Raw genomic sequence first — 55239 nt, 5'->3', positions numbered from 1 at the left:
GGATGCCCAGGATGATCGGCACCAGCGGCACGTCGAGCTTGCGCAGGCCCCAGCCCATGACGCCGAAGACCACCATCACCAGCAAGTCGAAACTCGACCCGGAGATTCCGTAGATCCCGACGAAGCTGACCATCGCCACCACCGGCATCAGGATGCGCGGCGGCACCAGCAGGATGCGGGTGAACAGGCCCACCATCGGGATGTTCATCGCCAGCAGCATGAAGTTCCCGATGAACAGTGCCGCGATCAGCCCCCAGACCACGTCGGGGTTCTGCGCGAACAGCAGCGGACCCGGCGTGATGTTGAGCGCCAGCAGCACCGCCAGCAGCACCGCCGTGGTGCCCGACCCCGGCACGCCCAGCGCCAGCATCGGCACCAGAGCGCCCCCGGCGGCAGCGTTGTTGCCCGCCTCGGGCGCGGCCACGCCGCGCGGGTCGCCCTTGCCGAAGGTGCCCTCCTTGTCGACCAGCCGCTTCTCCATCGAGTAGGAGATGAACGAGCCGAGCGAGGCCCCCGCCCCCGGCAGCACCCCGGCGATGAAGCCGAGGAACGAGGTGCGCAGCATCGTCGGCGTGCAGTATTTCAGCATCTCCCACGAGGGCGTGATGCGGCCAATCTCGATCTTCTTCGCCGCCTCCGCGCCGGTGGCCTCGCCCCGGTGTTCGAGGAAGATCAGCACCTCGGACAGCGCGAAGAGCCCGACGATGGCGACCAGGAAGTCGATCCCGTCGTAGAGATGCACCTCGCCGAAGGAGAAGCGCGGCACGCCGGTCTGCCCGTCGACGCCGATCATCGCGATGCCAAGCCCCAGCGCCGCCGCGAAGGCGGCCTTGGCCTGGTTGGTCGAGGAGATGCCGCCCAGCGTGGCGAAGGCCAGCGTGAACAGCGCGAAATACTCGGCCGGCCCGAAGAGCAGCGCCACCTTGACCAGCTGCGGGGCCAGGAAGACCAGCCCCCAGGTCGCGAGGAAAGCGCCGACGAAGGAGGCCACGCCCGAGATCGCCAGCGCCTCGCCGGCCTGACCCTTGCGCGCCATCGGATAGCCGTCGAGCGTGGTCATCAGCGCCGGTTCGTCGCCGGGAATGTTGAGCAGGATCGAGCTGATCCGCCCGCCGTACATCGCCCCGTAATAGACCGATGTGAGCAGGATCAGCGCCGGCGTCGGGCCAAGGCCCAGTGTGAAGGCCAGCGGGATCAGGATCGCCACGCCGTTCGACGGGCCAAGCCCCGGCAGCGCGCCCATGATGGTGCCGAGAAAGCAGCCGATCAGGGCGAGGCCCAGGTTCTGCAGGGTGAAGGCGACGACAAATCCGTCGCCGAGGGATGCCAGGGTTTCCATGCGTGCCGCTCCTCAGAAGCCGAGCGGACCCTTGGCCAGCGAAAGGCCGAGGATCACGCGGAAGACGATGTAGATGCCGCCCGAGATGCAGAGGCCCACCACGAGCGATTGCAGCGGCGCGGTGCCCAGCCGCCAGGTCAGGTAGGCCGAGGCCACGGCGGTGGCGATCAGGAAGCCCGCGACCGGCAGCAGCTCGGCGTAGAGTACCATGACGATCACCGCCGCCGCGATCTCGAGCAGGCGGCCGCGCCCCGGCCAGGTCGGCTCGGCATCGGGGCGCAGGATGAACCAGACCGAGGCCAGCGCCATCAGCACGCCGATGATGATCGGAAAGACCTTGGGCCCGACGACGTCGGAGATGAAGCTCTCCTCGATCAGCGTCGCCTGCCAGATGAAGAAGAGCGCCAGGGCAAGGCCCAGGCCGCCGAAGATACGGTCGCTCATGCTGTCCCCCTGTTGCGGGAAGGTTGGCGGGGGCGATACGTGCCGCCCCCGCTCGGGTCCGGCTTACTTGATGATGCCGATTTCCTTGGAGATCGCGGTGATCGATTCCACCGAATCCGACACGAACTTCTGGAAGTCCGCGCCGCGCAGGTCGAGCGGGGCCATGCCGTTGGCCGCCATCACGTCCTTCCACTCCTGCGAGTCGTAGAGCTTGCCGACCGAGTCGACCCAGAAGGCATAGGCGTCATCGCTCATGCCGCCCGGCGCGTAGAAGCCGCGCCAGTTGGCGCCGATGGCGTCGACGCCCTGCTCCCTGGCGGTCGGAAACTTGTCGAACTCGCCCGGCAGCCGCTCGGGCGCCAGAACCGCCAGAACCTTGATATCGCCGGAATCGACAAAGCCCTTGGCCTCGGAAATATCGCCGGTGAAGGCCTGGACCGAACCGGCCAGCAGCTGCGTCACCGCCTCGCCGCCGCCGTCGAAGGCGATGTATTTCACCTGCCGCACATCGTCGATGCCATAGCTCTTGGCCGCGATCAGCACCTTGAGGTGGTCCCAGCCGCCCACGGCGGAACCGCCCGCCACGGCGACCGAGCGCGGGTCGGCCTTCATCTTGTCCAGCAGCTCGGGCAGCGTGTTGATGGGCGAATCCTTGGCCACGGCGATCACGCCGTAATCGGCGCCGACGCTGGCGACCCAGCGCACCTGGTCGCGGGTGTTGCCCGGATAGGCCCCCTGCGCCAGCCGTGTCGCGGTGGCCGAGGAGGCGGCGACCAGCAGGTCGTTCGAATCGTTGCGCTTGTTCACCACCTCTGCAAAGGCCACGCCTCCGCCGCCACCGGCGAGGTTCACCACCTGCATGGTCTTGCCGATCAGGCCCAGGTCCTGCAGCGACTTGCCCACCTGCCGGCAGGTGAAGTCCCATCCGCCGCCGGGGTTGGCCGGGGCGATGCATTCGGGCGACTCGGGCTCGAAGGCCAGCGCCGGCAGGGCGATGCCCGCCGCCAGCACCGCGCCGGACAGGGTCCGCGCGAGCAGTTTCGTGATGGTCATGTGGTTCTCCTCCACTGTTGTCTTGCCCGCATGGGCGCATCCCGGTTGTCTCCGGGTGTCGTGCGGGCCCTCCGTGGGACAATTCTACAGGGAGAAATTCGCGCTTGTATATCGCCATGATCGAATGCGCCGATGGCCGCCTGTCGGCATCCCATCGACAAAGCGGCAGACATTGGCGAGTGTGGCATCTGACGAAGGGAGTTGAGCAGGCATGAGCGTGATCGAGGCAACCGGGCCGGAAGTCCTGCCGCTGGGACAGGACGGCGTGCTGGTGCGCTTCTCGCGCACGCCCTCCTCGGAGGCCGCCGGGGCGGTGCTGGCCTTCGCCGCCGCGATGCGCGGGACCCTGCCCGAAGGCACAATCGAGACGGTGCCCTCGCTGACCTCGGTGCTGGTGCGCTTCGATCCCGCCCGGCTGGGCCGCGCGGCGCTGGCGGAACTGCTCGCCCAGCGCGCCCGGTCGCGCGATTGGCTCGCCGCGCCGCTGCCCGCGCCGCCACGGCGCTGGAGCGTCCCGGTGGCCTTCGGCGGCGAGGCCGGGCCGCAGCTGGCGGAATTCGCGGAGCTCGCCGGCATCTCCGAGACGCGGCTGGTCGAGGAGGCCACCGGCACCGACCTGCGCGTGCTCGCCATCGGCTTCACCGCCGGCCTGCCCTATCTCGGCCTGCTGCCGCCCGACTGGGACGTGCCGCGCCAGCCGCAGCTGACCAAACAGGTGCCCGCCGGCACCGTCGCCGCGGCGGTGCGCCAGTTGGTGGTCTTCCCCGCCGACAGCGCCACCGGCTGGCGCCGGATCGGGCGCACCGCCTTCCGCCCCTTCCTGCAGGCCCGCGCGGAACCTTTCCTGCTGCGTCCGGGCGATGCGATGCGGCTGGTGCGGGTGTCGGAGGCGGAGATGGCCGCGCTGGAGGATGCCGAGGGGATCGGCGGCGCGACATGCGAGGTGGTGTCGTGATCCGGGGCGGGGGAGCCCCCTCCCCTCTCCCCTCCCCCCGAGGGGGAGAGGAAGCGCCTTTGCCTGGGGGAGTCGCGGGGCGGCGATTGTCGCGGGAGTATTTGGAAAGAAGAGAAATCAGGGGTGTGGCATGGCCCGGCTGACGATCCACCGGGCCGGACCGGCGCTGAGCGTGCAGGACCTCGGCCGCCCCGGCCACCTCTCCGAGGGCCTCTCGCCCGGCGGCGCGGCCGACCGGCTGGCGTTGTTCGAGGCCGCCGCCCTGCTGGGCCTGCCCGCCGTGGTCCCGGCGATCGAGATGGCCTCGATGGGCGGACGCTTCTCGACCGATACACCGATGCGCATCGCGCTGACCGGCGCGCCGATGAAGGCGGCGCTGGACGGCGCGCCGTTGCCCTGGCCCTCGTCGCTGCTGCTGCTGCCGGGGCAGATGCTGGAGGTGGGCGGCGCCACCGCCGGGATCTATGGCTATCTCACCCCGGCGGGCGGCATCGCCACGCCGGAATGGCTCGGCAGCCGCGCCGCGCATCTGGTGATCGGCGTCGGCCGGCCGCTGGCGGCGGGCGAGAGCCTGCCGCTCGGCCCCGACCCGGCGCCGAATGCCCCGGCACAGACGCTTGACCCCGAGCCGCGCTTTGCCGGCGGCACCCTGCGGCTGATGCCAGGCCCGCAGACCGGGTTGTTCGATGCCGCGACGCTGGAGCGGATCCAGGCCACCGCCTTCACCCGTTCGGCCCAGGCCAACCGCCAGGGCATCCGCCTCGACCACGAGGGCGACCCCTTCCCTGCCGCCGGGGCCAAGGGGCTCGCCTCGGATTTCATCCTGACGGGCGACGTGCAGATGATCGGCGAGGGCATTCCCTTCGTGCTGATGGCCGAATGCCAGACCATCGGCGGCTATCCCCGGCTGGGCACCGTGCTGCCCGACGACCTGCCGAAGATCGCCCAGGCGCCGATGGGCGCCGGGCTGCGGCTGGCGCTGGTGCCGCTGGAAGAGGCCGATGCGCTCTGGCAGAGCGACGACACCCGCCTGCGCGCGTTGCGAAAACGCGTGCGCCCGCTGATCCGCGACCCGCGCGACATTCCCGACCTGCTCGGCTACCAGCTGATCGGCGGCATGACGCGGGGCGACGACCTCGACCGAAAGGACATCCCATGAAGACCATCGACCTCAACGCCGACATGGGCGAAAGCTTCGGCCCCTGGCCGATGGGCGACGACGCCAGCCTGCTGAAGATCGTCACCTCGGCCAATATCGCCTGCGGCTGGCACGCCGGCGACGCCGATACCATGGCGAAGACGATGCGGCTGGCGGTGGAGAACGGCGTGGGCATCGGCGCGCATCCCGGTTTTGCCGACCTGCAGGGCTTCGGGCGCAGGCGCATTCCGCTCAGCCATTCCGAACTCGCCAACCTGGTGACCTACCAGCTGGGCGCGGCCCAGGCGATGGCCAGGGCCGCGGGCGGGCACGTGCGCCACCTCAAGCTGCATGGCGCGCTGTCGAACATGGCCTCGGAGGATGCCGAGATGGCGCGGGTCTGCTACGAGGCGGCGCTGAAGGTCGACCCGGACATCGTCATCATGGTGCTGGCCGCCACCGCGCAGGAGAAGGTGGTGCGCGCGCTGGGCTGCAACTGGGCCGGCGAGATCTTCTCGGACCGCGCCTATAACGACGACGCCACGCTGGTCGACCGCAAGCTGCCCGGCGCGATGATCCACGACCCCGGCTTCGCGGCCGAGCGCATCCTGCAGATGCTGGAGGAACAGGCGATCATCGCGGTCTCGGGCCAGCGCATCCCGACGCGGATCGACACCATCTGCCTGCATGGCGACGGCCCCGAGGCGCTGGCCATCGCGCGCGGGCTGCGCGCAAGGCTCGAAGCGGCGGGATACGGGCTGAAACCGCTCTGAACGCCTGCAGCTTCCTTTTGCCGGAAATATCCTCGCCGAAGGCCACGCGCCGCAGGCGCGTTCACCGGGCAAGGCCGGGACGAGGCGTAGGGCGGGGTTCACCCCGCCGCCGCCCGTCGCCGCGCGACTTCAGCCCTTGCCCTTCCAGGGCACCAGGATCCGCTCGGCCCAGCGCATCAGCAGGTCGATCCCGAAGCCGATCACCCCGATCAGGATGATCCCCATGATGACGATATCGGTCGACTGGAACTTGGCCGCCGCCACGATCATCTTGCCGATGCCCTTCTCGGCCGCCACCAGTTCGGCCGCCACCACCGTGCCCCAGCAGACCCCCATCGCCACCCGCGCGCCGGTGAAGATCTCGGGCAGCGAGTTGGGGATGATGACATGGCGCAGGATCTGCACCTTGCTTGCCCCCAGCGAATAGGCCGCGTGCACCTTCGATATCTTCACCCCCGAGACCCCCGAGCGCGCGGCAATCGCCATGATCCAGAGCGCGGCGAGGAACAGCAGGATGATCTTGCCCTGCTCGCCGATCCCCGCCCAGATGATCACCAGCGGGATCAGCGCCAGCGGCGGCACCGGCCGCATGAATTCGACAATCGGGTCGAACCAGCCGCGGAACCAGTCCGACAGCCCCATGGCATAGCCCAGCGGGATGCCGACGATGGCGCCCAGCAGGAAGCCGACGACGACGCGGAACAGCGAGTAGCTGAGGTGCTCGGCCAGGGTCACGTTCTGGTAGCCGTCGCGCCAGATGGTGATGAGCCGGTGCCAGACCGCCTCGGGGGCGGGCAGCCAGATCTCCTCCATCTGCATCCCCTGCGCCGGCACCACGTTCAGCGTGCCCTTGTCGGTCACCGCGACGCGTCCGATGGCGGTCTCGACCTCGCCGCCGGGGCCGACCGGCTTGCCGTCGATGGCGACGATCCTCGCGCCGTCCTTGCGCGTCACCTCGTCGTTGGCGTCCCAGAGCAGCAGCTTGCTGCGATAGGCCTGCAGCGCGATCGAATCGTCCTTGGCGATGCCCTCGCCGGGGGCAACCGCGGCCGGATCGACCACGCCGTCCTTGTCGTAGACGGTCACGTCGACCCGCGCATCGTCGCGCCGCCCGTCCGCCGCCTCGACCGTGTAGGTGAAGCTGCCCTGCCCGATGAAGGGCCCCGGCGCATGCAGGAAGCGGGGCAGCAGCGCCGATCCGGTGAAGGCGCCCCAGAGCAGGAAGACCACCACCACCGAGATCACCGAGGCGACGGTGTTCGAGACCACCGCGCTTTCGTCGCCGAAGGTCACGGTCTTGAGCGAGGTGAAATCGCGCCTGGGCGTCAGCGCGCGCTTCACCAGCCGCCAGACCAGCGCGAAGAGCAGGATCAGCAGCACGTAGCCGATCATGAAGGGCAGCGCCCGCAAGAGGCCAAGCCCCAGTTGCGCCAGTTCCTGGCCGAGATCGCTGATGATCATTGCCTCACTCCCCCGCGCCCGGCTGGCCCATGATCTCTTCCTCCATGTCCCAGATCATGCCCAGGATCTCCTCGCGGGTGCGGGCGAAATCCGGGTGCTTCTTGACCTGGCGCAGGTCCTTGCCCACGCCCAGTTCGGCAAAGGGCAGGCGGTATTCCTTGTGGATGCGGCCGGGGCGCGGCGCCATCACCAGCAGCCGCTCGCCCAGCAGCAGCGCCTCCTCGACCGAGTGGGTGATGAGGATGATGGTCTTGCCGGTCTCCTTCCAGAGCTTGAGCACCAGGCTCTGCATCTTCTCGCGCGTCAACGCGTCGAGCGCGCCGAGCGGTTCGTCCATTAGGATCACGTCCGGGTCGTTGGCGAGGCAGCGCGCCAGCGCCACCCGCTGCTGCATGCCGCCCGACAGCTCGTAGACCGCCTTCTCCTTGAAGTCCTTCAGCCCGACGACCTCGAGCAGGTGATCGACGATCTGCCGCTTCTCCGCCGCCGGCATCCCCTTCATCGAGGGGCCGAAACCGACGTTCTCGCGCACGTTCATCCACTCAAACAGCGCGCCCTGCTGGAACACCATGCCGCGCTCGGCGTCGGGACCCTTGACCTCGTGGCCGTTCAGCACGATGCGCCCCTCGGTCGGCGCGAGGAAACCCGCGACGATGTTGAGCAGGGTGGTCTTGCCGCAGCCCGAGGGGCCGAGAACGCTCAGCAGCTCGCCGGGCGCGAGGGTCAGCGAGACGTCCTTCAGCGCCTGCACCGATGCGCCGCCGGGAAGGTCGAAGCGCATGGATATGTTTTCGATCGCGAGTCCGCTCATCGTTCCGTCTCCGGGGAAAATCCGCGCGGCGCAAAACTTTTGAAAAAGTTTTGCCAAAAGTCTTGCAAGACTTTTGGACCGCCCGATGGGGCCGGACGGGCAATGCCCGCCCGGCGGTCCGGGTCACATGCCCTGCGCGGCCTTCAGCGGCCCGAGGTTGACGTTGCCCTCGTAGCTGGGCTTCGCCGCCGGGATCGAGCCGGCCGAGACGAAGACATCGGCCACGCCCTTCATGAACTCCTGCGCGCCGCCGCCCAGCCACTTGGCGCCAAGCTGGTCGTCGACGGTCGGGAAGACGAAGGTGGCCAGCGTCTCGGCGGTGGCCTGTTCGTCCATGCCGGCGTCCTTGGCGATCACCGGCAGCATCTCGGCGCGCTTGCTCTCGTCGGCCCACATGGCGTTGGCATCGGCCGTCACCTTGAGGAACTTGGCCACCAGGTCGCCGTTCTCGGCCACGAAGGCGGCCGGCGCGCTGGTCACGTCGAAGACCAGGATGCCCAGTTCCTCCTTCTCGGCCCCGGTCAGCAGCACGTTGCCATGCTCCTTGGACCGGCGCAGCGCCCCGCCCCAGCCGCAGGCCATGTCGACGCTGCCCTGCGCCAGCGCGGCGGCGCCCTCGGCCGGTGCCATGTCGACGATCTCGAGGCTGGCGAGGTCGATGCCGAAATGGTCCATCTGCTTGAGGAAGCCATAGTGCGCGGCGGTGCCCAGCGGCACGGCGACCTTCTTGCCGGCGAGTTCCCCGGCATTGGTCTTGTCGATCTCCAGCCCGCTCGCCACCACGCAGTTGTCGTTGTCGGCATAGGAGACCGCCACGTCGACGATCTGCAGGTCCTGCCCCGCCGAGGTGGCGACCACGAAGGGCGGCACGCCCTGGCTCACGCTCAGCTGCACGTCGCCCGAGGCCATGGCCGCGCTCATCGCGGTGCCGGTGTCGAAGCTGACCCAGTTCACCGTGGTGCCCAGCTCCTTGTCATAGGTGCCCATCACCTTGGCGTATTCGAAGGGCATCGGCCATTCGAGGAAGTAGCCCACGGTGATATCGGCCATCGCCGGCGCCGCGGCGGCCATCATCGCGGCCCCGGCCACGGCGCCCATCAGTCGGTTCTTGAGTGTCATCTCGGTCGTCTCCCTGTTGATCCGCTTGCGCGGCATGTGTTCGGCCCCTGCGGTCTGGCGCCGCTTCGGGGCATGTCGCTTCCGGCCACGACGGGCCGGCAGTCGCCCACGATCCGACCTGAAATCGCCCCCCCGATCAATCATTTTTCTGTGCATTATCCGACTCTTCGCAACAGATCGCCGCCACCGCGGCCAGCCTTCGGTCGGATTTTTCCAGCCAGTTCAGCATTTTGCCACCCCCCCTCGGGGCAAATCTCTGGAAATGCCCCCATGTTTGGACCTATGTGACATAACCATCTGGCCCTATAACGCGACCGGTTTTCTGGCATTGATGCAATGAGCAGCCAGCCTGGACTCCCAGCCTGTCCCGAGGCATGGCTCCTCCCGTTCCCTACTTTCCGAAAGGCCCGCGCCATGCACGGCACATTCAGCGAAAACGACATCAGCCATGTGGTGGAGGCCGACAAGGCCCACGTCTGGCACCACCTGAGCCAGCACAAGCCCTACGAGACCTCCGACCCCCGCATCATCGTCGAGGGCAAGGGCATGCGGGTCTGGGACCAGAACGGCCGCGAATTCCTCGACGCCGTCTCGGGCGGCGTCTGGACGGTCAACGTCGGCTACGGCCGCGAGCGGATCGCCAACGCGGTGCGCGACCAGCTCATCAAGCTGAACTACTTCGCCGGTTCCGCCGGTTCGATCCCCGGCGCGCTCTTCTCCGAGAAGCTGATCTCGAAGATGCCGGGCATGAAGCGGGTCTATTACACCAACTCCGGCTCCGAGGCCAACGAGAAGGCCTTCAAGATGGTGCGCCAGCTCGCCCACAAGAAGTTCGGCGGCAAGAAATACAAGGTGCTCTACCGTGACCGCGACTATCACGGCACCACCATCGGCGCCCTCTCGGCCGGCGGCCAGGACGAGCGCAACGCGCAATACGGACCCTTCGCGCCGGGCTTCGTGCGGGTGCCGCACTGCCTGGAATACCGCGCCTTCGAACAGGAGGGCGCGCCGAAGGAGAACTACGGTCTCTGGGCCGCCGACCAGATCGAGAAGGTGATCCTCGCCGAGGGCCCGGACACGGTCGGCTCGATCTGCCTCGAACCCGTCACCGCCGGCGGCGGCGTCATCACGCCGCCGGACGGCTACTGGGAGCGGGTGCAGGAGATCTGCGCGAAATACGGCGTGCTGATCCACATCGACGAGGTGGTCTGCGGCGTCGGCCGGACCGGCACCTGGTTCGGCTACCAGCACTACGGCATCAAGCCGGACATGGTGACCATGGCCAAGGGCGTCGCCTCGGGCTATGCCGCCATCGCCTGCCTGGTGACCACCGAGGACGTCTTCGACCCGTTCAAGGACAATGCCGAGGACCCGCTGAACTACTTCCGCGACATCTCGACCTTCGGCGGCTGCACCGCCGGACCGGCGGCGGCGCTCGAGAACCTGGCGATCATCGAGGAGGAGAACCTGCTCGAGAACACCACCGCCATGGGCGCGCGGATGATGGAGAACCTGGCCGAGCTGATGGACAAGCACAAGGTCATCGGCGAAGTGCGCGGCAAGGGCCTGTTCTGCGGCGCCGAGCTGGTCGCCGACCGCCAGACCCGCCAGCCGGTGGCCGAGAAGCTGGCCCAGGCCGTGGTCGGCGAATGCGGTGCCCAGGGCGTCATCATCGGCGTCACCAACCGCTCGGTGCCGGGCAAGAACAACACGCTCTGCTTCTCGCCGGCGCTGATCTCGACCAGCGACGACATCGACCAGATCACCGGCGCGGTGGACAAGGCCCTGACCAAGGTCTTCGGCTGACCGCACGGGGCCCCGCCCCGACCGGAAAACGAAAAGGGCGGCCGCTCACCGGGCCGCCCTTCCTGCATCCAGCGCCGCGCCGCCATCCCGCGCCGCGCCCCTGATTTCTCTTCTTCATAAATATCTCCAGGGGAGTCGCGCCGCAGGCGCGGCGGGGGCAGCGCCCCCAGGCGACACATCCGTTCGGACGCCCTCGCCTCTCAGAGCGCCCCGGCCGCCGTCGCCCGCTCCAGCGCCGGATAGCGCGCGGCCAGGGTCAGGCCGCGGGCGACGAAGGAGATCAGGAAGGCCGCCCAGAGCCCGTGGTTGCCCCAGGCCGGCACCAGCAGCAGCGCCGCCAGCACGTAGATCGCGGTCGAGAGCACCGCCATGTTGCGCATGTCCGCGGTGCGGGTGGCGCCGATGAAGATGCCGTCGAACATCCAGCTCGCGATGCCCAGCAGCGGCACCGCCAGCATCCAGGGCAGGTAGGCGCGCGCCTCGGCCTGCACCTCGGGGGCCTTGGCCATCAGGTCGATGATCGCACCGCCCGCGCCGGCGAAGACCAGCGTCAGCACCACCGTGCCCGCCAGCGACCAGAGCGTGGCGATGCGGATCGAGCGGCGCAGCCGCGCCACGCTGGCCGCGCCCACCGCCTGCCCCACCAGCGCCTCGGCGGCGAAGGCGAACCCGTCCAGCGCATAGGCGGTGATCTCGATGAACTGCAGCAGCACCTGGTTCGCCGCCAGCGTCACGTCGCCGAAGCGCGCGCCGACGAAGAGAAAGGAGACGAAGATCGACATCAGCAGCAGCGAGCGGATCATGATATCGGCATTGACCGCCAGCATCCGCAGCAGCCGCGCGCCATCGAAGACCCGGTCCGGATCGCGCCACCAGGGCGTGCGGAAGGCATCGCGGCAAAGCCAGAGCGCCAGCGCCAGCCCGCTCCACTCGGCGAGGAAGGTGGCGAAGGCCACGCCCTCGACGCCCCAGCCCAGGCCCAGCACGAACCAGAGGTCCAGCCCGATGTTCAGCCCGTTCATCCAGAGCTGCAGCACCAGCACCCCGCGGGTGCGCTCCTGCGCGATCAGCCAGCCGGTGACGCCGAAGATGGCGATGGCCGCCGGCGCCGACCAGACCCGGATCGCCATGTAGGACCGCGCCATCGCCTCGACCTCGTCCGAGGCCGGCGAAAGGCGGAAGGCGGCCCAGAACAGCGGCACCTGCAACAGCAGGATCAGCGCGCCGCCCAGCGCCCCGGCGAGGATCGCCCGCGACAGGATCGCCACCGCCTCGGCCTGCCGTCCCGCGCCCAGCGCCTGGCCGACCAGCCCGGTGGTGCCCATGCGCAGGAAGCCGAAGAACCAGTAGAGCGAGGAGATGATGATCGCGCCGATCCCCACCGCACCGATCGGCGCGGCAAGGCCCATCTGGCCGACCACGCCGGTATCCACCGCGCCGAGGATCGGCACCGTGGCGTTCGAGATCACGATCGGGATCGCGATGTTCAGCACCCGGCGGTGGGTGATCGCCTCGGCCTCGGCGCTCATCTCAGCCCTTGGCGGCCTCCTCGGGCGGCATCAGGAAATGCCCCGAGCCCTGCGCGAAAGGCCGGTCGCGGTTGTCCTGCCAGGCCTCGACCCGCACCGAGGCATAGCGCCGCCCCGAGCGGCTGATCACCGCGCGCGCATAGGCGTCGCGCGGCAGGCCGGCGCGCAGGTAGTCGATGGTGAAGCCGATGGTGCGCGGCAGCCGCGGCAACTCGCCCGCCGCCATGCGCTCGACGTCGATCTCGCCGTTCTCGATGCCGGGCCAGAGATAGCTCCAGCTCAGCGTCATGATCGCCGCGACTTCGAGGAAAGCTGCCGTCACCCCGCCGTGCAGCACCTGGCGCAGCGGGTTGCCGATCAGCTTCTCGTCGAAGCGCAGCACCGCCGTCAGCTCGTCGCCGCGGCGGTCGAACTCGATGCCGAGGAAGCGGACGTAGGGCACCCCCTCGACCAGCGCCTTCAGCGCCGCGTCGCGCCGTTGCTTGACCACCTGCACCGGTTCATGAAGCTGCTTTGCCATCAGCCCCGCTCCACCGTGAAGGACCCGGTCGCCACCGCCACCGGATGGGCGGAGTCCTCGTCCAGCGCCTCGGCGCGCACGAAGGCGAAGGCATGGGTGATGTGATAGCAGTGTGCCCGCGCGGTGATCTTCTGCCCCGGCGTTGCCGCGCGCATGTAGTCGATGCGCAGGTCGATGGTCGCCGTGCCGCCCGGCGCCGAGGGATGGCTCATCACCGCCGCGCCGCAGCAGGTGTCCATCAGGGTCGAGATCGCGCCGCCATGCAGCACGCCGGTCTTGGGATCGCCGACGAGGCGGGCGTCATAGGGCATGGTGATCTCGGCGCGCCCGTCGGCCAGTTCGGTCAGCTGCATTCCCAGCTCGCGGGCGTGCGGAATCGCCTCGATGAACTGCCGCGCGATCTTCACCTTGTCTGCCATATGCGCCCACTGGCCCCCTGGATTGGCCCCCTGGTTTCAATCACCAAGACCAGACCGGGGACAAAAGCGCAAGACCGGCAGTTGCACTTGCCGTAGCGTCGACCTAGGTTGCGCCTGCAAGTGGGAGGGGTAACTCAAGAAGGTGGCAATGTCGGAAGCACGCCTCTCGTTCAAGGATATGTGCGCGCGGTTCGATGTGACGCCGCGCACCCTGCGATATTACGAATACATCGAACTGCTGCGCCCCCACCGCGAGGGCCGCTCGCGGTTCTACGGCCCGCGCGAACAGGCGCGGATGAAGCTGATTCTGCGCGGCCGCCGCTTCGGCTTCCAGCTCGAGGACATCCGCCAGTGGCTGCTGATCTACGACAAGGAAGGCACCCAGGCCCAGATGCGCGCCTTCCTCGACATGGCCGATCGCCAGCTCAAGGAACTCGCCGACCAGCGCGCCCAGATCGACGAGGCCATGGCCGAACTCACCGCCCTGCGCGGTGAGACCGCCGCCAGCCTCGACTAGCGAATCTCCGGGAAAAAGCCCCGATAACCGCCATTTTCCGCCCGAGACAGGCGGAAAATGGCCGGATTCAGGGTAGCAATGTTGCCGGCGGCGGCAGCCGGACGAAATACTCTTACGTCAACTTGAAACTGACGTGACGTCCCGCTTACGTAAACGTAAACCGATGTTGTATTCCAACCTGGAACCTCAACATCTGGGCCCAGATCCCTGTGACCAGAGCGATGAAAATGACCGAAACAACCATGACCATCAGCGAGATGTGCGAAGCGTTCGACGTGACCGCGCGCACGCTCCGCTTCTACGAAGCCAAGGAACTGCTCTCCCCGATCCGCCAGGGTCAGAAGCGGCTCTTCACCAAGCGCGACCGCGCCCGGCTCAAGCTGATCCTGCGCGGCAAGCGCTTCGGCTTCAGCCTTGAGGAGATCCGCCAGCTGCTCGACCTCTACCAGATGGGCGACCAGCAGCACACCCAGCTGCAGCGCACCTACGAGGTGGCCCAGCAGCGCCTGGGCGAAATGGAGCGCCAGCGCGACGAGCTGACCGCCGCCATCGACGAGCTGAAGGAACAGCTCGAATGGGGCCGGCAGATGATCGCCGCAGCCGACCAGAAGAACGCCGCCGAGTAACGCTCGGCGGCCCCGGCCCAGCCGGACCCGCAAGACAAGTCCAGAATGCCCGAGACGGAGGAGACCCCGGATGACCCGCTACACCGCCCCGACCAAAGACACCCAGTTCCTGCTGCATGACGTGCTGAAGGTGAGCGGGCAGGACGTGCCGGGCTATGCCGAGCTTGACCCCGATTTCACCGGGGCGATCCTGGAAGAGGCGGGCAAGATCAGCGCCGAGGTGCTGCACCCGCTGAACGCGGTGGGCGATACCGAGGGCTGCCACCTTGAAAACGGCGTCGTGCGCACGCCGACCGGCTTCAAGGCTGCCTTCGACCAGGTCAAGGAAGGCGGCTGGACCGGGCTCGACATGCCCGAGGAATTCGGCGGCCAGAACATGCCCTATGTGATGGGCACCGCGGTGGGCGAGTATTTCTCGGCCGCCAACCATGCCTTCACCATGTACCAGGGCCTGACCCACGGCGCCGCCTCGGCGATCCTGGCGCATGGCTCGGACCAGCAGAAGGCCACCTACCTGCCGAAGATGGTCGCCTGCGACTGGACCGGCACCATGAACCTGACCGAACCCCATTGCGGCACCGACCTCGGGCTGATGCGCACCAGGGCCGAACCGCAGGCCGACGGCAGCTACAAGATCACCGGGCAGAAGATCTTCATCTCGGCCGGCGAACATGACATGGCCGACAACATCATCCACCTCGTGCTCGCCAAGATCGTCGGCGGCCCCGAGGGCATCAAGGGCGTCTCGCTCTTCATCGTGCCGAAGTTCCTGGTGAACGAGGACGGCAGCCTGGGCGCGCGCAACGCGCTGGCCTGCGGCAAGATCGAGGAGAAGATGGGCATCCACGGCAACTCGACCTGCGTGATGAACTACGACGGCGCCACCGGCTGGCTGCTCGGCGAGGAGCACAAGGGCATGCGCGCCATGTTCACCATGATGAACGAGGCCCGCCTCGGCGTGGGGATGCAGGGCCTGTGCCAGGCCGACGTCGCTTATCAGAACGCGCTCGACTATGCCAAGGAGCGCCTGCAGGGCCGCGACGTGACCGGCGCCAAGAACCCCGACGGGCCGGCCGACCCGCTGATCGTGCACCCCGACATCCGCCGCAACCTGATGGACCAGAAAAGCTTCATCGAGGGCGCGCGCGGCTTCCTGCTCTGGGGCGCCTCGCTGATCGACCGGGCGCACCGCAACGAGGACAAGGCCGCCGACGGCCTGGTCTCGCTGCTGACCCCGGTGATCAAGGGCTTCCTGACCGACAAGGGCTATGACAGCACCGTGCAGGCGCAGCAGGTCTTCGGCGGCCACGGCTATATCGAAGAGACCGGCATGTCGCAGTTCACCCGCGACGCCCGCATCGCCCAGATCTACGAGGGCGCGAACGGGGTGCAGGCGCTCGACCTGGTCGGGCGCAAGCTGGCGGCGGATGGCGGCAAGCACGTCATGGCCTTCTTCGACCTGGTCAAGAATTTCGCCAAGGAGAACGCCGGCCAGGACGAGGCCTTCGACCGCGACTTCCTCGAACCGCTGAAGAAGGCGAGCAAGGACCTGCAGGCGGCGGGGATGTATTTCATGCAGAACGGCATGAAGAACCCCAACCACGCGCTCGCCGGTTCCTATGACTTCATGCATCTCTTCGGCCATGTCTGCCTCGGCCTGATGTGGGCGCGCATGGGCAAGGCGGCGATGGAGGCCCTGGCGGCGGGCACCTCCGACCCCGAGTTCTACCAGACCAAGCTGGCCACCGGGCGCTACTACATGGCGCGCCAGCTGCCGGCGACGGGGATGCACCTGGCACGGATCATGTCGGGCGCCGACACGGTGATGGCGCTGGAGGCCGCGAACTTTTGACGTGGCGGCGGGGTGAACCCCGCCCTACGGTGGCGCGCAGCGGCGGGGGACTCTCCGCCCTGCGCCAGACAAGAGGAACCGACATGCCCAAACGCTTTCGCCTCACCCGCCGCTTCCCGGTCGCCATGACCGAGGACGGCTACCGCCGGCTGAAATCCTTCTCGGCCGAGGCGGGGCTGGACGAGGGCGAGGCGCTGTCCTTCCTCTTCGAGAACTTCAATTCGGTGGTCGACCACGACAATCTCGCCACCCGCCTGCGCCTGTTCAACGGCGAACTCGACGCACGCAAACGCTGAAAGACCCTGGGGAGGGGACCAGAATGAAAGACGCCTTCGCCGCCACGTCCACCTGGATGACCGAAGAGCACCGCATGATCGCCGACCTGACGGCCGATTTCATCACCCGCGAATGGGTGCCGCAATACGAACGATGGCGCGAACAGGGCGAGATGGACCGCTCGGCCTGGCGGCAGGCCGGCGAGCTGGGCCTGCTCTGCCCCTCGATCCCCGAGGAATACGGCGGCGCGGGTGGCGACTTCGGCCATGAGGCGGCCATCCTGATCGAGGCGGCGCGCGCCAACCTCGCCAGCTGGGGCGCCGCCATCCACGGGCCGATCGTGTCGCATTACATCCTGGCCTATGGCTCGGAGGAGCAGAAGCAGCGCTGGCTGCCGCGCCTTGTAACGGGCGAGCTGGTCGCCGCCCTGGCGATGACCGAACCCTCGACCGGCTCGGACGTGCAGGGGATCCGCACCAGGGCGGTGAAGGAGGGCAACTCCTACCGCCTCTCGGGCCAGAAGACCTTCATCTCCAACGGCCAGCACGCCAACCTGATCGTGGTGGCGGCCAAGACCGACCCCTCGCTCGGCGCCAAGGGCGTCTCGCTGGTGGTGCTCGAAACCGAGGGCGCCGCCGGCTTCCAGCGCGGCCGCAAGCTCGACAAGGTGGGCATGAAAACGGCCGATACCTCCGAGCTCTTCTTCGACAACGTCGAGATCCCGCCCGAGAACCTGCTCGGCGGGGTCGAGGGCCAGGGCTTCGTGCAGATGATGCAGCAGCTGCCGCAGGAACGGCTCACCATCGCCTGCACCGCGCAGGGGGCGATGGAGGGCGCGCTGGAACGCACCATCCGCTACTGCAAGGAACGCGAGGCCTTCGGCGGTCCGCTGACCCAGTTCCAGAACACCCGCTTCAAGCTCGCCGAATGCAAGACCCGCACCGCCGTCTCGCGCGCCTTCCTCAACGAATGCATGGCCGAGCACCTCGAAGGCCGGCTGAGCGTCGACAAGGCGGCGATGATCAAGCTCTGGTCGACCGAGGAGCAGGGATGGGTGCTCGACGAATGCGTCCAGCTGTTCGGCGGCTACGGCTTCATGACCGAATACGAGGTAGGCGCGATGTGGGCGGATGCGCGGGTGCAGCGGATCTACGGCGGGACCAACGAGATCATGAAGGAGCTGATCGCGAGGGCCATCTGAACCGGCCATCTGAACTCGGGCGCCTTTGCCAAAGGGCGCGCCGCCGTCACCGACAGGATCGCCTCCGGCGGGAGGTATTTGGGAAGAAGAGAAGATGCAACGTCGTGCGCCCCGCCAACCCGGCCCGATCCGGCTCTCCACCACTCGAACGGGGCGGCGGGGCGACTTCTCCTCTTGCGGTCATCGGCTCTCCAGCCTGTACCGCGACTCCTATCAAAGCGCGGCACGGTTAATTTAAGGTTACCGGAGAAGGGCAATCCCCCGGCTTCTTCTCTTCAAAAATACCTCCACGGGGGTGCGGGGGTGTGAAACCCCCGCTGCAACGTCAGAGACCAGCGCCCGGGGAGGGGCAGAAGATGACGATCCAACTCCACTGCTTCGGTGAAAGCGGCAATTGTTACAAGGCGGCACTGGCGCTGCAGCTGGCGGGGCTCGACTGGGAGCCGGTCTTCGTCGACTTCTTCAACGGCGCCGCCCGCAGCCCGGAATACCGCGCCATCAACCCGATGGGCGAGGCGCCGGTGCTGGTGGACGGCGACATCACGCTCTCGCAGTCCGGCGTGATCCAGCAATACATCACCGACAAGACCGGCAGGTTCGGCGGTGCAAGCCAGGCCGAGACATACGAGGTGCTTCGCTGGGTGCTCTGGGACAACCACAAGTTCTCCTCCCAGGCCGGGATGACCCGCTTCCTGATGAACTTCCTGCCCGAGAAGCACCGCAATGCGGACGTGATCGAGTTCTCCAAGGGCCGCCTCAAGGCCGCCTATGCGGTGCTGAACGCGCATCTGGAGGGCCGCGACTGGATCGTCGGCGATGGCATCACCAATGCCGATCTCTCCTGCTGCGGCTATCTCTATTACCCCGAGCCCTTCGGGTTCGACCGTGCCGACTGGCCCCATATCGACGCCTGGCTGACCCGCATCGCGGCGCAGCCGGGCTGGAAACATCCCTATGACCTGATGCCCGGACGTCCCTCGGACCGCGGGCTCTGAAGAAAGGATCGACCATGACCGAAGCCTATATCTACGATGCCCTGCGCACCCCGCGCGGCAAGGGCCGCGCCGACGGCAGCCTGCACGAGGTGACCAGCCTGCGCCTTTCGGCGCTGACGCTGAACGCCGTGAAGGAGCGCAACAACCTTGACGGCCACGCGGTCGAGGACGTGATCTGGGGCAATGTCACCCAGGTGATGGAGCAGGGCGGCTGCCTGGCCCGCTCGGCGGTGCTGGCCTCCGACCTGGACGAACGGATTCCCGGCCTCGCCATCAACCGCTTCTGCGCCTCGGGCATGGAAGCCGTGAACCTCGCCGCCAACCAGGTGAAGGGTGGCGCAGGCGATGCCTATATCGCCGGCGGGGTCGAAATGATGGGCCGCGTCGCCATGGGCAGCGATGGCGCCGCCATCGCGGTGGACCCGACGCTGGCGATGGACCGCTACTTCGTGCCCCAGGGCATCAGCGCCGACATCATCGCCACCGAATACGGCTTTACCCGCGACCAGGCCGACGCGCTGGCGGTGCAGAGCCAGAAGCGCGCCAAGATGGCCTGGGACGAGGGCCGCTTCGCCAAGTCGGTCATCACCGTGAAGGACCAGAACGGCCTCACCATCCTTGACCGCGACGAATATATGCGCCCCGAGACCGACATGCAGACGCTGGGCGCGCTTGGCGCCAGCTTCCAGCAGATGGGCGAGGTGATGCCGGGCTTCGACAAGGTGGCGATGCTGAAATATCCCCATCTCGAGAAGATCAACCACATCCACCATGCCGGCAACTCCAGCGGCATCGTCGACGGCGCCGCCGCCGTGCTGATCGGCAACAAGGAATTCGGCGAGAAATGGGGCCTCAAGCCGCGCGCCCGCATCCGCGCCACCGCCAAGATCGGCACCGATCCGACGATCATGCTGACCGGCCCGGTGCCCGTCACCGAGAAGATCCTCAAGGACAGCGGCATGTCGATCTCGGACATCGACCTCTTCGAGGTGAACGAGGCATTCGCCTCGGTGGTGCTGCGCTTCATGCAGGCCTTCGACGTCGACGACAGCCGGGTGAACGTCAACGGCGGCTCGATCGCCATGGGCCACCCGCTGGGCGCGACCGGCGCAATCATCATCGGCACCCTGCTCGACGAGCTGGAGCGCACCGGCAAGGGCACCGGCCTTGCCACGCTCTGCATCGCCTCGGGCATGGGCGCGGCGACGATCATCGAGCGGGTGTGATGAAGCTCGACCTCGCCTCCATCGCGCCGCGCGTCGGCTCGGGTTACCCCGAACCCTACGCGGCGCGCTTCGCCACCCGGCACGTGCTGCCGGTGGGCAAGGCGGGCGGCATCACCCAGTTCGGCGCCAATGTCGTCACGTTGCGGCCCGGCACCGCCTCGACCCTGCGCCACTGGCACGAGGAACAGGACGAATTCGTCATCGTGCTCTCGGGCGAGCTGATGCTGGCGATGGACGAGGGCGAGACGCCCATGGGCCCCGGCGATTGCGCCGCCTTCCCCAGGGGCGTCGCCAACGGCCATTGCCTGATCAACCGCTCGGACCGCGACGCCAGCTTCTTCGTCGTCGGCACCCATACGCCAACCGAACGCGGCCACTACTCGGAGGAAGACCTTATGGTCACCGCCGGCCCGGACGGTTTCACCTATACACGCAAGGATGGCTCGCCGCTCTGAGCGCGGCCGGGCACCCCATCACGGGAGAGACAGATATGACCGATTTCACCATGACCACGGGCGACGACGGCGTCGCCGTCATCACCTGGGACGTTCCCGGCAAGTCGATGAACGTGATGTCCCTCGACGGGCTGGCCGAGCTGGAAGCCTGCTTTGACACGGCCCTCGCCGACGAGGCCGTCAAGGGCATCGTCATCACCTCGGGCAAGCCCGACAGCTTTGCCGGCGGCATGGACCTGAACCTGCTGGCCACCCTCAAGGAGCAGGCCGGCGACGACCCGGCCAGGGGCCTGTTCGAGGGCACCATGGCGATGCACCGCCTGCTGCGGAAGATCGAGCTGGCGGGCATGGACCTCAAGACCAAGAAGGGCGGCAAGCCCGTCGCCGCCGCCCTGCCCGGCACCGCCGCCGGCATCGGTCTGGAACTGCCGCTGGCCACCCACCGCATCTTCGTGGCCGACAATCCCAAGGCCCGCATCGGCCTGCCCGAGATCATGGTTGGCATTTTCCCCGGCGCCGGCGGCACCACCCGCCTGACCCGCAAGCTGGGGGCGATGGGCGCCTCGCCCTTCCTGCTCGAAGGGCAGATGGTCGAGCCGAAGAAGGCCAAGGCCGCCGGTCTGGTTGACGAGGTGGTTGCCGACCCGCTGGCCGCCGCCAGGGAATGGGTGCTGAACGCCAAGCCCGCCGACCGGATCAAGCCCTGGGACGACAAGGGCTACAAGATGCCGGGCGGCGCGCCCTATCACCCGGCGGGCTTCATGACCTTCGTGGGCGCCAACGCCATGGTGAACGGCAAGACCCAGGGCGCCTTCCCCGCGCCCAAGGCGCTGCTCTCGGCGGTCTACGAGGGCGCGCTGGTGCCCTTCGATACCGCCCTCAAGATCGAGGCGCGCTGGTTCACCAACGTGCTGATGAACCCCTCGTCAGGGGCGATGATCCGCTCGCTCTTCCTGAACAAGGAGGCGCTGGAGAAAGGCGCGGTGCGGCCCAAGGACGTGCCGGACCAGCGGGTCAAGAAGCTCGGCGTGCTGGGTGCGGGCATGATGGGCGCGGGCATCGCGCTGGTCTCGGCGCAGGCGGGCATGGAGGTCGTGCTGATCGACCGTGACCAGGCCGCCGCCGACAAGGGCAAGGCCTATACCGAGGCCTATCTCGACAAGGGAATCGCACGGAAGAAGGTCACCCCCGAGAAGAAGGAGGCGATGCTGAACCTCATCACCGCCACCCCGGATCTCGACGCGCTGAAGGGCTGCGACCTCATCATCGAGGCGGTCTTCGAGGACCCGAAGGTCAAGGCCGAGATCACCGCGAGGGTGGCCGCCGTCATCCCCGAGACCTGCATCTTCGCCTCGAATACCTCGACCCTGCCGATCTCCGACCTGGCCAAGGCCTTCCCGCGGCAAAAGGACTTCATCGGCATCCACTTCTTCTCGCCGGTCGAGAAGATGCTGCTGGTCGAGATCATCAAGGGCAAGGAAACCGGCCCGGTGGCCGTCGCCAAGGCGCTCGACTACGTCCGCCAGATCCGCAAGACCCCGATCGTGGTGAACGACGCGCGGTTCTTCTACTGCAACCGCTGCATCATTCCCTACGTCAACGAAGGCGCGCGGATGATCACCGAGGGCGTCGCGCCCGCGCTGATCGACCATGCCGCGCAGCAGCTGGGCTTCCCGGTGGGGCCGATCCAGCTGACCGACGAGACCAGCATCGACCTTGGCGCCAAGATCGCGCGGGCGACCAAGGCGGCGATGGGCAATGCCTATCCCGACAGCCCGGCCGACGAGATGATCTTCTGGATGGAGGAGAAGGGCCGCCTGGGCCGCAAGGCCAAGGCCGGCTTCTTCGACTACGACGAGGCGGGCAAGCGGCAGGGCTACTGGAAGGGGATGCAGGACAAGTATCCGCTGGCCGAGGAACAGCCCGGCCTGATCGAGGTGCAGCAGCGCCTGATGTTCGCGCAGGTGCTGGAAGCCGTCCGCGCGCTGGAGGAAGGCGTGCTGGAAGACATCCGCGAAGGCGACGTCGGCGCCATCCTCGCCTGGGGCTTCGCGCCCTGGTCGGGCGGCCCGTTCAGCTGGCTCGACATCATCGGCGCCGAATACGCCGCCGAACGCTGCGACCAGCTGGAAGCGGCCTACGGCCCACGCTTCAAATGCCCGGACCTGCTGCGCGAGATGGCCGAGAAGGGCCAGACCTTCTACGGCCGCTTCGGCGCGCAGGCGCAGGCGGCCTGAGCCTGAAATCAGCCGCCCCCGGAGATGGCTTCGGGGGCGGTTTTCGAATCAAACGGCAGAAGAACGCGCGCCCTGGCGCCCACGCACCGCCCAAAAATCAGGCGCCGCGCTGAACTCTCAAGCACACTGCATATGCGAAACCGGACCTATTCACCGGCCGCTCCGCCCTGCCCCGAGACTCACCCGCGCCCCCGCAACCACACGTCTCAGAACTCCACCTCCAGTTCCAGCACCTCATCCGGCTCGGCCACCGCTGCCGCGCACCACTCGGCCATCGGCGCCCAGGCGAAGATGGTGTCGCAGTACGCCTGCAGCTGCGGCTCCAGTTCCACCGCATAGGTGCGGAAGCGGGTGCAGACCGGCGCATACATCGCATCGGCGATGGTCGGCTTGCCGAAGAGGAAGGGCCCGCCGTAGGTCGTCAGGCATTCGGACCAGATCTCCTTGACGCGCGCCACGTCCGGGCGCGCGCCCGAGAAGATCTTGAAGGACTCGTGTTTCGCCTTGATATTCATGGGCAAAGCTGACCGCAGGTTATAGAACCCCGAGTGGATTTCGCCCGAGACCGCCCGGCAATGCGCCCGCGCCTTGATCCCCGCCGGCAGCATCTTCGCCTTGGGCGAGATCTCGTGCAGATACTCGGCGATGGCCAGCGTATCCCAGACCTGTACCCCCTGGTGGTTCAGCCGCGGCACCCGTACCGAGGGGGCCAAGAGCAGCAGTTCCTGGCGGTTCTCGGGGTCGTCCAGGTCGACCGGCTGCTCGGTGAAATCGAGCCCGGCCATGCGGCAGAGCAGCCAGCCCCGCAGCGACCACGACGAGTAATTCTTGGATGAAATGGTAAGTGTCGCGCGCGCCATGACCTATCTCCTGCAAATGCTGCACTGCAGATAATTCTGTCGCAGCGCAGAATGTCGTGCACTAACTTTCTGGAAAACGGTTTCAGGAACGGGGACGCCGGAATGCTCTACCAGATGTACCAGATGCACGACGACATGCTTGCGCCGGTCCGGGCGCTGGCGAGGCGCACGCGCTTTACCGGCTATCCCTTCATGCAGGCCTTCAACGGACTGACCCGGCCGCTCGACGCGCTGATGGAGATGATCTCGCGCTACCAACTGACCCACACGCGCCCCGCCTGGGGGATCGACAGCGTGCAGAGTGGCAACCAGACCTGCACCGTGACCGAGGAGGTGGTGCTCGACCTGCCCTTCGGCACGCTGCTGCGCTTCGCCAAGGACATGGACGCACCCCAACCCAAAGTGCTGATCGTCGCGCCGATGTCGGGCCATTTCGCCACCCTGCTCGCCGGCACGGTGCGCACGATGCTGGCCGATCACGACGTCTACATCACCGACTGGAAGAACGCCCGCGACGTGCCGCTCTCGGCCGGTACCTTCGGGGTCGAGGATTACATCGCCTACCTGATCCGTTTCCTCGAGACCCTCGGCCCCGACAACAACCTGCTTGCCGTCTGCCAGCCCTGCGTGCAGGCGCTGGCCGCCGTGGCGGTGATGTCGGAAGAGAAGAACCCCTGCACCCCCCGCAGCATGACTTTGATGGCCGGCCCGATCGACGTGCGCGAGAGCCCGACGACGGTGAACGACCTTGCCAACGAGAAGCCGCTCGAATGGTTCAAGAACCAGGTCATCGCCGAGGTGCCCGCGCGCTATGCCGGGGCGGGACGCAAGGTCTATCCCGGTTTCGTCCAGCTCTTCGCCTTCATGTCGATGAACATGAAGCGCCACCGCGACCAGCACCGGAAGATGTATGACCTGCTGGCCGCGGGCGATACCGAGGAAGCCCGCAAGATCAAGGAGTTCTACGACGAGTATTTCGCCGTTCTGGACCTGCCGGCGGAATTCTACGTCGAGACCATCGACCAGATCTTCCAGCAGGCGCAGCTGGCCAATGGCACCTTTTCGTATCAGGGCAAGCCCATAGACTGCGGCGCGATCCAGCGCACCGCGCTGCTTACGGTCGAGGGCGGGCGCGACGACATCTGCTCGCTGGGCCAGACCGCCGCCGCGCATGACCTCTGCCGCTCGCTTCGGCCGCACCTCAAGCGGCATCACCTGCAGGCCAATGTCGGCCATTACGGCGTGTTCAACGGCAAGCGGTGGGAGAAGGAGATCTACCCCGTGGTGCGCAACATGATCCTGGCGATGGAATAGGCCTCAGAAGCGATAGCCAAAGCGCGCGATATCCTCGGCGCAGGCCTCGGCCACCGCTTCGGCCGCTTGATCGCTGAAGTAGCCCCGGTAATCGGGATCGCGCCTTGATGCGTTGACGCGCTCCATCGCGACCGGAAAGCCCAGGTGCGCCGCCACCGGCGCGATATCCTCGGCGAAATATTCCAGCCGCACATAGGCCGCGCATTGCTCGCGCCCGTCGCTGCGGCGCATGTAGGCGGCGGCGGGGGTGGCGCGGAAGGACGCACAGGTCTCGGGGTGGCGGGTGAAGGCGTCGAAATTCAGCCGTTGCGCCAGCGCCACGGCCGGGTGGTCGAAGCTCTGCTCCCGCAGCCAGTGATAATAGCTCACCATCCGGTCCCAGGGATTGCGCACCAGCGTGAAGGCGAAGAGCCCGTCGAGCACCCGGTCTTCCACCAGCCCCTCGATATCGGCCAGCGTCGAGTGCTTCCACAGCCGCCCCCGCGCCCGCACGCCTTCTAGCCGCCCTTTGCGCCGCTGCGCCTTGGGGGTGTCGCCGATCAGGATGTCGTCCTTCATCGCGCGGCCCTCGAGCGCCAGGCTGAGCGCGGTGCCGCCGGTCTTGGGGATATGCACGAAGACGTAGCCGCGTCCGGGGGAGAGGATCATGGCGGGCAGGCTAGCGCATTTGGCGGGGGGCGGGAATCCTTGGCATCCAACGCCCGAACAACTCTCCCGCCCGGAGCAAAGGCGCGCCCAGCGCGCCGCCGGGCGAGCGCGTCGCCATTGTCGCTCGGACCATTGGCGCTCCAATGGCGACCGTCCCGGCGGGCCGGCGCTCGCCCGGCTTTCCCGACCATCGCGACCCGTAGGGTGTGCCTTCACGGCGCACCCCCCGCCCTACCTGTTCCGCACCGCGATGATCCCGCCGGCCAGCACGATCAGCCCGATCCCCACCCCCTGCCACGGCCCGACACCCTGGCCGAACACCACCAGCGCATAGAGCGGGCCGAAGATCATCACCGAATACTCGAAGACCCCCACCAGCGAGGGCTCGCCCAGTTGGTAGGCCCGCGTGATCATGAAGACCGCGATCACCGACCCCACCGCCTGCAGCACCACCCAGGGCGCCGCATGCCACATCGGCCAGACCCAGCCGCGCAGCAGGAAGCCCTCGGGGCCCGGCGGCGCCTCGACCGGGAAGAGCGCAAGCCAGATCAGCCCGCCCGCGCCGACCAGCCCAAGCGCCAGCATCGCCCCGCCCAGCAGCACCACCGTGCTCTCGCCGGCGCAGAGGCTGCGGGTGGCAATCGCCGCCAGCGCGTAGAACAGCCCGGCCAGCACCGGCATCAGGATGCGCAGGTCGAAGTTCGCCGGGTCGGGTTGCAGCACGAAGAGCGTGCCGGTGAACCCCACCGCCACCGCCAGCACCCGCCAGGGCCCGATCCGCACCTTCAGGAACAGCGCCGTTATCACCACGATGAAGATGGGCGAGGTGTAGAGCCCCGCCAGCACCTGCGAGATCGGCAGCAGCCCCAGCGCGCCGAAATAGCAGATCATCGCCACCGCCGAGAGCAGGCTGCGCAGCACCACCCGGCCCAGCCGCACCGGCCGCAGGGTGCCGAAGCCGATCAGCGAGAGCAGCACCACCAGCGGCACCGTCATCAGGCCGCGGATGAAATGGAACTGCCAGAGGCCGATCTCCTCGGCCAGGTGGATCACGTAATTGTCGATGATCCCGATGGTCAGCATCGCGGCGACCATCAGCGCGGCCGCCTGCAGGGTATGGGACTTGGCTTCTGTATTCATGGGCTTTTCTTTGCACCGGGCGCGGCGCAATATCTGGTCACATAGCGACATCTGCAAATTCGGGGAGGGATGCAATGGGTTGGATGGCAGACGAGACGGGGCTGGACCGCTGCGCCGCGAACTACGTGCCTCTGACGCCGCTTTCGGGTCTGCGCCGGGCGGCGGTGGTCTATGCCGATGAACTCGCCGTGGTCTATGGCGCGCATCGCAAGACCTACGCGGAATATGCCGACCGCTGCACCCGGCTCGCCTCGGCGCTGGCCGCGCGCGGGGTGAAACCGGGCGACGTGGTGGCCACCCTGATCCCCAACCTGCCGGCCCAGGCCGAGGCGCATTTCGGCGTGCCCGCCTGCGGCGCGGTGCTGAACACCATCAACACGCGGCTCGAAACCGACACGGTCGCCTATATCTTCGCCCATGGCGGCGCAAAGGTGGTGCTGGCCGACAGCCAGTTCATCCCCCTCGCCGAGGCCGCCATCGCGCAGATGGAGGGCGACAGGCCCCTGCTGATCGAGGTGCCCGACGACCACGGCGGCCACCCAGCCACCGGGCGCCATCCGACCTACGAGGAGATGCTGGCCGCCGCGGACCCCGATTTCGACTGGATCATGCCCGAGGACGAATGGGAGAGCATCGCGCTCAACTATACCTCGGGCACCACCGGGCGGCCCAAGGGCGTGGTCTATCACCACCGCGGCGCCTACCTGAACGCCATGGGCCAGATCCTGAGCTGGCGCATGGTGCTGCGGCCGCGCTATCTGACCATCGTGCCGCTGTTCCACTGCAACGGCTGGTGCCACACTTGGATGATGCCGATGATCGGCGGCCGGCTTGTTTGCTGCCGCGACATCACCGCCCCGGCGATCTTCGACGCCATCGCCGACGAGGGCGTGACCCATTTCGGCGGCGCGCCCATCGTGCTGAACATGCTGGTGAACGCCCCGCCCGAACAGCGCCGCGCCTTCGACCAGACCGTCGAGGTCTTCACCGCCGGCGCACCGCCCGCCCCCGCCACGCTCGCCAAGATCGAGCCGATGGGCTTCAACGTCACCCAGGTCTACGGCCTGACCGAGACCTACGGCCCCGCCACCGAATGCACCTGGGGCGAGCAGTGGGAGGGCCTGCGCGGCGCCGAGCGCGCGGCGATCAAGGCCCGCCAGGGCGTCGCCATGCCCATCTTCGAACACATCACCGTGGTCGACGAGACGATGACGCAGATCCCGATGGACGGCACCACCCAGGGGGAGATCGTGATGCGCGGCAACGGGGTGATGAAGGGCTATCTCAAGAACCCCGAGGCCACCGCCGAGGCCTTCAAGGGCGGCTACTTCCACACCGGCGACATCGCCGTTCAGCACCCCGACAGCTATGTCCAGATCGCCGACCGCGCCAAGGACATCATCATCTCGGGCGGCGAGAACATCTCCTCGGTCGAGGTCGAGGGCGTGCTGATGGGCCACCCGGACGTCAACCTCGCCGCCGTGGTGGCGAAACCGGACGAGAAATGGGGCGAGGTGCCCTGCGCCTTCATCGAACTGAAGGTCGGCGCCGCCGGAGACACCGCCGGTCTGATCGCCTATTGCCGCGAACATCTCGCCGGTTTCAAGACGCCCAAGGCGGTGGTCTTCCAGGAACTGCCCAAGACCTCGACCGGCAAGATCCAGAAATTCGAGCTCAGGAAGATCGCCAAGGAGATGTGATCCTGGAATTTGGCGATACGGCGGTCAATTCCGCCGTATCGCCGGACCGGAGAGGGCAATATCGGCACTGCCCCACTTTTCCCTGCGCACGCCAGGCCATGTACCCTCGATTTGCGCACAACCCCAGATTGCACCCAGCCATCAAAAGATCAATCAAAAATCGCAAATCGCAATGATTCGATTTAATTTACTTGTGAATTGAACATATCGCGATAATCTCCCCCACGCAGTCCTGCGACGAATTTAGACCAATCAGGGGGAATAATTACATGCAATTTGCAAAATGTATTGCGGCCGGGGCCTTTGCCCTTGCCGCACTGGGAAGCGCTGTGTCCGCTGCACCCGTGAACGGAACCGGCGACGTCATTTCCGACGTCATCTTCGGGAGCGGCAACGGTAACGGCGGCTTCACCGGCGAAACCCAGAACAATATAGAAGTCGCCCTGCGCGGCAAGCAGCGGTATCCGAAAGCCGACGTTTTCAATTACGATGGCGATCATACCTATACCTTCGATTCGACTGTCCTGACCACGAATCCGACCAATCGTTCCGTCTTCAACTTCGAATGGTCGGTCAATGTCGACGCAAGCGGAACCTCGGGCGCCAAGCTGTCCGACTTCGATTATGCGCTGATGTTCGACGTCGATCCTTCGGCGGGCACGTCTTTCGCATCCACCGATCCCTTCGACACGGACGGATATTACGATCATTCGCTCGGCGACAATTCGACCGGAAACGGCAACGGCATCGAATCCGCCAGCATCCCGGCGCTTCAATCCAACATGGCGCTCTACAGCGTCGCTCAGCAGTCCTCCAACCTGGGGTTCGGCTTCTCGCTGGACCCCGACCTTCCGGGTTCCTATGACTTCGCCTTCCTCGTTTACGAGAAGGGAACGGAAAACGTTCTGGCCTCCGCCGCCATCACGGTAAACGTGCTGCCCGTCGAGCCGGTGCCACTGCCCGCCGGCCTGCCGCTGATGATGGGTGCAGTCGGCGCCTTTGCCTACCTGAAGCGCCGCAAGGCCCGCCGCTGATTCCGGCGCATAGATGAGAACGGCAGGTTCGCCTGCCCCCCCGCTCAGGCGGTCATCTGGCCGCCTGAGCCGCGTCTCTGGCGGTCCATTTCCTCCCAGCGCCGCTCTCCCTCCGCCTTGTGCGCGGCATATCCCGCGCGAAAGCGCGGCGCGAAGAAGGCGGCAAAGGCCTTCACCTCGGGACGCCGCCAAGCGTCCGGGGCGATGCACAGCCACGATTGCACCGTGGTCTCCTGCGGCGGCGGAAAGCAGGGCACCATCGCCGGATAATCCACCGCCAGCGAGGTCGGCACCGGCCCGATGCCAAGCCCCGCCGCGATGGCCGCACAGACCGACTCGGCGTCTGCGCTGCGCGAAACGATCTGGTCGGGCGAAATCCGCTTCATCAGCCAGGCATTCAACCCGTCCGGACTTGGCGACGGATCGTAGACCACGAAGGAATGGCCGGCGAATTCGGCGTCGGACCGGGGCAGCCCATGGGCTTCGGCATAGCTGCGCGATGCGAAAAGCGTTGAGGTCACATCCGTCAGCTTCGAACAGATCAGCCGTTCGTCGATGACCCGCCGCGCGATCCGGATGGCGATGTCCGCCTCTCCCGCGGCGAGGTCCAGCAAGGCATAGGACGAGATCAGCCCGAAGCGAACCCCCGGGTGCAGGGCGCTGAACTCGGCCAGTATCGCAGTGAACAGCGGCGAGAAGTTCAGCCGCGGCGCGGTGATGCGGATCGGCTCCAGCATCGTCCGCCGCGCCGCCACCGCCGCCTCGGCCAGCCCGGTCATCGCCTTCTCCGCCGCCTCGGCGAAGGGCAGCAGCCGCTGCGCGTCGCGGGTCGGACGGAAGCCGCGGGTGTCGCGGTCGAACAGCGTCAGGCCGAGCCGGTGCTCGAAGGCGTCGATGCGGCGCGTGACGGTCGGCTGCGACATGCCCAGATCGCGCGAGGCCGCCAGCGTCGAGCCCCGCCGCATCACGGCAAGGAAGACACGGACCCCGGACCAGTCGTCGAAAGCGTTATTCATATCTGAAGACCCGCTCCACGACATACCGGATACCACGAAAGCCCCGAGTCGGGCGATGCTGTTGAGGTAACCCCCTCAAGGATCAGGATCATCGCCATGACGGTCGCCGCCTTCCCGATCTCCCTCCTGCCCCGCTTCGCCCGCGCGCCACGCCCCGTCGAAGCCCCCCGCCCCCGCGACGAGCGCGCCAATGACCAGGCCCGCCGCGAGTTCGCCCTTGGCCTGATGTCGACCCACCCCGGCGGCTTCAACAGCGCCGAGTCTATGATCGAGGCGATGTTCTACCTCTCGGGCCGCGACTGAGGGTGGCCCGCACAGCGGGCGGCGCAACCAATGGCCGCCCGCCGTGCCGTTCATCCGCCCGGATCGGGCTGCCAGCGAGACAATTTCGAAAACCCATTTGAATCATGAAGTTGACCCCATTCCCCGGCCGGGGGAAGTGATTCCCGCCCCATTTACCCCGCCCCCGAACCCGTGCTACCCTGTCGCAAACACAAGGCACGGGCAGACCTGCCAGGCATGACCGCACTCAGGAAATATCAGCGGCTCGAGGCGACCGGCCTCTGGCGGCCCACCAGCGACGCCCAGCGCCGCGAGGTGGTCGTTTCCGTGGGCGAGGCCACCCTCACCATTTCCGACTTCCAGAACCGCGCGCTCACCCATTGGTCGCTGGCCGCGATCCAGCGCGACAACCCCGGCGAGACCCCGGCCCTGTTCCACCCCGACGGCGACCCCGACGAGACGCTGGAACTCGCCGCCAACGAGACCGAGATGATCGCCGCGCTCGACCGGCTGCGCCTTGCCGTCGACCGCTCGCGCCCGCGCCCCGGCCGGCTGCGGCTGGTCGGCATGGTCACGATCAGCGCGCTGGTGATCGGCCTGCTGGTGTTCTGGCTGCCCGGCGCGATGCGCCGCCACGCGCTCGAGGTCGTGCCCAAGGTCAAGCGGATGGAGATCGGCGAGGCGCTGCTCGACCGGCTCGAACGGGTCGCAGGCCGCGCCTGCCGCACCACCGCCAGCGCCCCGGCGCTGGCCCGTCTCGCCCGCCGGCTCGAAGTGCGCGAGATCGTCGTGCTGCCCGCCGGCGTCCGGTCGAGCCTGAACCTGCCCGGCTCGGTCGTGCTGCTGAACAAGGCGCTGATCGAGGATTACGAGGACCCCGCCGTCGCCGCCGGCTACGTGCTGGCCGAGCGCACCCGCGCCGAGCTCTTCGATCCGTTGGGCGACCTGCTGCGCGCGGGTGGCGTGCTGGCCTCCTTCCGCCTGCTCACGACGGGCGAGGTGAGCCGCGAGATGCTCGACCGCTATGCCGAGATGGTCATTGCCGCGCCGCGCCCGGCGCTGCCCGACGACAGGCTGCTGGCGGCCTTCGCCAAGGCCGAGGTGCCCTCGCGCCCCTATGCCATGGCGCTCGATATCACCGGCGAGTCGGTGCTGGGCCTGGTCGAGGCCGACCCGATGACGGGACTGACGCCGCCGCCGGTCCTGAAGGACCGCGACTGGGTGCAGGTGCAGAACATCTGCGGCGGCTGAGCGCTCAGCGCAGCAGCGCGGCCTTCGGATAGCCCGCCCCGCGCAGCGCGGCGAGCGCGGCCCTGGCCTCGGCCTCCGAGCCGTAGGGCCCGGCCAGCACCAGCGTGGTGCCGTTGCCGGTCTTGCCGAGCCGCATCGACAGCCCGCCCCGCGCCAGCCCCTCGGCCACCCCGCGCGCCTCATCGGCGGCGCCATAGGCGGCGAGCCGGACGTAGAGCGGCTTGCCCAGCGCCGGGTCCGAACGTGTCGAAAGCTGCGCCCTGGCGGGCTGGCCCACCGGCGGCTCCCAGTAGGGCGAATTGCCGTTCCGCGCGTTGTTGTCCGCCGTCACCACCCGCGCGGCAGGCGCGCCCCTGCGCAGCTCGCGCGGCAGCGAGTCGTCCCAGATCCGCCCCATCGCCGCCTCGCCCTGCGCCGTGCCCTGCGCCCGGCGCAGGTTCAGCCGGTCGTCCTGCCAAACCCCGCGATAGCCGCGCGGCACGCCGGCCACCGGCGCGGCGAGGCTGGGCGCAAGGGTGCGCTCGGCCCGGTGCGGGTTCAGCCGGTCATCGGTCCAGACCGGGCGATAGCCCTTGGGCACCGCCACGTTGCGGGTGTTCTGGCGGTTGTCGTAGACATGCTGGGGCACCACACGGACCGCCTGCTGCGCCACCCTTGGCGTCACCGCCACCGGCCGCGCCGCCACGACGCGCACCACCGGCGCCACCTCGCGCCGCGCCGCCGCGAGCGAGGGCATATGGCCGCAGACCGGGTTGCGCTGCCGGTCCACCCGTGGCACCCAGGTTGTCACCCCGCCGATCCCGGCGCGGATGAAGACGCAGCCGCGGCTGTCGATATACTGGCGTTCCGGGTAGCTGGCGGGCGGCACTTCCGCCGGGCCCGAGATCTCCGGGGCCGAACCGGCGGTCACGCCAGAGGCAAAGGCCACCACGGATAGCGTCAGCACCATAAGAATTGCGGAACGCATCGGACCCCCCTACGAAATCTAGCGCAGGATGGCCCGAATCGCGCCGAGAGTCTAGCGCCCGGCCCCTATTTCGTACCGAACATCCGGTCGCCCGCGTCGCCCAGTCCGGGCATGATATAGCCCTTCTTGTTCAGTCCGCGATCCAGCGAGGCGGTGACGATCTGCACGTCCGGGTGCGCGTCCTTCATGCGCGCGACGCCCTCGGGTGCGGCCAGCAGGCAGAGGAAGCGGATGTCCTTGGCGCCCGCCTCCTTGAGCAGGGTGACGGCGGCGGCCGAAGAGTTGCCGGTGGCCAGCATCGGGTCGACGGCGATCACCAGCCGATCCTCCAAAGCCTCGGGCACCTTGAAGTAATATTGCACCGGCTGCAGCGTTGCCTCGTCGCGGTAGAGCCCGACAAAGCCGACGCGGGCCGAGGGGATCAGCTCCAGCGCGCCGTCCAGCATCCCGTTGCCGGCCCGCAGGATCGAGACCAGCGCCAGCTTCTTGCCGGCCAGCGTCGGGGCGTCCATCTCCTCGAGCGGGGTCTCGATCGGCTTCTTGGTCATCGGCAGTTCGCGGGTGACCTCGTAGAGCAGGAACTGGGTGATCTCGCGCAGCAACTGGCGGAACACCGCCGTCGGCGTATCCTTCTGCCGCATCAGCGTCAGCTTGTGCTGCACCAGCGGGTGATTGACGACGGTAAGATGCTCGGCCATGTCTGCGCTCCCTTTCGTGGACATTCCCTTTCTGGTCCGGCTCCGCGCCAAGGGCAAGCCACCCCGCTCAGAGAAAGCTGCGCCCCGGCCCCTGTGACGCAACGCCCAGATACGCCGCGATGCTGGCGGCGACGTCGGCAAAGGCGACCTGCCCCAGCGTCCCCGCCCCCACCCCGGCGCAAAGCACCGGCACCCGCTCGCGCGTGTGGTCGCCACCGGGCCAGCTCGGATCGTTGCCGTGATCGGCTGTCAGCACCATCAGGTCGCCCGGCCGCAGCCGCGCCAGCAGCGCGCCGATGCGGGCATCGAACCATTCCAGAGCGCGGGCATAGCCCGAGATATCGCGGCGGTGGCCATAGAGGCTGTCGAACTCGACGAAATTGGCGAAGGTCAGGCTGCCCTCCTCGGCCTCGTCCACCAGCCGGGCCAGGTGGTCCATCAGCGCGGCGTCGCTGCCCTTGGACAGCGTGTCGATCCCCTGCATCGAGAAGATGTCGCCGATCTTGCCCACCGCATGCACCCGCCGGCCCGCCGCCTGCACCCAGTTGGTCAGCACCGGCGCGGGCGGGGCAATAGCATAGTCGTGCCGGTTCGTGGTGCGGGTGAACCCGGTCTCGGGGCTGCCGACAAAGGGCCGCGCGATGGCCCGGCCCACTTTCATCGCATGCAGGCGCGGGGCCAGTTCCTCGCACATCCGGTAGAGGCGCTGGAGGCCGAAGCTCTCTTCATGCGCGGCGATCTGGAACACGCTGTCGGCCGAGGTATAGCAGATCGGCCAGCCGCTGCGCATATGCTCGGCCCCGAGCCGCGCGATGATCTCGGTCCCCGAGGCGTGGCAGTTGCCAAGAATACCCTCGGTCCCGGCCGCCGCAGCCGCCGCCTGCGCGAGGTCGTCGGAGAAGGCCGGAACCGTATCTGGGAAATAGGTCCAGTCCCAGGGCACCGGCACCCCGGCCAGTTCCCAATGCCCCGAGGGCGTGTCCTTGCCGGGCGAAATCTCGGTCGCGGCGCCCCAGCGCCCCGTCACCGGCCCCGCCAGCCCCTGCGGCTCCAGTCCCGAGGCCAGCTTGACCGCCGCGCCCAGCCCCAGCCCCGCCAGCGCCGGCAGGCGCAGCGGGCCGCTGCGGCCCTCCTCGGCGCGGCCCTCGGCGCAGGCCTGCGCGATATGGCCCAGCGTATTGGCCCCGGTGTCGGGCAGGTCGCCGTTGAAGAAGCGCCCGGCATCCGGCGCGCCGCCGATGCCGACGGAATCCATGACGACAAGGAAGGCGCGCGGCATCAGCCGATCCTCTCGCGGATCAACTCGGGCAGCGCGGGCGGCTCGTCCGAGAAGGTGATCGCGCGCAGCACCGCGCGGGCGGCCATCATGGCGCTGTCCTCGCGCGCGGCATGGACCTGCACCAGCGGCGCGCCCTTGTCGACCTTCTCGCCCAGCCGCACCAGCCCGCTGAGGCCCACGGCCGGATCGACCGTATCGCTTTCGACCTGCCGCCCGCCGCCAAGGGCGACCACCGCCAGCCCCAGCGCCTCGCCGTCGATGGCGGCGACATAGCCCGCGCGCGGCGCGGCGACCTCGCGGATCACGTTGGCCTCGGGCAGGAAGCGCGCCCAGTTCTCGACGAAGGCCAGCGGCCCGCCCTGCGCCGCCACCATGCGGCCGAAGCGGTCGGCGGCGCGGCCGTCCGACAGGGTGGCGGCGATCTTGTCCGCCCCCTCCTGCACGTCATCGACCAGCCCGGCATCGGCCAGCAGCACGCCGCCCAGCGCCACGCAGATCTGCACCAGCGCGCCGGTCTCCTCGCCGGTCAGCACCTTCATCACCTCGGCCACCTCCAGCGCATTGCCCAGCGCCGGGGCCAACGGCTGGCTCATGTCGCTGATCACCGCCGTGGTGCGGCAGCCCGCCGCCGTGGCGGTCTCGGTCAGGGCCACCGCCAGCGCCCGCGCCTCATCGGCCGATTTCATGAAGGCGCCAGAGCCGACCTTGACGTCAAGCACCAGCGCGTCGGGGCTGGCCGCCAGTTTCTTGGACAGGATCGAGGCGGTGATGAGGTCAAGGCTCTCGACCGTCGCGGTCACGTCGCGGATCGCATAGAGCCGCTTGTCGGCGGGCGCGATATCCGAGGTCGCGCCGACAATCGCGCAGCCGGTCCTGGCGACGATCTCGGCCAGCCGCTCGGGGCCCAGCATGGTGGCGAAACCGGGGATCGACTCGAGCTTGTCGAGCGTGCCGCCGGTATGGCCCAGCCCCCGGCCCGAGATCATCGGAACGAAGCCTCCGCATTCCGCCAGGGCCGGCGCCAGGATCAGCGAGACGCAGTCGCCCACCCCGCCGGTAGAATGCTTGTCGATCACCGGGCCGGGCAGCGCCCAGTGCAGCACCCGCCCGCTGTCGCGCATCGCCAGCGTCAGCGCGGCGCGGCCCTCGGTGCCGAGGCTGCCCATGCAGACCGCCATGGCAAAGGCCCCCGCCTGCGCATCGCTGACGCTGCGGTCGGCCAGGCCCTGCGCGAACCAGCGCAGCTCCTCGGCGCTGGGCGCCTGGTGCCGGCGCAGCCTGGCGATGATCGAGCGGGCATCCATCTCAGCCGGCCATGTGGTCCGCGCCGAAGGCCCCCGGCAGCAGCGCCGCGATGGTGGTGGCCATCTCCTGCCCCGTGGTGGTGGCCAGCGTCACCGGCACAGCCCCCTTGCCGAACTCGGCCAGCTTCTGGCGGCAGCCGCCGCAGGGCGGCACCGGCGAGGGCGAGGCGGCGATCACATAGACCTCGGAAATCTCGTATTCACCGGCGGCGCACATCGCGGCAATCGCCCCGGCCTCGGCGCAGGTGCCCTCGGGATAGGCCACGTTCTCGACGTTGCAGCCGACATAGACGCGCCCCGAACCGGCCCGTATCGCCGCGCCGACCTTGAAGTTGGAATAGGGCGCATGTGCGTTCTCGCGCACGGCGGCGGCGACTTCGCGCAAGGTATTCACGTAACTGACCTCCTGTTGCCAGGCCCCCAACTGTTCCGGAGGCCCGCGCGGGATGCAAGCGGAACATTCGCGCCGCCGGCCCGTTGTTCCCCGATACCCGCCGAAAGGAGGACACGATGGAGAAGACCGAAACCGCCTATCCCTGGGAGACGCGCCACGTCACCGGCACCGGCGACGCCGCCCCCGCCCGCCCCTCGACCGAGGCCGAGCTGATGCGCCTGAGCGAACGGCTGGGCTTTGCCTTCGAGGCCGGCCTCAGCGAAAGCGAGGCCCGCCGCCGCATCGCCCTGCTGCACGAGGTCGAGAACGCCTGAGCCGGTTCAGCCCAGCACGGTCCCGAACACGCCCGGCAGGCTGACTTCCAGCAGCTCCATCTCGGCGCTGGGATCGGACAGCCGCGTCTTCATGCCCGGCGGGATCACGAAGGCATCGCCCTTGGTCAGGCGGTAAGGCTCCTTGCCCTCGCCTTCCAGCGTGACGTCGCCCTCCATCACGTAGGTGAACAGGATGTCGGTGTCATGGGTCGCCCATTGCGGTGCGCCCTCGCCCCTGCGCACCACCATCACCCCGGCAACGCCCTTGGTATTGGCGGCAATCGTGGTGTCGCGGGCGACATAGCCCGGCAGCCGGAACAGTGCCCACTCGGCCCCTGCGGCCGTATTGTAGACGAACCGCTGCCCCTGCCATTCGCGCTCGGGGCGCAGCTGCGGGGTGGGCAGGGTCATCTCGTGGTCGATCTCGGTCACATGTTCCGCCGGCACGCCGATCTCGATCACCTGCACGTTGTCGCTGGCCTCGAGCACCCGGTGCCGGATCTCGGGCGGCTGGATGAAGCAATCGCCCGGCGTCAGCCGCATCTTCGGCCCCTGGTCTTCATAGACCACGTCGACCCAGCCGTTGACGCAGAAGATCAGCTGGAAGCCGACCTTGTGGTAATGCACCATGTCCGGCACCGGCCCGCCGTCGGGAATGCGGATGTGGCTGGCGATAATCGACCCGCCCAGCCGCGAGGGGATCAGGTCACGATACTGCATCCCCGCCCGCCCGATGATCCACGGCGCCTGGTCAGCCAGCCGGCGCACCACGAAGGCGTGCTCGGTCTTCGGCATCACCACCGGCGGGTTGCGCTCCTCGATCTCGATCCGCGTGCCGTTCGGCGCCACCAGAACGCGCTCGCCGCCAGCAAATCCCTCGGGGTCCTCGGTCAGGATGCGCAGCGTCCCCGGCGCCTCGGGCGCGCCCTTCTCGATCCGCAGCCGCAGGCCGTGGCCCGAGAACACCGCGGTCGAGGGATCGTCGGCGGGATAGATCATGTCCAGCCGCATCCCCAGCCGCTTGGTATAGAAGGGGATGTCGTCGCGCAGCTCTTTCGTGGGCAGCCGCATTTCGGCTATGGTATCGCTCATCACACGTCACTCCGGTTCGCGGAAAACAGTGGCCGGGCGCGCGGAAAATAGCAAGCAGGGGCGCCGGGGCATTTTGACCCCTGTTGCCGCCCGGGAAACTAGTTTAATGCTGAACTACATTTCGCAAAGGGGGCCGAACCGTGTCCGAAAGCCATAACCCGCGCCAGGCGGCGCTGATGTATCACGAGTTCCCGAAGCCCGGCAAACTCGAGATTCGCGCCACCAAGCCGCTGGCCAACGGACGCGACCTGTCGCGCGCCTATTCCCCCGGCGTGGCCGAGGCCTGCCTCGAAATCAAGGCCGACCCCGCCAATGCCGCGCGCTTCACCACGCGGGGCAACCTCGTCGCCGTCATCTCGAACGGCACCGCCGTGCTTGGCCTCGGCAATATCGGCGCGCTGGCCTCCAAGCCGGTGATGGAGGGCAAGGCCGTGCTCTTCAAGAAGTTCGCCGGCATCGACTGCTTCGACATCGAGGTGAACGAACCCGACCCGGTGAAACTGGCCGAGATCGTCTGCTCGCTGGAACCGACCTTCGGCGCGATCAACCTCGAAGACATCAAGGCCCCCGACTGCTTCATCGTCGAGAAGCTCTGCCGCGAGCGGATGAACATTCCGGTCTTCCACGACGACCAGCACGGCACCGCCATCGTGGTGGGCGCGGCGGCCAAGAACGCGCTTTTCGTGGCCGAGAAGGCCTTTGAAGACGTCAAGGTCGTCTCGACAGGCGGCGGCGCGGCGGGCATCGCCTGCCTGAACATGCTGCTCAAGCTGGGCGTCAGGCGCGAGAACGTCTGGCTCTGCGACATCCACGGCCTTGTCTACGAGGGCCGCGAGGTGGACATGAACCCGCAGAAGTCCTGCTTTGCCCAGAAGACCGACAAGCGCACGCTCGACGAGGTGATCGAGGGCGCTGACCTCTTCCTCGGCCTCTCCGGCCCCGGCGTGCTGACCCAGGACATGGTGCGCAGGATGGCGCGCCGCCCGGTGATCTTCGCGCTGGCCAACCCGACGCCGGAAATCCTGCCCGACCTCGCCCGCGAAGCCGCGCCCGACGCGATCATCGCCACCGGACGCAGCGATTTCCCCAACCAGGTCAACAACGTCCTCTGCTTCCCCTTCATCTTCCGCGGCGCGCTCGACGTCGGCGCGACCGAGATCAACGACGAGATGGAGCTCGCCTGCATCGACGGCATCGCCCAGCTCGCCCGCGCCACCACCAGCGCCGAGGCGGCGGCGGCCTATCGCGGCGAGCAGCTGACCTTCGGGGCCGACTATCTGATTCCCAAGCCCTTCGATCCGCGCCTGATGGCCGTGGTCTCGACCTCGGTCGCCCGCGCGGCGATGGAGACCGGCGTGGCGACGCGCCCGATCGAGAACCTCGACGCCTATGCGGCCAAACTCAAGCAGACGGTGTTCCGCTCGGCCCTGCTGATGCGCCCGGTCTTCGAGGCCGCCCGCGCCGCCTCGCGCCGCATCGTGCTGACCGAGGGCGAGGACGAGCGCGTGCTGCGCGCCGCCCAGGCGATCCTGGAAGAGACCACCGAGACGCCGATCCTTGTCGGCCGTCCCGAGGTGATCGAGCAGCGCTGCGAACGCTTCGGCCTGGATGTGCGCCCCGGTCGCGACTTCGAACTGGTCAACCCCGAGAACGACCCGCGCTATTACGACTACTGGAACAGCTACCACGAACTGATGCAGCGCAACGGGGTGACGCCCGACCTCGCCAAGGCGATCATGCGCACCAATACCACCGCCATCGGCGCGATCATGGTGCACCGCGGCGAGGCCGACAGCATGATCTGCGGCACCTTCGGCGAATTCCGCTGGCACCTGAACTACGTCACCCAGGTGCTGGGCAAGGAGGGGCTGCACCCGCAGGGCGCGCTCAGCCTGATGATCCTCGAAGACGGCCCGCTGTTCATCGCCGACACCCATGTCCACCACGAACCGACCCCCGCGCAGCTGGCCGAGATCGCCATCGGCGCCGCCCGCCACGTCCGCCGCTTCGGGCTGGAGCCCAAGGTGGCCATGTGCTCGCAGTCGCAGTTCGGCAGCCAGTCCGAAGCCTCGGGCCAGCGGGTGCGCGACGCCATCGCCGTGCTCGACGCCACGCCGCGCGGCTTCGTCTACGAGGGCGAGATGAACGTCGACTCGGCGCTCGACCCCGAGCTGCGCGCCCGCATCTTCCCCCATTCGCGCATGGAAGGCCCGGCCAACGTGCTGGTCTTTGCCCATGCCGACGCCGCCAGCGGCGTGCGCAATATCCTCAAGATGCGCGCCGGCGGGCTGGAAGTGGGGCCGATCCTGATGGGCATGGGCAACAGGGCCCATATCGTCTCGCCCTCGATCACCTCGCGCGGGATCCTCAACGTCGCCGCCATCGCCGGCACGCCGGTGGCGCAATACGGCTGACAGCAAAACCGCCACGTGGGGTTCAACCACGTGGCGGCGAGGGAAATAGTTGGAGGTTACTTCTTCGGCTGTTCTCGCCGGACGTCGGGGGTGTGTCTCCGCCGCTGGCGGGTCGTCCCCCTGTTCAAGCAAGGAACGCTGAACGTCCCCGTGCGAGGCCCTAAAGCCAGGCCGAATCACCTGCTGTCGCATTCACGACACCCATGTCGTTTTCAGACCTTCCGCCGATCTTTATTCCCATCGCTTGGAAGCGCCGTCCGAATTGCCTAGAGATATCGGCAAGAGACCTGCACCGTTGTTGGCGCAAACAGCGTCAACGCGGCGCAGGCAGGGCACTTGCGCGCCATGCGGCAACGCAGCATCAACAGCGCAAGACGTAACGTCAGGAGGAGGGACACATGGGCTACAAGAGCGTGTACGAGGCCTGGAAGGCCGATCCCGAGGCATTCTGGCTCGATGCCGCCAAGGCCATCGACTGGGACCGCTTCCCGTCAAGGGCGCTGAATGCCGAACGCGCGCCGCTGTACACCTGGTTCGACGACGGCATGGTGAATACCTGCTGGAACGCGGTCGACCGCCACGTCGAGGGCGGACGCGGGGCGCAGGTGGCGATCATCCATGACAGCCCGATCACCGGCACCGTCCACAAGATCACCTATGCCGAGTTGAAGAACCGGGTCGCCAGCCTCGCCGGCGCGCTGCGCGCCAAGGGCGTGACCAAGGGCGACCGTGTCATCATCTACATGCCGATGGTGCCCGAGGCGCTGGAGGCCATGCTCGCCTGTTCGCGCATCGGCGCGGTGCACTCGGTGGTCTTCGGCGGTTTCGCCGCCCACGAACTCGCCGTGCGCATCGACGACTGCCAGCCCAAGGCGATCATCGCCGCCTCCTGCGGCCTCGAACCGGGGCGCACCGTCCATTACAAGCCGCTGCTCGACGGCGCCGTCGACCTTGCCAAGCACAAGCCCGAGTTCTGCGTGATCTTCCAGCGCGAGCAGGAAGTGGCAAAGCTGGTCGAAGGCCGCGACGTCGACTGGCACGCCTTCCAGTATGGCGTGGAACCGGCCGACTGCGTGCCGGTCGAGGGCAGCCACCCGGCCTATATCCTCTATACCTCCGGCACCACTGGCGCACCCAAGGGCGTGGTGCGCCCCACCGGCGGCCACCTGGTGGCGCTGAACTGGTCGATGAAGAACATCTACAACGTCGACCCCGGCGACGTCTTCTGGGCTGCCTCGGACGTGGGCTGGGTCGTCGGCCATTCCTACATCTGCTACGGCCCGCTGGTGCATGGCAACACCACCATCGTCTTCGAGGGCAAGCCGGTCGGCACCCCCGACGCCGGCACCTTCTGGCGGGTGATCTCCGAGCATAAGGTCAAGTCCTTCTTCACCGCCCCCACCGCCATCCGCGCGGTCAAGCGCGAGGACCCCAAGGGCGAGTTCCTGAAGAAATACGACCTGTCGCACTTCAAGGTACTCTACCTCGCCGGCGAACGCGCCGACCCGGACACCATCGAATGGGCGCAGCGCGTGCTCGACCGCCCGGTGATCGACCACTGGTGGCAGACCGAGACCGGCTGGTCCATCGCCGCCAACCCGATGGGGCTCGAGGCGCTGCCGGTCAAGATCGGCTCGCCCTCGGTCGCCATGCCGGGCTATGACGTGCAGATCCTCGACGAGGGCGGCCGCCCGATGCCTCCGGGCGAGCTTGGCGCCATCGCGGTCAAGCTGCCGCTGCCCCCGGGCACGCTGCCGACGCTGTGGAACGCCGAAGAGCGGTTCAAGAAGTCCTACCTCACCACCTTCCCCGGCTACTACGAGACGGGGGATGCGGGGATGATTGACGCCGACGGCTATCTCTACATCATGGCCCGCACCGATGACGTCATCAACGTCGCCGGCCACCGCCTGTCGACCGGCGCGATGGAAGAGGTGCTGGCCTCGCACCCCGACGTCGCGGAATGCGCGGTGATCGGCGTCGCGGACGAGCTGAAGGGCCAGATGCCGGTGGGCTTCCTGATCCTGACCAAGGGCGTGAACCGCCCGCACGACGAGATCTGCAAGGAAGCGGTGAAGCTGGTGCGCGACAAGATCGGCCCGGTGGCGGCCTTCAAGCTCGCCGTGGTGGTCGACCGCCTGCCCAAGACCCGCTCGGGCAAGATCCTGCGCGCCACCATGGTCAAGATCGCCGACAACCAGGAGTTCAAGATGCCGGCGACCATCGACGACCCGGCCATCCTGGACGAAATCCGCGAGTCGCTGCAGACCATTGGCTACGCCAAGGCGTGATCGGCGGGGCCGGGACGCCCGGCCCCTCCCTCGATCAGGGCCACATCTGCGCGGCGTGGAGCACGCGCAGCACAGTCACCGTCGTCCCGGTCTCGGAATAGACGACGACATAGTTGGGATGCGCGACCAGTTCGCGCGTTCCCTGCGCCCTGCCGGATCGTCCGGCCCTTGGGTGATCGGCAAGCCGTGACACCCTGCCCTCGATCTGCTCGAGCAGGGCCAGCGCGGCCGCCGGGTTGTCATCCGAGATAACGTCGACGATCGCCATCAGGTCGGCGACCGCCGCAGCCTTCCATTCAACCGCCGGCACGGCGCTTGGCGTCGATCAGGGCGCGGGCGTTGCGCATGACCTCGTCCTGCGGCTGCGCCGGGCGCGGGTCGGCCAGGGCCTCCTGCACCTTGGCCCGGAACCAGGCGTCATGCGCCTCCGGATTGGCCGTCAGCCCGGCGGGCAGGCCGCCCTCGGCGGCAACGCGCGTCAACAGGATGCGCACCGCGTCCGACAGGGTCAGCCCCACGTTCGACAGCGCCTCGGCCGCCTGCGCCTTGAGTTGGTCGTCCACGCGGACGTGCAGCATCGAGGTCTGGGCAGGCATGGTGGCTCCTCTTTTAGCCCCACCAAGATAGATCTCAATTGAGATACGATCAATCCCACCTCACCAGGCCGCGACGACGAACCCCTGGATCGGCGCCGTGACCGGGCCCGGGCCATAGGTGGCGCGGATTTCCTCGGTCGCGGCGTCGATGATGCGCTGCACCTTGGCCTCGCCATGCGGGGCAAGTTCGCCGAACATCGGGGTGCCGCGGCAATAGGCGATGGCCGGGTGCGAGGGGTCGGGGGCGGTGCTGTCGCGCGTCAGTTTCTCGATCTCGACATGGGCGAAACCGGCCTCGGCCAGTTCTTCGTGGATGCGCTGCGGCTGGCCGTGGCCGTGCGGCGTGCGGGCCAGGAACTGCGGCGGCGCGGCGGGCAGCAGGGTCGAGGCGACCCGCGTCACCACATCGGCGAAACCGTTGTATTCGATCGCGTCCCAGACGTTGAAGACGAAGCGGCCACCGGGGCGCAGCACCCGGCGGGCCTCGGCATAGCCTTTCACCCGGTCGGGGAAGAACATCACCCCGAACTGGCAGCAGACCGCGTCGAAGCTCTGATCCGCGAAGGGCAGATCGAGCGCATCGGCCGGTTGCCAGGTGATCCGCGCATCCGCGCCCTGCCGCGCCTTCGCGCGCTCCAGCATCGGCGGGTTCAGGTCGGTGACGGTCAAACGCGCGTCCGCAGCCAGCTTCGGCGCCAGGGCGCGGGTGACGACACCGCTGCCCGCCGCCGTCTCGAGCACGTCGCGCACCGGCTGCGCTGTGACCCGCGTGGCCATGTCCTCGGCAAAGGCCTCGAAGATCAGCGGCACCAGGTAGGTGTCGTAGATATCCGGGATCGACCCGGCAAAGACCTTGTCGTTTGCAAGCATCACCCCGCCCTCCCCTGCATGATGGATGGCGGCAGACTAGCACAATTCCATCGCTGACGCAGCGGCAAGCGCGACTGCCCCCTTGGCAGGTCCCGCGCCAGCCGCCAAGGTTGCCGCCAGGAGAACTGAACATGACAACTGAGAACATCTGGCGCCTTGGCGCCGCCGAAACCGCCCGCCGCACCGCCGCGGGCGAACTCACCGCCGAGGCCACCATCGGCGCCGCCATCGCGCGCATGAACGCGGTGAACCCCGACCTGAACGCCGTGGTCGAAGACCTCTCGGCGGAGGCGATGGAGCGTGCCCGCGCGCTCGACAAGGCCCGCGCCGGCGGCGCCGCGCCGGGGCCGCTCTTCGGGGTGCCGGTGACCATAAAGATCAACGTCGACCAGAAGGGGCACGCCACCTCGAACGGCATCGTCGCGCTCAAGGATTTCATCGCCCCCGAGGACGCGCCGCTGGTCAAGAACCTGCAGGACGCCGGCGCGGTGGTGATCGGGCGCACCAACACGCCCGAATTCTCCTTCCGCGCCGATACCGACAACCCGCTGTTCGGCCGCACCCACAACCCCTGGGGCCGCCACATCTCGGCCGGCGGTTCCTCGGGCGGGGCAGGCTCGGCGGTGATGGCCGGGATCGGCGCGCTGGCCCATGGCAACGACATCGGCGGCTCGCTGCGGTTCCCCGCCGCCGCCAATGGCGCGGTGACGGTCAAGCCGGGCCTTGGCCGGGTGCCGGCCTACAACCCCGGCCAGAAGGCCGAGCGCGGGATGCTGTCGCAGGCGATGTCGGTGCAGGGCCTGATCGTGCGCGAGGCCGCCGACCTGCACGCCGCCATGCCGACGATGATCGCGCCCGACCCGCGCGACCCCTTCCACATCCCCCTGCCCTGGCGCGGCGCGCCGCTCGACGGGCCGATCCCGGTCGCCTTCACCAAGGCCACCTACGGCTTTGACCTCCACCCCGAGGTGAGCGCCGCGCTCGACACCGCGCGCGATGCGCTCAACGACGCCGGCTACCAGGTCGAGGAGATCGAGCCGCCGATGCTGAAGGAATGCGCGCTCGACGGCTACCGCGCGCTGCTGGGCGAGACCTCGGCCATGCTCGGCCCCGATATCGCGGCCCATGGCTCGGACACGGTCAAGGCGATCTTCGACGAGTATTTCCGCCAGTTCCCGGTCTACGAGGGCACCGAGCTGCTGCAGATGATGGCCAAGCGCACCTGGTACGCGCGCCAGTGGTCGCTCTTCACCGAGCGCTACCCGCTGATCATCACGCCCTTCCTGCCGCAGCCCTTCTTCGCCCCCGACCGCGACACCGAGGGCGGCGAGGGCGTGCAGGAGGTGCTGGGCGCGGCGCTCTGGTCCTATGCGATGAACTACATCGGCCTGCCCGCCGGCAACGTCCCGGCGCGGCTCGCCATGCTGCCCAGGGGGCCGCAGCCGATCAACGTCCAGATCGTCGGCCGCCGCTGGCGCGAGGACCTGGTCGTCGACGCCATGGCCGCCATCGAGGCCCGCGTCGGACGGATGTGCGATGCGCTCTGGGAAAGGATGCGCTAGACTGTCTCCATAACAGGGCCCCGAAGGGCCCGGTCCCTGGGAGGAGACAGAATGCAGATAACGTCGATCCTGCGCCGTGCGGCGCAGGTCAACCCGACCGGTATCGCCACCATCTTCAAGGACCGCCAGCGCAGCTGGCCGCAGACTTTGGAGAGGGTCCAGCGCCTCGCCGGCGCGCTGCAGAAACTGGGGATGAAACCGGGCGACCGGGTCGCCCTGCTCTCGCTGAACTCCGACCGTTTCATCGAATACTACTTCGCCGTCCCCTGGGGCGGCGGGGCGATGATGCCGATGAACATCCGCTGGTCCCCCGCCGAATGCGCCTATGCGCTGAACGACGCCGGCGCCGGGATCCTGCTGGTCGACGATGCCTTCGCCAAGGCCGCCCCGGCGATCAGCGCCGAGGTCAAGGGGCTGAAGACCATCGTCTTCTGCGGCGACGGCCCGACGCCCGAGGGGATGGTGAACTACGAGGAGATCCTCGCCGCCGCCGATCCCGTCCCGGATGCCGGGCGCGCGGGCGATGACCTCGTCGGCATCTTCTATACCGGCGGCACCACCGGCTTTCCCAAGGGCGTGATGCTGAGCCATGCGAATTTCTTCGTCGGCGGCATTTCCAACGCGCAAGAGCTGGCGCTCTCCGACGGCACAGTCTACCTGCACGCCGCGCCGATGTTTCACATCGCCGACCTGCTCTGGTTCGCGGCGATCACCTTCGTCGCCGGCACCCATGTCGTGATCCCGATGTTCACGCCCGAGGCCACGCTCGAAGCGGTGCAGGCCCACCGCCCCTCGCACCTGCTGCTGGTGCCGGTGATGCTGCAGATGGTCATGGCAAGCCCGAAGTTCGCCGAATTCGACACCTCCTCGCTCGAACTCATCGCCTACGGCGCCTCGCCGATCACCGAGGCCTCGCTGAAACGCGCCTTCGACCTCTTCCCCGGCGTGCACTTCATCCAGGCCTTCGGCCAGACCGAGCTCAGCCCGGTGGCGACCTTCCTCGGCACCGATTATCACACCTTCGAGGGTCCGAAGGCGGGCAAGCTGCGCTCTTGCGGGCGCGCCACCCGCATCGTCGAGATCCGCATCGTCGACGAGCAGGACAACGAGGTGCCGCGCGGCACCGTCGGGCATATCACCGTCAAGGGGCCGGTCACGATGCTGGGCTACTGGCAGAAGGAAAAGGCCACCGCCGAGACGCTGAAAAACGGCTGGGTCTATACCGGCGACGCCGGCTACATGGACGAAGAGGGCTTCATCTTCCTCATGGACCGGCTCAAGGACATGATCATCTCGGGCGGCGAGAACGTCTATTCCGCCGAGGTCGAGAACGCCATCGGCCAGCACCCGGCGGTGGCCACCAGCGCGGTGATCGGCATCCCCTCCGAGCAATGGGGCGAACAGGTCCACGCCATCGTCATCCTCAAGCCCGGCGCCGAGGTCAGCGAGCAGGAGCTGAAGGACCACTGCCATAGGCTCATCGCCGGCTTCAAATGCCCGCGCAGCGTCGAGTTCCGCACCGCCCCCTTCCCGCTCTCGGGCGCCAACAAGGTGCTCAAGACCGAGCTGCGCAAACCCTTCTGGGAAGGGCAGAGCCGGCAGATCTCATAGGAAATTGCTGGCGCGGAGTTGGGGCTCCGCGCCAGCAGACGAGGGAAACATCTCAATCGCTACTTCGAATTACCGGCATTGGAACATGTGCCGGAGGCTGATAATGCAGCCATGTACTTTTTGCCCCAGGCCCGGGCAGAGGTAAGTGAATTGGATCACAGGAAGATGAAATCCCTGGTCTGCGGGGTCGATTTTCCAGAAATTCGTCGGATCCGCCCATGCCAAAACGGGCGCGGGGCATCGGCCCCACGCCCGCATCGCTGGAAAAACTGTGAATCGTCACCCCCACCCACAGTGGCACGGAGGACGCACCAGAGGAGTTCGGCAACGGCGAGACTCAACCCGTCGCCACGAAGTCATTTGACCACATTTCGCTCCAAATCGCAGCCCCTGTACGGGTTTGGGCGATCACAAAGACTTGACCCTAGGTGAACTGCTCGGAAATCAGACGCTCTTCCAGCCCGTGGCCCGGGTCGAAGAGGATCGAGTGGCTGACCGTGGGGTCCAGCCGGATCTCGACCCAGTCGATGTCCTCGAACGAGATCGAATCGGCGTCGGCCATGACCGGGCGTTTCTCGGCCTCCAGCACGTCGAAGCGCACCGCCGCAGAGAGCGGCAGCAGCGCGCCCTGCCAGCGGCGCGGACGGAAGGCGGCGATGGCGGTCAGCGCCAGCACCTGCGCGCCGATCGGCAGGATCGGCCCATGCGCGGAATAGTTGTAGGCGGTCGAGCCCGCCGGGGTCGACACCAGCGCCCCGTCGCAGACCAGTTCCGGCAGGCGCACCTTGCCGTCGATGCTGATCTGCAGCCGCGCCGCCTGCGGACCGGCGCGCAGCAGCGAGACCTCGTTGATCGCCAGCGCCCGGTGCATCACCCCCTTGCGGTCCATCGCCCGCATCGACAGCGGGTGAATCACCTCTTCCTTGGCCTGTTCCAGCCGGGCCAGCAGATCTGTCTCGTGGTATTCGTTCATCAGGAAGCCGATGGTGCCGCGGTTCATGCCATAGACCGGCGCCGCCAGGTCCTGCGTCGCGTGCAGCGTGCGCAGCATGAAGCCATCGCCGCCCAGCGCCACGATCACCTCGGCCTCGGCCGGATCGACATTGCCATAGCGCGCCGAAAGCGCGTCCCGCGCGGAGAGCGCCACCGGGGCGTCGCTCGACAGAAAGGCGATCTTCAGGCTCATGCGGGCGTTTCCGGTAGTGCGCAACTCGTTCCGAAACAAGCATACCTTTCCCGCCAACGCCAGCCTTGCCGCAGAACCCATGCTCCGCGTCGCTTTCCCCGCTTTATCCCGCCGACGCTTTCCTCTAGGAAACCCGCATTCCGCGCAGCCCATCCTTGACGGAGACCGATATGAACGCGCCCCACCGTGACGCCGGCTTTTTCACCGAAGCCCTCTCCAGCCGCGACCCCGAGATCTTCGGCGCCATCACCAACGAACTCGGCCGCCAGCGCGACGAGATCGAGCTGATTGCCTCCGAGAACATCGTGAGCCTCGCCGTCCTGCAGGCGCAGGGTTCGGTGATGACCAACAAGTATGCCGAGGGCTACCCGGGCAAGCGCTACTACGGCGGCTGCCAGTATGTCGACGTGGCCGAGACTCTGGCCATCGAGCGCGCCAAGCAGCTCTTCGGCTGCGACTTCGCCAACGTCCAGCCGAACTCGGGCTCGCAGATGAACCAGGCCGTGTTCCTGGCCCTGCTCAAGCCCGGCGAGACCTTCATGGGCCTCGACCTGAACTCGGGCGGCCACCTCACCCACGGCTCGCCGGTGAACATGTCGGGCAAGTGGTTCAACGTGGTCTCCTACGGCGTGCGCGCCCAGGACCAGTTGCTCGACATGGAGTCGATCCGCGAGAAGGCGCTGGAACACAAACCGAAGCTGATCGTCGCCGGCGGCACCGCCTATTCCCGCGTCTGGGACTGGGCCGCCTTCCGCAAGATCGCGGATGAGGTCGGCGCCTACCTGATGGTCGACATGGCCCATATCGCCGGCCTCGTCGCCGGTGGCCAGCACCCCTCGCCGCTGCCGCACGCCCATGTCGTCACCACCACGACCCACAAGTCGCTGCGCGGCCCCCGTGGCGGCATGATCCTCACCAATGACGAGGACATCGCCAAGAAAATCAACTCGGCGGTCTTCCCCGGCCTCCAGGGCGGCCCGCTGATGCATGTGATCGCCGCCAAGGCCGTCGCCTTCGGCGAGGCCCTGCGCCCCGAGTTCAAGACCTATGCCGCACAGGTCGTCAAGAACGCCCAGGCCATGGCCGACGAGCTGATGAAGGGCGGCATCGACATCGTGTCGGGCGGCACCGACAACCACCTGATGCTGGCCGACCTGCGCCCGAAGAAGGTGACCGGCAAGGCCGCCGAGGCCGCGCTGGGCCGCGCCCATATCACCTGCAACAAGAACGGCGTTCCCTTCGACCCGGAAAAGCCCTTCGTGACCAGCGGCATCCGCCTCGGCACCCCCGCCGGCACCACCCGCGGCTTCGGTGAAGAGGAATTCCGCGAGATCGCCCGGCTCATCGTCGAGGTCGTCGACGGCCTGTCGGCCAACGGCGAGGACGGCAATGCCGAGGTCGAGGCCCAGGTGAAAGCCAAGGTCGCGGCGCTCTGCGCCCGCTTCCCGCTCTACCCGAGCCTGTGACAGCAGGCCCGAACGGCACCCGCTCCCTCGAACGCGCATTAGGCGACTGGGCGCGGGCGCGGCTGCCGTTCTGGCTGGCCGAATTCGTGATGTTCGGCCTCAAGCAGGCCTGGGCCTGCCTGTTCGGCATCCTCCTGCTGGCCGGCATCATCGGCACAAAGGCCATCTGGCAGCCCGGCTGGGCCCTTGCGCGCTATGACGTGCTGGTGGTCTGGGCGGTCGGGCTGCAGGTGCTCTTCCTGGTCTTCAAGCTGGAAACCTGGCGCGAGGCGCGGGTGATCCTGCTGTTCCACCTCACCGGCACCGCGATGGAGATCTTCAAGGTCTCGGCCGGCAGCTGGGCCTATCCCGAGGCCGGGGTGCTGAAGCTCTTCGGCATCCCGCTGTTCTCGGGCTTCATGTATGCCGCCGTCGGCAGCTACATGGCGCGGGTGATCCGCCTGTTCGACATGCGCTTTGCCCCCTACCCGCCCTTCTGGACAACCCTGCTGCTGGCGGTCGGGATCTACGTCAACTTCTTCGCCCACCACTTCCTGCCCGACATCCGCCTCGGCCTCTTCGCCGCCACGGCCTTGCTCTACGCCCGCACCCGGATCTGGTTCACCATCGGCCAGCACACCTACTGGATGCCCATGGTGCTGGCGGCGGTCCTCTCAAGCCTGTTCCTCTGGATCGCCGAGAACGTCGGCACCGGGACAGGCACCTGGGTCTATGGCGGCAACAACGGCCAGCACTGGGCCGGGATCTCGAAGATGGGGTCGTGGTACCTGCTGCTCTACGTCAGCTTCGTCACCGTCTCGCTGGAATACCGCGACGTGCTGCTCAGACGGCCCCTTGCCAGCGCAGCACCACCACGATCAGCACCATCACCAGCAGAAGGTTGAAGGCGACCGAGCCGAGGATGCTGAACAGCAGCGCCTTCCGCCCCTCGGCCAGGTCGATGGCACCGAGATGCTCGCGCAGCGCCCCGGCGGCCCGGTCCAGACGCGCCCGGTCCAGCGTCTGCCCCAGCTTGGGGTGATCCGCCATCGGCAGCGCCGCCGCCAGCATCTGCCCCTCTTTCCGAAGCGCCTTGGGCAGCCGCCGCTTCGCCCGCGCCAGGGCGGTCGGAAAGTCGCGCCCCCGCACGCCGAGCTTCTGGCGCATCAGCTGGCGGATCTCGTCGGTCTGGGCGTCCAGGGAATTGCTCACGGTCGGGTCTCCTTGCGCGGCGCAATCTAGCCGCCCCGCCCCGCCGCCTCAATGGGGCTGGCAGCAGAACCCCGCATTCGCTATCAGCAGGACATGCTGAACCGCATCGTCCACGGCACCGAGACCGAGAAACCGCCCCTTGTCATCGCCCACGGCCTCTTCGGCTCGGGCCGCAACTGGGGCGTGATCGCGCGCCGCCTGTCCGATACCCGGCAGGTGATCGCCGTCGACATGCGCAACCACGGCGACAGTGCCTGGACCGGGTCCCACACCTACCCCGAGATGGCCGCCGACCTCGCCGAGGTGATGGCCGACCTCGGCCGCCCGGCCGACCTGCTCGGCCACTCCATGGGCGGCAAGGCCTCCATGATGATGGCGCTCAGCCAGCCCGGCAACCTGCGCCGCCTGGTCGTCGCCGATATCGCGCCGGTGGCTTACAGCCACACCCAGTTGCCCTACATCCAGGCCATGCGCGCGGTCGATCTCTCCGCCATCACCCGCCGCTCGGACGCCGAGGCGCAGCTGGCGGCGCAGGGCGTGGAACGCGCCCTGCAAAGCTTCTTCACCCAGTCGCTCGACCTCACGGGCAAGCGCTGGAAGCTCAACCTGGAAGCGCTCGAACGCAACATGCCGGCGATCATGACCTTCCCCGAGACCGAGGCGACATGGGACGGCCCCACGCTGTTCCTGACCGGGGCCGAGTCGAACTATGTCCGCCCTGAACACCGCGAGATCATCCGCGCGCGTTTCCTGCGCCCGCGCTTCGCCCGCATTCCCGGTGCCGGCCATTGGCTGCACGCCGACCGCCCGCGCGAATTCGAGGCGGCGGTGCGCACCTTCCTCGACGCCTGATCGCAGGAGATTCGCCGCGTCCCGGATGCAACCTCCGGGAGTCTTGACAAAATTAAGACAAGATTTTGCGCGAGACTTCGGCTACTCTGCAGCAAAAGGGAGCAGGGAAAAACAATGACAGGCTATCTTATGGCGTCGCTGGCGACCGGCCTCATGGGGGGCGTATACGGTCTCGCCGCCCACGGTGCCGGGCTCTGGTCCGCCCTGGGCTGGTATGTCGCGGGATGCTGGGGCGGCTTCGCCCTCATGCTGGTGCTGGTGGTCCTCGCCAGCCAGAACCGCGACCGGGCCGGCCCCGATCTCGAAGCCGCCTGACGGCTGAAAGGGTCAAAACCCCCAGATGTGGCGCAACAGCGCATATCTGGTGATTTGCCTGATCGCCCCCTCCATATATCGTTGAAAATTCGCCGCACGCCCTGTATGCAGGGCCTACAGGTGCATGGACGCGGATGCATCAGCCTACGCTGAAGGGACCCGGTTGCCGATGGCAGCCGGGTTTCCCGTTTCCGGTGGCTGGACGATTCCCGAGGCTGGAAAAGGAAAAGGCGCCAGGTGCTCGGACGCGGTCCTATGCATCGCCTGACGCCTTCCTGAACCGTCTCCCCCCAGAGGGCGACGTGCCCAAACGAGGGTCCGAGGAGCCCCCGCTGCCACCCCGGCCAGGGCCGAAGCAGCCCGCACGACCCGTCTGAAACCTGCCGGAAAGCGCGGGTTCGAGACCCAGATATCCGACGTGTTTCCCCGGTCCGCCTGATCGGCCCGTGTCCAAGGACTGGCCCCGATCCGCGCGCCCCGAGAGGCCCTGCGCCTCGCCTCGGGTCCGAAAACCCCCGGCGACAGGTAAAGCTTTGCAAGCCCGCCCGTGTCGCACAATCGCTAATCCGTGGCGCGATTGCAGATTCCGGGGGATCACTCTGTGGGCAAGATCGGGATAACCGGGGGATAAGGCGATTATGGGTTTGCGGGCAGGGTCTTGCGGCGGGAAAAAACCGGGGCGAAAAAGGTCACTCGGAATAAATGACGGAATTTCAATGACTTGAAAAGCGTCCTAGCTGGGACACCTCATTCCTGCAGGATGCGCGCCAGGATTCGGGCCACCGGAAAGCCCAGGATCAGCCCCGCCACGACGCATCCGCCCAGAACCCAGCCCGAGGCGAAGCCGGCCACCAGGGCCACGACGATCAGCACCCCCGCCAGGGTCGAGCCGATGAAAAGGTGAAGGATCAGGGCCAGCATGGCCCTGCCTAACCCTGGCCCGCGCCCCGATCAAGCCGGGCGTCGCGCCGGCCAGTTGGGATCGTTGCGCCGGATCGCGCGGGTCACCGTCCAGCCGACCGGCAGCCCCAGCGCCGCGCCGATGGCACCGGCCAGCAGCACCGCCCCCCAATAATAGAAGCCAAGCGCCAGCGCCCCCACCAGTGCCGCCCCGGCGAGGCAGAGCACGGCAAGCGCTGTGATGAAATGACTGAGCCAGTGCCGCATGACGGATCTCCCCTTGATGTGGTTGCACCACCCCAACGCGCCGCGCCCTCGGCCGTTCCCCGCCGCCGCCCGCTCCGGCAGGGAACCGCCGGCCGGGTCGCGGGGTTGGCTCTCCAAAGGAAAGGAGAACCATCATGACCTGGAAGACCTGGATTGCCCTCGCCCTGCTTGCCGGCGTGACCGGCCTTTCCGCCTGCGGCCCCATCGTGGGTGCCGGCGCGGCCGTCGCGGCGGACAAGATCGCCGAGGAAGAGAACGGCGACGACGGGCTGTTCTGAACACCGCCAACGGGGCGCGCCGCGTCCCGTTGGATCACCTAGGCCAGCACCGCTGCACAGCCGCCCCGCACCACCGGCCGCACGGTCTCGGAACGGTCAGCGAAGAGATGCGGGAACCGTCCCGCCAGCTCCGCCTGAACCACCGGATCCTGCCGCGCGAAATCGCCGCCTGGATCGAAGCTCTCGGACAGCAGCCCCTCGGCATCGAGGATGAAATGCCCGTCCAGCAGCAGGTGGTAATACTCCGCCACCGGCCGCGGGTCGCGATGGATGCGGTCATCCGTCCCCACCAGGTGATGCGCGGCGACCAGGATCTCGGACTCGCCGAAATGCAGCTCGGCCCGCCAGCCGGTCAGCAGCACCCGGTGCTGCGGGCTGACCCGCACGTCCGCCCGGTTGCCCAGCGCCCCCGCTGCCACCCGCACCGGCGCGTTGTCCCGCTGGCCCGCCGCCGCGCGATGACCGACCCAGAGGATCCGCTGCCAGCCGCCGCCCTTGGTCCAGACCCGTTCGCCCTCGCCCAGCGTCTCGATCGCGCGCAGCCCGGTCCGGGTGCGGATCCGCGTGCCCCGCAGGAAGCACGGCGGCCCCAGGTCGCCCACCTCCATGAAGGTGTCCTGCTTGACCCAGCTCGCACTGATGAGCTTGGAGCCGTTCTGCAGCACCGAACCGTCCTTGGGCGTGAAGACCTTCTGACCATTGGCCAGGTAGAAGGTCACCCCGGTGATCGTCTGCACCGACCCGTCCGGCAACCGCAGCTTGAGCTTGTCGCCGTTGTAGGTCCCGACGATGTCGCTCCCGTCGATCTTGTCGTTGCCCGACGTGCCCACGTCACCGTCGTTGTCCTGGTCGGTCATGGTGCGCAGGGTAAAGTTCAGCACCGATCCCGAGGGGGGCGGGTCGAAGGGGTCGATGGAAAAGAACTGATCGGTGTAGTTCGTGGGCATGAGTAGGTCGACCGGCTCCTTGATGCGCCATTGCATCGTTGTCGCTTGGTCTCATGGCCATGACCCAGAACTATGGCCAAATTTGGTCTATTGTTACGCGAATAGAGACAATTGAACGGCAACCGGCCCCTCTCCGGCAAGCTGTGGCGCTGGCGCGACAGATTGCCCGGCAAGGGGCCGATGCCGTTTCACAAGGGCCTGCCGCGCCGGCCTAGAGCCCGAGCAGCTTCAGCGCCTCGCCCAGCGTCTGCACCGAGGCCGCGTGGTTGCCGGCCTTGTGCTCTTCCTCTCCCTTGGCGCGCAGTTCCTTGACCTTGGCCATATCGGCCTCGGCGAGCGTCGCGGTCTTCAGCGCCTCGTCGATCCTGGCCATGTCGGCCGGACAGTGATTTGAATAGCCCCGTGTATCGTGGACGCCTTCTTCGCTAATTTTGAGGCAAGGAGGCCA

The 55239-nt window shown here is 67.7% G+C and carries 56 protein-coding genes (1 of these 56 only partly in view); 28 read left to right on the top strand and 28 right to left on the bottom strand.

The genetic code is table 11. From position 1 onward, the window contains the following. From IE266_RS17835 to IE266_RS17825, 3 genes are all read right to left on the bottom strand, one after another. Positions 1 to 1339, bottom strand: partial view of a tripartite tricarboxylate transporter permease gene (locus IE266_RS17835; RefSeq protein ID WP_189681472.1) — the 5' portion only. The gene continues 203 nt to the left of window position 1, outside the view; 1339 of the gene's 1542 nt are visible here — the first part of the coding sequence; it begins with the start codon at positions 1337 to 1339; the stop codon falls past the left edge of the window. Positions 1340 to 1351: 12 nt separating this feature from the next. Then, positions 1352 to 1783, bottom strand: a complete 432-nt coding sequence (locus IE266_RS17830; protein ID WP_189681471.1) for a tripartite tricarboxylate transporter TctB family protein — start codon at positions 1781 to 1783, stop codon at positions 1352 to 1354. A 63-nt stretch (positions 1784 to 1846) separates the two neighbouring features. Further along, positions 1847 to 2836 carry a Bug family tripartite tricarboxylate transporter substrate binding protein gene (locus IE266_RS17825; RefSeq protein ID WP_189681470.1) on the bottom strand — a complete coding sequence of 330 codons (990 nt, stop codon included), beginning with the start codon at positions 2834 to 2836 and terminating at the stop codon, positions 1847 to 1849. Positions 2837 to 3047: 211 nt separating this feature from the next. Here IE266_RS17825 and IE266_RS17820 point away from each other — a divergent pair, with 211 nt between their 5' ends. The 3 genes from IE266_RS17820 (at position 3048) to IE266_RS17810 (ending at position 5702) form a co-directional block, all read left to right on the top strand. Further along, positions 3048 to 3791: a 5-oxoprolinase subunit B family protein gene (locus IE266_RS17820; protein WP_189681469.1), complete on the top strand. Its 744-nt coding sequence runs from the start codon at positions 3048 to 3050 to the stop codon at positions 3789 to 3791. A 130-nt stretch (positions 3792 to 3921) separates the two neighbouring features. Beyond that, positions 3922 to 4950: a 5-oxoprolinase subunit C family protein gene (locus tag IE266_RS17815; RefSeq protein ID WP_189681468.1), complete on the top strand. Its 1029-nt coding sequence runs from the start codon at positions 3922 to 3924 to the stop codon at positions 4948 to 4950. Further along, complete coding sequence (locus IE266_RS17810; RefSeq protein ID WP_189681467.1) at positions 4947 to 5702, top strand: LamB/YcsF family protein; 756 nt, start codon at positions 4947 to 4949, stop codon at positions 5700 to 5702. The genes IE266_RS17815 and IE266_RS17810 overlap by 4 nt, the downstream gene beginning before the upstream one ends. Positions 5703 to 5831: 129 nt before the next feature. Here IE266_RS17810 and IE266_RS17805 read toward each other — a convergent pair whose 3' ends face one another. The 3 genes from IE266_RS17805 to IE266_RS17795 all read right to left on the bottom strand — a co-directional run bounded on the left by IE266_RS17805 (position 5832) and on the right by IE266_RS17795 (position 9093). Next, positions 5832 to 7094 carry an ABC transporter permease gene (locus tag IE266_RS17805; RefSeq protein ID WP_189681550.1) on the bottom strand — a complete coding sequence of 421 codons (1263 nt, stop codon included), beginning with the start codon at positions 7092 to 7094 and terminating at the stop codon, positions 5832 to 5834. A gap of 73 nt (positions 7095 to 7167) precedes the next feature. After that, the gene (locus IE266_RS17800; RefSeq protein ID WP_189681466.1) at positions 7168 to 7974 is read right to left on the bottom strand and encodes a taurine ABC transporter ATP-binding protein; all 807 of its coding nucleotides are present in this window, start codon (positions 7972 to 7974) and stop codon (positions 7168 to 7170) included. 123 nt (positions 7975 to 8097) lie between these two features. After that, the gene (locus IE266_RS17795; RefSeq protein WP_189681465.1) at positions 8098 to 9093 is read right to left on the bottom strand and encodes a taurine ABC transporter substrate-binding protein; all 996 of its coding nucleotides are present in this window, start codon (positions 9091 to 9093) and stop codon (positions 8098 to 8100) included. A gap of 414 nt (positions 9094 to 9507) precedes the next feature. Between IE266_RS17795 and IE266_RS17790 the strand changes: the two genes are divergently transcribed. Further along, the gene (locus tag IE266_RS17790; RefSeq protein ID WP_189681464.1) at positions 9508 to 10899 is read left to right on the top strand and encodes an aminotransferase family protein; all 1392 of its coding nucleotides are present in this window, start codon (positions 9508 to 9510) and stop codon (positions 10897 to 10899) included. A 200-nt stretch (positions 10900 to 11099) separates the two neighbouring features. On the opposite strand, the gene IE266_RS17785 is transcribed toward IE266_RS17790, so the two are convergent. The 3 genes from IE266_RS17785 to IE266_RS17775 are packed head-to-tail and all read right to left on the bottom strand — an operon-like array spanning position 11100 to position 13367. Then, complete coding sequence (locus tag IE266_RS17785; RefSeq protein WP_189681463.1) at positions 11100 to 12428, bottom strand: MATE family efflux transporter; 1329 nt, start codon at positions 12426 to 12428, stop codon at positions 11100 to 11102. A 1-nt stretch (position 12429) separates the two neighbouring features. After that, entirely contained in the window at positions 12430 to 12948 is a 519-nt protein-coding gene (locus IE266_RS17780; RefSeq protein WP_189681462.1) for a PaaI family thioesterase, read from the bottom strand. Next, complete coding sequence (locus IE266_RS17775; RefSeq protein WP_189681461.1) at positions 12948 to 13367, bottom strand: PaaI family thioesterase; 420 nt, start codon at positions 13365 to 13367, stop codon at positions 12948 to 12950. Before IE266_RS17775 ends, IE266_RS17780 begins: the two co-directional genes overlap by 1 nt. A 148-nt stretch (positions 13368 to 13515) precedes the next feature. Here IE266_RS17775 and IE266_RS17770 point away from each other — a divergent pair, with 148 nt between their 5' ends. The 9 genes from IE266_RS17770 (at position 13516) to IE266_RS17730 (ending at position 22752) form a co-directional block, all read left to right on the top strand. After that, positions 13516 to 13884, top strand: a complete 369-nt coding sequence (locus IE266_RS17770) for a MerR family transcriptional regulator (protein WP_189681460.1) — start codon at positions 13516 to 13518, stop codon at positions 13882 to 13884. Positions 13885 to 14111: 227 nt separating this feature from the next. Next, a complete protein-coding gene (locus IE266_RS17765) occupies positions 14112 to 14510 on the top strand; it encodes a MerR family transcriptional regulator (protein WP_189681459.1) in 399 nt (132 codons plus the stop codon). 70 nt (positions 14511 to 14580) lie between these two features. Next, positions 14581 to 16362, top strand: coding sequence for an acyl-CoA dehydrogenase C-terminal domain-containing protein (locus tag IE266_RS17760; RefSeq protein WP_189681458.1), 1782 nt, complete (start codon positions 14581 to 14583; stop codon positions 16360 to 16362). 83 nt (positions 16363 to 16445) lie between these two features. Then, positions 16446 to 16658 (top strand): hypothetical protein, encoded by a 213-nt coding sequence (locus IE266_RS17755; protein ID WP_189681457.1) that lies wholly within the window; start codon positions 16446 to 16448, stop codon positions 16656 to 16658. 23 nt (positions 16659 to 16681) lie between these two features. Next, positions 16682 to 17839: an acyl-CoA dehydrogenase family protein gene (locus IE266_RS17750; protein WP_229864249.1), complete on the top strand. Its 1158-nt coding sequence runs from the start codon at positions 16682 to 16684 to the stop codon at positions 17837 to 17839. A gap of 356 nt (positions 17840 to 18195) precedes the next feature. Next, entirely contained in the window at positions 18196 to 18834 is a 639-nt protein-coding gene (locus tag IE266_RS17745; protein ID WP_189681456.1) for a glutathione S-transferase family protein, read from the top strand. A 14-nt stretch (positions 18835 to 18848) separates the two neighbouring features. Continuing rightward, positions 18849 to 20060 (top strand): acetyl-CoA C-acetyltransferase, encoded by a 1212-nt coding sequence (locus IE266_RS17740; protein WP_189681455.1) that lies wholly within the window; start codon positions 18849 to 18851, stop codon positions 20058 to 20060. Further along, complete coding sequence (locus tag IE266_RS17735) at positions 20060 to 20515, top strand: cupin domain-containing protein (protein WP_308434607.1); 456 nt, start codon at positions 20060 to 20062, stop codon at positions 20513 to 20515. Before IE266_RS17740 ends, IE266_RS17735 begins: the two co-directional genes overlap by 1 nt. 35 nt (positions 20516 to 20550) lie before the next feature. Continuing rightward, a complete protein-coding gene (locus IE266_RS17730; RefSeq protein WP_189681453.1) occupies positions 20551 to 22752 on the top strand; it encodes a 3-hydroxyacyl-CoA dehydrogenase NAD-binding domain-containing protein in 2202 nt (733 codons plus the stop codon). A 206-nt stretch (positions 22753 to 22958) separates the two neighbouring features. Here the strand turns inward: IE266_RS17730 and IE266_RS17725 are convergent, their stop codons facing one another. Next, positions 22959 to 23612 (bottom strand): glutathione S-transferase family protein, encoded by a 654-nt coding sequence (locus IE266_RS17725; RefSeq protein WP_189681452.1) that lies wholly within the window; start codon positions 23610 to 23612, stop codon positions 22959 to 22961. 102 nt (positions 23613 to 23714) lie between these two features. Between IE266_RS17725 and IE266_RS17720 the strand changes: the two genes are divergently transcribed. Beyond that, complete coding sequence (locus IE266_RS17720) at positions 23715 to 24926, top strand: polyhydroxyalkanoate depolymerase (RefSeq protein WP_189681451.1); 1212 nt, start codon at positions 23715 to 23717, stop codon at positions 24924 to 24926. 3 nt (positions 24927 to 24929) lie between these two features. On the opposite strand, the gene IE266_RS17715 is transcribed toward IE266_RS17720, so the two are convergent. Then, positions 24930 to 25574 carry a sulfotransferase family 2 domain-containing protein gene (locus tag IE266_RS17715; protein ID WP_189681450.1) on the bottom strand — a complete coding sequence of 215 codons (645 nt, stop codon included), beginning with the start codon at positions 25572 to 25574 and terminating at the stop codon, positions 24930 to 24932. A gap of 231 nt (positions 25575 to 25805) precedes the next feature. Further along, positions 25806 to 26714, bottom strand: coding sequence for a DMT family transporter (locus tag IE266_RS17710; protein ID WP_189681449.1), 909 nt, complete (start codon positions 26712 to 26714; stop codon positions 25806 to 25808). 74 nt (positions 26715 to 26788) lie between these two features. Here IE266_RS17710 and IE266_RS17705 point away from each other — a divergent pair, with 74 nt between their 5' ends. Continuing rightward, the gene (locus IE266_RS17705; RefSeq protein WP_189681448.1) at positions 26789 to 28414 is read left to right on the top strand and encodes an AMP-binding protein; all 1626 of its coding nucleotides are present in this window, start codon (positions 26789 to 26791) and stop codon (positions 28412 to 28414) included. Positions 28415 to 28683: 269 nt separating this feature from the next. After that, a complete protein-coding gene (locus IE266_RS17700) occupies positions 28684 to 29448 on the top strand; it encodes a VPLPA-CTERM sorting domain-containing protein (RefSeq protein ID WP_189681447.1) in 765 nt (254 codons plus the stop codon). 44 nt (positions 29449 to 29492) lie between these two features. Here IE266_RS17700 and IE266_RS17695 read toward each other — a convergent pair whose 3' ends face one another. Next, complete coding sequence (locus IE266_RS17695) at positions 29493 to 30464, bottom strand: LysR family transcriptional regulator (protein ID WP_189681446.1); 972 nt, start codon at positions 30462 to 30464, stop codon at positions 29493 to 29495. 96 nt (positions 30465 to 30560) lie between these two features. On the opposite strand from IE266_RS17695, the gene IE266_RS17690 reads away from it, so the two are divergent. Both IE266_RS17690 and IE266_RS17685 read left to right on the top strand, forming a co-directional pair. Next, entirely contained in the window at positions 30561 to 30767 is a 207-nt protein-coding gene (locus tag IE266_RS17690) for a hypothetical protein (RefSeq protein WP_189681445.1), read from the top strand. A 216-nt stretch (positions 30768 to 30983) separates the two neighbouring features. Further along, entirely contained in the window at positions 30984 to 31997 is a 1014-nt protein-coding gene (locus IE266_RS17685) for a hypothetical protein (protein ID WP_189681444.1), read from the top strand. A 4-nt stretch (positions 31998 to 32001) separates the two neighbouring features. Here IE266_RS17685 and IE266_RS17680 read toward each other — a convergent pair whose 3' ends face one another. The 5 genes from IE266_RS17680 to IE266_RS17660 form a co-directional block, all read right to left on the bottom strand. After that, positions 32002 to 32964 (bottom strand): SPOR domain-containing protein, encoded by a 963-nt coding sequence (locus IE266_RS17680; protein WP_189681443.1) that lies wholly within the window; start codon positions 32962 to 32964, stop codon positions 32002 to 32004. A 65-nt stretch (positions 32965 to 33029) separates the two neighbouring features. After that, the gene (gene upp / locus IE266_RS17675; protein ID WP_189681442.1) at positions 33030 to 33662 is read right to left on the bottom strand and encodes a uracil phosphoribosyltransferase; all 633 of its coding nucleotides are present in this window, start codon (positions 33660 to 33662) and stop codon (positions 33030 to 33032) included. A 67-nt stretch (positions 33663 to 33729) separates the two neighbouring features. Continuing rightward, the gene (locus tag IE266_RS17670) at positions 33730 to 34941 is read right to left on the bottom strand and encodes a phosphopentomutase (RefSeq protein WP_189681441.1); all 1212 of its coding nucleotides are present in this window, start codon (positions 34939 to 34941) and stop codon (positions 33730 to 33732) included. Then, positions 34941 to 36245 (bottom strand): thymidine phosphorylase, encoded by a 1305-nt coding sequence (locus tag IE266_RS17665; protein WP_189681440.1) that lies wholly within the window; start codon positions 36243 to 36245, stop codon positions 34941 to 34943. Before IE266_RS17665 ends, IE266_RS17670 begins: the two co-directional genes overlap by 1 nt. A gap of 1 nt (position 36246) precedes the next feature. Then, on the bottom strand, positions 36247 to 36639 hold the full coding sequence (locus IE266_RS17660; protein ID WP_189681439.1) for a cytidine deaminase: 393 nt from the start codon (positions 36637 to 36639) through the stop codon (positions 36247 to 36249). A gap of 116 nt (positions 36640 to 36755) precedes the next feature. Here IE266_RS17660 and IE266_RS17655 point away from each other — a divergent pair, with 116 nt between their 5' ends. Continuing rightward, on the top strand, positions 36756 to 36953 hold the full coding sequence (locus IE266_RS17655; RefSeq protein WP_189681438.1) for a hypothetical protein: 198 nt from the start codon (positions 36756 to 36758) through the stop codon (positions 36951 to 36953). A gap of 6 nt (positions 36954 to 36959) precedes the next feature. On the opposite strand, the gene IE266_RS17650 is transcribed toward IE266_RS17655, so the two are convergent. Continuing rightward, positions 36960 to 38045, bottom strand: coding sequence for a cupin domain-containing protein (locus IE266_RS17650; RefSeq protein WP_189681437.1), 1086 nt, complete (start codon positions 38043 to 38045; stop codon positions 36960 to 36962). Positions 38046 to 38221: 176 nt separating this feature from the next. Here IE266_RS17650 and IE266_RS17645 point away from each other — a divergent pair, with 176 nt between their 5' ends. Both IE266_RS17645 and prpE read left to right on the top strand, forming a co-directional pair. After that, complete coding sequence (locus tag IE266_RS17645) at positions 38222 to 40459, top strand: NADP-dependent malic enzyme (protein WP_189681548.1); 2238 nt, start codon at positions 38222 to 38224, stop codon at positions 40457 to 40459. A gap of 398 nt (positions 40460 to 40857) precedes the next feature. After that, the gene (gene prpE / locus IE266_RS17640; RefSeq protein WP_189681436.1) at positions 40858 to 42750 is read left to right on the top strand and encodes a propionate-CoA ligase PrpE; all 1893 of its coding nucleotides are present in this window, start codon (positions 40858 to 40860) and stop codon (positions 42748 to 42750) included. Between the two features lie 34 nt (positions 42751 to 42784). On the opposite strand, the gene IE266_RS17635 is transcribed toward prpE, so the two are convergent. The 3 genes from IE266_RS17635 to IE266_RS17625 are packed head-to-tail and all read right to left on the bottom strand — an operon-like array spanning position 42785 to position 44216. Continuing rightward, on the bottom strand, positions 42785 to 43060 hold the full coding sequence (locus IE266_RS17635) for a type II toxin-antitoxin system RelE/ParE family toxin (RefSeq protein WP_189681435.1): 276 nt from the start codon (positions 43058 to 43060) through the stop codon (positions 42785 to 42787). Next, positions 43047 to 43346, bottom strand: a complete 300-nt coding sequence (locus IE266_RS17630; protein ID WP_189681434.1) for a type II toxin-antitoxin system RelB/DinJ family antitoxin — start codon at positions 43344 to 43346, stop codon at positions 43047 to 43049. The genes IE266_RS17635 and IE266_RS17630 overlap by 14 nt, the downstream gene beginning before the upstream one ends. 60 nt (positions 43347 to 43406) lie before the next feature. Then, positions 43407 to 44216: a class I SAM-dependent methyltransferase gene (locus IE266_RS17625; protein WP_189681433.1), complete on the bottom strand. Its 810-nt coding sequence runs from the start codon at positions 44214 to 44216 to the stop codon at positions 43407 to 43409. Between the two features lie 131 nt (positions 44217 to 44347). On the opposite strand from IE266_RS17625, the gene IE266_RS17620 reads away from it, so the two are divergent. Further along, the gene (locus IE266_RS17620; protein WP_189681432.1) at positions 44348 to 45778 is read left to right on the top strand and encodes an amidase family protein; all 1431 of its coding nucleotides are present in this window, start codon (positions 44348 to 44350) and stop codon (positions 45776 to 45778) included. A gap of 51 nt (positions 45779 to 45829) precedes the next feature. Continuing rightward, on the top strand, positions 45830 to 47389 hold the full coding sequence (locus IE266_RS17615) for a long-chain-fatty-acid--CoA ligase (protein WP_189681431.1): 1560 nt from the start codon (positions 45830 to 45832) through the stop codon (positions 47387 to 47389). Positions 47390 to 47813: 424 nt separating this feature from the next. Here IE266_RS17615 and IE266_RS17610 read toward each other — a convergent pair whose 3' ends face one another. Then, a complete protein-coding gene (locus tag IE266_RS17610; protein WP_189681430.1) occupies positions 47814 to 48575 on the bottom strand; it encodes an NAD kinase in 762 nt (253 codons plus the stop codon). A 170-nt stretch (positions 48576 to 48745) separates the two neighbouring features. Here IE266_RS17610 and glyA point away from each other — a divergent pair, with 170 nt between their 5' ends. Continuing rightward, positions 48746 to 50041 (top strand): serine hydroxymethyltransferase, encoded by a 1296-nt coding sequence (gene glyA, locus IE266_RS17605; RefSeq protein WP_189681429.1) that lies wholly within the window; start codon positions 48746 to 48748, stop codon positions 50039 to 50041. Continuing rightward, complete coding sequence (locus tag IE266_RS17600) at positions 50038 to 50925, top strand: DUF817 domain-containing protein (protein WP_373310588.1); 888 nt, start codon at positions 50038 to 50040, stop codon at positions 50923 to 50925. The genes glyA and IE266_RS17600 overlap by 4 nt, the downstream gene beginning before the upstream one ends. On the opposite strand, the gene IE266_RS17595 is transcribed toward IE266_RS17600, so the two are convergent. Next, entirely contained in the window at positions 50864 to 51232 is a 369-nt protein-coding gene (locus IE266_RS17595; protein WP_189681428.1) for a hypothetical protein, read from the bottom strand. The genes IE266_RS17600 and IE266_RS17595 overlap by 62 nt on opposite strands. Positions 51233 to 51325: 93 nt before the next feature. On the opposite strand from IE266_RS17595, the gene IE266_RS17590 reads away from it, so the two are divergent. Beyond that, positions 51326 to 52084, top strand: a complete 759-nt coding sequence (locus IE266_RS17590; protein WP_189681427.1) for an alpha/beta fold hydrolase — start codon at positions 51326 to 51328, stop codon at positions 52082 to 52084. A gap of 114 nt (positions 52085 to 52198) precedes the next feature. Next, positions 52199 to 52399 (top strand): hypothetical protein, encoded by a 201-nt coding sequence (locus IE266_RS17585; RefSeq protein ID WP_189681426.1) that lies wholly within the window; start codon positions 52199 to 52201, stop codon positions 52397 to 52399. 747 nt (positions 52400 to 53146) lie between these two features. Here IE266_RS17585 and IE266_RS17580 read toward each other — a convergent pair. Continuing rightward, positions 53147 to 53320 carry a CTP synthetase gene (locus IE266_RS17580; protein ID WP_189681425.1) on the bottom strand — a complete coding sequence of 58 codons (174 nt, stop codon included), beginning with the start codon at positions 53318 to 53320 and terminating at the stop codon, positions 53147 to 53149. Positions 53321 to 53350: 30 nt separating this feature from the next. Further along, positions 53351 to 53566, bottom strand: coding sequence for a hypothetical protein (locus IE266_RS17575; protein WP_189681424.1), 216 nt, complete (start codon positions 53564 to 53566; stop codon positions 53351 to 53353). Between the two features lie 134 nt (positions 53567 to 53700). On the opposite strand from IE266_RS17575, the gene IE266_RS17570 reads away from it, so the two are divergent. Continuing rightward, the gene (locus IE266_RS17570; protein ID WP_189681423.1) at positions 53701 to 53844 is read left to right on the top strand and encodes a hypothetical protein; all 144 of its coding nucleotides are present in this window, start codon (positions 53701 to 53703) and stop codon (positions 53842 to 53844) included. Between the two features lie 38 nt (positions 53845 to 53882). On the opposite strand, the gene IE266_RS17565 is transcribed toward IE266_RS17570, so the two are convergent. Next, the gene (locus IE266_RS17565; protein WP_189681422.1) at positions 53883 to 54791 is read right to left on the bottom strand and encodes a Hint domain-containing protein; all 909 of its coding nucleotides are present in this window, start codon (positions 54789 to 54791) and stop codon (positions 53883 to 53885) included. A gap of 211 nt (positions 54792 to 55002) precedes the next feature. Next, positions 55003 to 55221 carry a PA2433 domain-containing protein gene (locus tag IE266_RS17560; protein ID WP_189681546.1) on the bottom strand — a complete coding sequence of 73 codons (219 nt, stop codon included), beginning with the start codon at positions 55219 to 55221 and terminating at the stop codon, positions 55003 to 55005. Positions 55222 to 55239: the final 18 nt, after the last annotated feature.

This window comes from Seohaeicola zhoushanensis (assembly GCF_014656415.1).
In the GTDB taxonomy this organism is placed as follows: Bacteria; Pseudomonadota; Alphaproteobacteria; order Rhodobacterales; family Rhodobacteraceae; genus Seohaeicola_A; species Seohaeicola_A zhoushanensis.
Note: the sequence above shows the minus strand (reverse complement) of the source record. Positions and strands in the feature narration are given on the sequence as shown.

What these genes read in the sequence shown, in the direction of transcription:
- IE266_RS17785 (WP_189681463.1), bottom strand. Translation starts at nt 12,428, where the DNA reads ATGAGCGCCGAGGCCGAGGCGATCACCCACCGCCGGGTGCTGAACATC.
- IE266_RS17670 (WP_189681441.1), bottom strand. Translation starts at nt 34,941, where the DNA reads ATGCCGCGCGCCTTCCTTGTCGTCATGGATTCCGTCGGCATCGGCGGC.
- upp (WP_189681442.1), bottom strand. Translation starts at nt 33,662, where the DNA reads ATGGCCGAGCATCTTACCGTCGTCAATCACCCGCTGGTGCAGCACAAG.
- IE266_RS17780 (WP_189681462.1), bottom strand. Translation starts at nt 12,948, where the DNA reads ATGGCAAAGCAGCTTCATGAACCGGTGCAGGTGGTCAAGCAACGGCGC.
- IE266_RS17625 (WP_189681433.1), bottom strand. Translation starts at nt 44,216, where the DNA reads ATGCTTGCAAACGACAAGGTCTTTGCCGGGTCGATCCCGGATATCTAC.
- IE266_RS17805 (WP_189681550.1), bottom strand. Translation starts at nt 7,094, where the DNA reads ATGATCGGCTACGTGCTGCTGATCCTGCTCTTCGCGCTGGTCTGGCGG.
- IE266_RS17750 (WP_229864249.1), top strand. Translation starts at nt 16,682, where the DNA reads ATGAAAGACGCCTTCGCCGCCACGTCCACCTGGATGACCGAAGAGCAC.
- IE266_RS17825 (WP_189681470.1), bottom strand. Translation starts at nt 2,836, where the DNA reads ATGACCATCACGAAACTGCTCGCGCGGACCCTGTCCGGCGCGGTGCTG.
- IE266_RS17645 (WP_189681548.1), top strand. Translation starts at nt 38,222, where the DNA reads ATGTATCACGAGTTCCCGAAGCCCGGCAAACTCGAGATTCGCGCCACC.
- IE266_RS17830 (WP_189681471.1), bottom strand. Translation starts at nt 1,783, where the DNA reads ATGAGCGACCGTATCTTCGGCGGCCTGGGCCTTGCCCTGGCGCTCTTC.
- IE266_RS17795 (WP_189681465.1), bottom strand. Translation starts at nt 9,093, where the DNA reads ATGACACTCAAGAACCGACTGATGGGCGCCGTGGCCGGGGCCGCGATG.
- IE266_RS17765 (WP_189681459.1), top strand. Translation starts at nt 14,112, where the DNA reads ATGACCGAAACAACCATGACCATCAGCGAGATGTGCGAAGCGTTCGAC.
- IE266_RS17755 (WP_189681457.1), top strand. Translation starts at nt 16,446, where the DNA reads ATGCCCAAACGCTTTCGCCTCACCCGCCGCTTCCCGGTCGCCATGACC.
- IE266_RS17655 (WP_189681438.1), top strand. Translation starts at nt 36,756, where the DNA reads ATGGAGAAGACCGAAACCGCCTATCCCTGGGAGACGCGCCACGTCACC.
- IE266_RS17715 (WP_189681450.1), bottom strand. Translation starts at nt 25,574, where the DNA reads ATGATCCTCTCCCCCGGACGCGGCTACGTCTTCGTGCATATCCCCAAG.
- IE266_RS17665 (WP_189681440.1), bottom strand. Translation starts at nt 36,245, where the DNA reads ATGGATGCCCGCTCGATCATCGCCAGGCTGCGCCGGCACCAGGCGCCC.
- IE266_RS17690 (WP_189681445.1), top strand. Translation starts at nt 30,561, where the DNA reads ATGACGGTCGCCGCCTTCCCGATCTCCCTCCTGCCCCGCTTCGCCCGC.
- IE266_RS17815 (WP_189681468.1), top strand. Translation starts at nt 3,922, where the DNA reads ATGGCCCGGCTGACGATCCACCGGGCCGGACCGGCGCTGAGCGTGCAG.
- IE266_RS17700 (WP_189681447.1), top strand. Translation starts at nt 28,684, where the DNA reads ATGCAATTTGCAAAATGTATTGCGGCCGGGGCCTTTGCCCTTGCCGCA.
- prpE (WP_189681436.1), top strand. Translation starts at nt 40,858, where the DNA reads ATGGGCTACAAGAGCGTGTACGAGGCCTGGAAGGCCGATCCCGAGGCA.
- IE266_RS17760 (WP_189681458.1), top strand. Translation starts at nt 14,581, where the DNA reads ATGACCCGCTACACCGCCCCGACCAAAGACACCCAGTTCCTGCTGCAT.
- IE266_RS17590 (WP_189681427.1), top strand. Translation starts at nt 51,326, where the DNA reads ATGCTGAACCGCATCGTCCACGGCACCGAGACCGAGAAACCGCCCCTT.
- IE266_RS17695 (WP_189681446.1), bottom strand. Translation starts at nt 30,464, where the DNA reads ATGAATAACGCTTTCGACGACTGGTCCGGGGTCCGTGTCTTCCTTGCC.
- IE266_RS17820 (WP_189681469.1), top strand. Translation starts at nt 3,048, where the DNA reads ATGAGCGTGATCGAGGCAACCGGGCCGGAAGTCCTGCCGCTGGGACAG.
- IE266_RS17610 (WP_189681430.1), bottom strand. Translation starts at nt 48,575, where the DNA reads ATGAGCCTGAAGATCGCCTTTCTGTCGAGCGACGCCCCGGTGGCGCTC.
- IE266_RS17810 (WP_189681467.1), top strand. Translation starts at nt 4,947, where the DNA reads ATGAAGACCATCGACCTCAACGCCGACATGGGCGAAAGCTTCGGCCCC.
- IE266_RS17710 (WP_189681449.1), bottom strand. Translation starts at nt 26,714, where the DNA reads ATGAATACAGAAGCCAAGTCCCATACCCTGCAGGCGGCCGCGCTGATG.
- IE266_RS17570 (WP_189681423.1), top strand. Translation starts at nt 53,701, where the DNA reads ATGACCTGGAAGACCTGGATTGCCCTCGCCCTGCTTGCCGGCGTGACC.
- IE266_RS17680 (WP_189681443.1), bottom strand. Translation starts at nt 32,964, where the DNA reads ATGCGTTCCGCAATTCTTATGGTGCTGACGCTATCCGTGGTGGCCTTT.
- IE266_RS17620 (WP_189681432.1), top strand. Translation starts at nt 44,348, where the DNA reads ATGACAACTGAGAACATCTGGCGCCTTGGCGCCGCCGAAACCGCCCGC.
- IE266_RS17745 (WP_189681456.1), top strand. Translation starts at nt 18,196, where the DNA reads ATGACGATCCAACTCCACTGCTTCGGTGAAAGCGGCAATTGTTACAAG.
- glyA (WP_189681429.1), top strand. Translation starts at nt 48,746, where the DNA reads ATGAACGCGCCCCACCGTGACGCCGGCTTTTTCACCGAAGCCCTCTCC.
- IE266_RS17705 (WP_189681448.1), top strand. Translation starts at nt 26,789, where the DNA reads ATGGGTTGGATGGCAGACGAGACGGGGCTGGACCGCTGCGCCGCGAAC.
- IE266_RS17650 (WP_189681437.1), bottom strand. Translation starts at nt 38,045, where the DNA reads ATGAGCGATACCATAGCCGAAATGCGGCTGCCCACGAAAGAGCTGCGC.
- IE266_RS17720 (WP_189681451.1), top strand. Translation starts at nt 23,715, where the DNA reads ATGCTCTACCAGATGTACCAGATGCACGACGACATGCTTGCGCCGGTC.
- IE266_RS17565 (WP_189681422.1), bottom strand. Translation starts at nt 54,791, where the DNA reads ATGCCCACGAACTACACCGATCAGTTCTTTTCCATCGACCCCTTCGAC.
- IE266_RS17730 (WP_189681453.1), top strand. Translation starts at nt 20,551, where the DNA reads ATGACCGATTTCACCATGACCACGGGCGACGACGGCGTCGCCGTCATC.
- IE266_RS17775 (WP_189681461.1), bottom strand. Translation starts at nt 13,367, where the DNA reads ATGGCAGACAAGGTGAAGATCGCGCGGCAGTTCATCGAGGCGATTCCG.
- IE266_RS17685 (WP_189681444.1), top strand. Translation starts at nt 30,984, where the DNA reads ATGACCGCACTCAGGAAATATCAGCGGCTCGAGGCGACCGGCCTCTGG.
- IE266_RS17800 (WP_189681466.1), bottom strand. Translation starts at nt 7,974, where the DNA reads ATGAGCGGACTCGCGATCGAAAACATATCCATGCGCTTCGACCTTCCC.
- IE266_RS17735 (WP_308434607.1), top strand. Translation starts at nt 20,060, where the DNA reads ATGAAGCTCGACCTCGCCTCCATCGCGCCGCGCGTCGGCTCGGGTTAC.
- IE266_RS17585 (WP_189681426.1), top strand. Translation starts at nt 52,199, where the DNA reads ATGACAGGCTATCTTATGGCGTCGCTGGCGACCGGCCTCATGGGGGGC.
- IE266_RS17575 (WP_189681424.1), bottom strand. Translation starts at nt 53,566, where the DNA reads ATGCGGCACTGGCTCAGTCATTTCATCACAGCGCTTGCCGTGCTCTGC.
- IE266_RS17615 (WP_189681431.1), top strand. Translation starts at nt 45,830, where the DNA reads ATGCAGATAACGTCGATCCTGCGCCGTGCGGCGCAGGTCAACCCGACC.
- IE266_RS17725 (WP_189681452.1), bottom strand. Translation starts at nt 23,612, where the DNA reads ATGGCGCGCGCGACACTTACCATTTCATCCAAGAATTACTCGTCGTGG.
- IE266_RS17790 (WP_189681464.1), top strand. Translation starts at nt 9,508, where the DNA reads ATGCACGGCACATTCAGCGAAAACGACATCAGCCATGTGGTGGAGGCC.
- IE266_RS17580 (WP_189681425.1), bottom strand. Translation starts at nt 53,320, where the DNA reads ATGCTGGCCCTGATCCTTCACCTTTTCATCGGCTCGACCCTGGCGGGG.
- IE266_RS17770 (WP_189681460.1), top strand. Translation starts at nt 13,516, where the DNA reads ATGTCGGAAGCACGCCTCTCGTTCAAGGATATGTGCGCGCGGTTCGAT.
- IE266_RS17630 (WP_189681434.1), bottom strand. Translation starts at nt 43,346, where the DNA reads ATGCCTGCCCAGACCTCGATGCTGCACGTCCGCGTGGACGACCAACTC.
- IE266_RS17740 (WP_189681455.1), top strand. Translation starts at nt 18,849, where the DNA reads ATGACCGAAGCCTATATCTACGATGCCCTGCGCACCCCGCGCGGCAAG.